Raw genomic sequence first — 45,604 nt, forward strand, 5'->3', positions numbered from 1 at the left:
GCGGCCGCCGAGCGCACCGGCGACCCGGAGCAGGCGGCCATCGCCCATCGCGACCTGCTGCAGGCCCTTATTCGCGACCGATCGGCGGACGAGCTGCCAAAGAGCGTCGCCGAAGTCGAGGCCTACCTCGCCTCCCTCGACCTCGACCAACCCAGCCTGCAATTCGGTCAGTGGTCCGAATCGGGCCGGCTGATGGCCCTGCTGGGGGCTCGCGACGAGCTGCGTCAGCATCCTCGGCGGCGCCCTCGGCCCGCGGGCCTCGAATTGGTCGAGCGGCCAGTCGCGGAGATCGACCGCCTTTCGGCCGGGCCTCTCGACGAAGCCGCCCTCGGCGAGTTGGCAGCGAACTACGGCGAGATCAACGATCTGTTCAGCAAGTGACCTTTCTTGAGTCTCGCAGGGCCCCCTGCTAAGCTTTCATCGAGACTCTTCGACGAGTGTGGCTGCGAGTTCAGCACGGTCGAGGGTCGGAGCTCGTTTCCGAACGGCGACGCTCCATGGATCGTCTGCAACTAAGGAGAAAGACCATTTCCGCCAAAGTCTTCGTCGGCAACCTGAACTTCCAAACCACTAAAGACGAGCTCAGGGCCTACCTGTCGGAAGCCGGCGAGGTCGTCGATGTCTACCTCCCGACGGACCGAGCCACCGGGCGCCCGCGAGGCTTTGCCTTCGTCGAGTTCGCCAGCCCGGATCTCGCGGCGGCAGCGATCGAAAAGTTCAACGGCACCGAGCTCGCCGGGCGGCGGCTCAACATCAACGAAGCGCAGGACAAGCCGCGCCGTTCGCCGGGCGGTGGCGGCCCACCGCGGCCGCCGCGCACCGAGTACCGGCCGCAGCCGGGAGATTTCGCCGACTTCCAGGGCTTCGGCCAGCCCGACAGCGGTGGCGGCGGTGGTGGCGGCGGCGGTGGCGGTGGCGGAGCGCCGGGACGCCGCGGCGGCATGGGTGGCAAGCCCAAGGGCAGCCGCCGAGGTCTGCGCGGCCGAAAGCGCAGCTTGTAGACACCGCGCTCCTACTTTTCTGCCCCCAATAGCAAAACGGGCGACGCGCCGAGTGGCTGCGTCGCCCGTTTTCTTTGCCCCGAAGAATCTCGAGGTTGCGCGGTCGTCCTAGCGAGCGGCGACGGTGACGTAGGAATGCTGGTCGACCATGTGTTCACCGATCCACTGCGCCAACACCGTGTCGGGCACCTCGGCGAGCCAGGCCGTCAGGTTCTTCTTGCCGCCGGAGCGCTTGACCGTGTACTCGGCCTTGACGTTGGGACCGAGGCTCTTCTTGACCTTGGCAAGCTTCTTCTTGTTTTCCTTCGACAGCTCGACACCGTTGAGGGCGACCAGCACGTCCCCGGCCTGGAATCCGGCCTTTTCTGCCGGGCTACCCGCCGTCACCGCCTTCACCGCATAGCGGCCCTCGGCCGTCTTCTCGGTTTCGATTCCAAGCCAGCCCTTGGCCTTGATCTTCGTGACCATGGCGTTCAGACACTCCTCGGCTCCCTTGTCACACTTGTAGTGCTCTCCGGCGAAGGCCGTACCTGCCAGGGCAACGAGAACCGTCAACGCGACCAACCAAGTGGAAATCTTCATTCTCGGATCCTCCGAAACTCTTCGGACATCCCGGAGAGGGCGTCCGATGGGATTGATGGCGACGGATGCCTTTTCCGTCTTCAGCAGTCTAGGAAGGGCGAATGTGAATGTCCTGGACGAAGCGTCAAAACTTGTAACGGTTGTAAACAAGTCGTCAACGCAGCGGCCCAAGGCCCGACCTGTGGGCTATATTGCCGCCCTATGAACCGGGCCTCTTCTCGTCGCGATGGTCTGCCGCTGCGCCGCGCCCGCGCCCAGCGCCGCGGCCTGCTTCTCGCCTTCGCCGGCGCCCTGGTTCCCCTGCTGATCCTGCTCGGCCTGCAGTACCGCTGGCTCTCGGAGCTCGAGAAGAGCTCCCGGGTAGCTCGCGAGTCCTCCCTCGGCGCCTACTTGAGCTCCATTTCGAAGGACATCTCCTACTTCTACTGGAAGGAAGGGCAAAGCGCCCTCGCCCTGCCGTCCCAGGCCTTCGCCGCCGAGGATCCGGCGGCCAAGTTCTGCCGCTTCTTCTCCAGGGCCGAAAGGCGCTTCAGCGGCGCCCGGCCCTTTTTCGTCGCCAGCTTCGGTGACGACCCCAAAGTCTCGGTCCACGACTCCGTCGCCGGAAAGATGGTGCCCGCGGAGGAGGGGCCGGAAACGGATGCCATCCTGGCGGCGGTGATTCCCTGGCATCTGCGCAGCCAGTCGGGCCGCACCTTCGAGGAAGTCGACGTCGAGCTCAACGACTCCGATCCTCGCTTCCGCACGATGGTCAAGCCGGTGATCGACGAGGAATCCCACCTGGTCGGCTTGGTGGGCTTCGTCCTCGACCAGGACTATCTGAAGAACAAGGTCCTGCCCAAAGCAGTCGATGAGATCGTCGGCGAGTTGCCGGATCTGGTGGTGACGGTCTGGGATCGCAATGGCGAGCTCATCCTCGGCGAGGAACAGACCTCGAAGCCGGCCCGCTCCCTGTACGACTCGGTGAGTGGTTGGAAGCTCACCATCCACAGTCGATCAGCGACGCCGGAGCAGTGGGCGCGAGCCAACTTCCTGTTCAACCTGACGCTGTCGGCGGTCCTCGCCCTCGTCCTGCTGGCGGCGATCGCCTTTGCCCTGCGCACCGCCTCGCGAGAGCTCCACCTGTCGGAGATGAAGAACGACTTCGTCTCCAATGTCTCGCACGAGCTGCGCACTCCGCTGTCGTCGATTCGAGTCTTCGGTGAGTTCATGCGCCTCGACCGGGTGAGCGACCCGGCCAAGGTGCGCGAGTATGGCGAGTACATCGAGACCGAGAGCCGGCGCCTGACCCAGCTGATCGACAACATTCTCGACTTCTCGCGTATCGAATCCGGTGGCAAGGTCTACCACTTCGAGGAGTGCGATCTCGTCGAAGTGGTGACCGAGGCCCTCAAGACCTTCGAGATCAGGCTCCGGCAGAAGGGCTTCCGGCTCTACTTCGACGGCCCCGAGGAGGAGCTCCCGCCGGTCGCCGTCGATCCCGGAGCCCTCGCCCAGGCGATCTGCAATCTGATCGACAACGCGGTCAAGTACTCGAACGGCGCCCGCGAGATCCAGGTAGCCGTCGGGCGCACCGACGGCCATGCAGAGATCGCCGTCACGGACCACGGCATCGGCATCTCGCGCGATCAGCAGAAGCGCATCTTCGATCGCTTCCATCGCGTCAGCACGGGCCTGGTTCACGACGTCAAGGGAGCCGGTCTCGGCCTGTCGATCGTGCAGCACATCGTCCAGGCCCATGGCGGCAAGATCAGCGTGCGCAGCGAGCTCGGCCGCGGCAGCACCTTCACCGTCCACCTGCCGTTCACGCCGTCCGCCCCGGTGGAGCCGTCGGCCCCGGAGGAGAAGTCATGAGCCCGCGAGTCCTGATCGTCGAGGACGACGAAGCCATGGCCGTCGCGCTGCGCGATGGCTTCGAGTACGAAGGCTATGAAGTGATCGCCGCCACCGACGGCGAGGCCGGCCTCACCGCCGCTCGGGAGCGTGCTCCGGCACTGATCGTCCTCGACGTCATGCTGCCGCGCATGACCGGCCTCGATGTCTGCAAGGAGCTGCGCCGCGGCGGCGACTCGGTGCCGATCATCATGCTGACGGCGCGCGGCCAGGAGATCGACAAGATCCTCGGCCTCAAGCTCGGGGCCGACGACTACATCACCAAGCCCTTCAGTTTTCTCGAGCTGTTCGCCCGCGCCGAGGCGGTGCTGCGACGCACCTCCGGCCACTCCCCCGGCGCCGCCATCGCGCGCTTCGGCGACGTCACCATCGACTTCCGGCGCCACGAGGCGACCAAAGGCGACCAGTCCCTCGAGCTCTCACCGCGCGAATTCCATCTCCTCGAGTACTTCGTCGCCCACCGCGGCGAAGTCATCTCCCGCGATCGCCTGCTCGACGCCGTCTGGGGCTACGACTCCATCCCTTACACCCGCACCGTCGACACCCACATCGCCAAACTGCGCAAGAAGATCGAAGACACGCCATCGGACCCGAAGTGGCTGGTGACCATCCACCGCCTGGGCTACAAATTCACCGGCTAAGGGCCCGGCGACGCACCTGTCGCGCCCGAGCCGCGTAGGCGGGGGGGCGCCTTTAGCCCCGAAGTCCCTGTCGGCAGAATGAAGCCGTCGGCTACAAAGCAGCGGGCCCCCGAGCGCGCAAGCGCGAGGCGGCGGCAAAGCCGCCGAGGACGAGGCCGCCCTGGATTGGGGTGAGGCCGCACGACACGTGCGTGCGGCCCGGGCCGCGTAGATTACGTGAGCGCCTTTAGCCCCGAAGCACCTATCTTTCGGCAGAAAGAAGCCGTCTGCTAACCAGCAGACGGCCCCCGAGCCCGATCAGGGCGAGGGCAGCGGCCTCTGGCCGCTGAGGACGGGGGTGCCTGGCCGGCCGCGAGCCGCACGACATGTGCGTGCGGCTCGGGCCGCGTAGGCGAGGGGGGCGCCTTTAGCCCCGAAGTTCCTGTCGGCAGAAAGCAGGCGTCTGCTAACCAGCAGACGGCCCCCGAGCGCGGAAGCGCGAGGGCAGCGGCGAAAGCCGCTGAGGACGGGGCCGCCCTGGATTGGGGTGAAGCCGCACGACATGTGCGTGCGGCTGAGGGGGGCGCCTTTAGCCCCCCTGAATCAGAGATACCCGAGGGACTTCAGGAGGTCGCGGGTCTCGCCCTGCATCGAGCGCTCGTCGCCGCAGGCGCCGCCAATCTCGTCGATCTCGGCGTTGTAGCGGTCGGCTCCGTTCCAGGCCGACAGCAGGCGCTGCAGGCGCTCGAGGGCTTGCGGGTTCTCCTCCGCGACATTGCGCGTTTCCTCGGGATCGGCCTGCAGGTCGAAGAGGGTGAAGCGCACCCCTTCTCCACCGATCCAGCGCTGCTCCGGCCGGGTCTGGGCGAAGATCAGCTTGTGGCGCTCGTCGCGCACGATCTTCTGCCACTTGTTCTTGGTCTCCCAGCCGGCCTCCGAGTAGGCCACCGTATCCGCCGGCGCGGCTTCGCCGAGGAGCCGCGGGGTCAGACTCGCCCCCTGGTTCCAGCGCCCCTCGTCGAGGCCGATGCCGGCGGCTTCGAGAAGGGTCGGCGAGAGATGGATCAGCTCGACCGGTGCCTCGTCGACGCGCGGCTCGAGGACTCCCGGATAGTGCACGATGAAGGGCACCCGCACACAGGTCTGAAAGCCGAAGCGGCCGTGGTCGAAGTAGTAGCGATGCTCGCCCAGGGATTCGCCGTGATCCGAGGTGAAGACGGTCAGCGTGCGCTCGCGCAGGCGACGCTCGTCGAGAGCCTCCAGGAGGTGGCCGATCTGGGCGTCGTTATAGGCGATCTCAGCGTCGTAGCGGGCGACATAGAAGGCCAGATCGTCGCGACCATCGATCACCTGATCGCGACCGATACCGGTCATCTGTTGACGCGGCTTGTCGGCGATGTTGATCTTGACCGTGTCGTCGAAGAACTCGTCGTTCTGGAAGCGATCCCGCCATTCGCCGGGAGCGCCATAGGGGGCGTGAGGATCGAGATAGTGGACCCAGAGGAAGTAGGGCTCGTCGCTGTCGGCGATCTGATCGAGCAGGCCGATGGCGAGGTTGGTGACCGCCTCGGCGGTATTGGGATCGTGGTCGGGGTCGTTGGACTCGAGCTTCCAGGTCTCGATGTAGGTATCGAAGCCCTGGTCGAAGTAGAAATCGCTCGCCAGAGCGGCATTCGCCACCACCGCATGGGTCTGGTAGCCGGCGCGCTGCAGGCGCTCCGCCAGCATTTCGAAGCGGCACGGCAGCGGCTGACCGATGCGGCGCACGATGCCGTTGTCCTTGGGATAGATGGCGGTGAACATCGAGGCCATCGAGGGCCCCGTTTTCGGCCACTGCACGGCGGGCTGGTCGAAACGCACCCCTTCCGCCGCCAGCTGGTCGATCACCGGCGAGGTCTGCCGTTCATAGCCGTAGGCCGAGAGATGGTCGGCGCGCAGCGTATCGACGGTGATCAGCAGGATGTTGCTGCGCGGCGGCAGCGGCGGCTCACCACAGCCGGCCAGGAAGACGAGGAGCGGGAGCAGGGCGGACAGACGGCCGAGAGTCGACTTGATCAATTGCAGCGTGCCGTGGTTCGGAATCTTCGTGATGCGCGCCCGCCGGGCCGATCCGGCTCGCCGAGCGCACGATGGCTGGCAACCGATTCTAGCAGCCGAATGCGTCATCTCAGCCTTCCACCAGACGACTCAGCAGCAGCCCGACATTGCGCTCCAGGCTGCGCTCGGCGCAGTAGCCTTCGATCAGCGGCAGGAAGGTCGGTCCCAAGCGCTCGGCCTTGCGATCGCCGATGCCGTGCACCTGCAGCAGAGCTTGCGGGGTGGTCGGCCGGACCTTCGCCAGCTGGCGCAGAACGCTGTCGTGAAACACCACGTAGGGCGGCACGCCGCGCTCCCGGGCGATGCTCAAGCGAGCCTCCCGCAGACGCTCGAACAGACCGCGATCGACGCCCTCCCAATCTTCCCCACGGCCACCACCCCGACGGCGCCGCCGGGCGGTGGGCGCCGGCTGCCGAAAGAGCGCGAAGTCATCGCCCGGAAGCTGCCCCTTGAGGAGATCGACGCCCGCCGCAGTGAGCTGCAACACCGGATAGCGATCCCCGACCGCCTGCAGGGTCCCCTGGTCGCGCAACTGATCGACGAAGCCCTTGAGCTCGGCGACGGAGAGGCTGGCCAACAGGCCGAAGGTCGACACCTGGTCATGGCCTTGAGTGACCACCTTTTCGGTCGCCCGCCCTCGCAGGACATCGATCACCTGGCCGGCTCCCCAACGCTGACCGAGGCGGGCGACGCAGGAGAGAATCTTCTGCGCCAAGGTGAGGGAATCTTCCACCCGCTCGAGCTCGTCGAGACACCAGTCGCAGGCGGCGCAGTTGTCGTCCTCGTAGGTCTGACCGAAGTACTCGCACAGGGCCCGATGGCGGCAGGTGGTGGCACCGGCATAGGCCTGCATGGCGCGCAGCAGCTGGCGCGCCCCGGCGCTGAGCTCGCCATCGGCTTCCAAGAGGCGGCGCCAGGTGGCGAAGTCACCCGGTGAATAGAGCAGCAGGCATTCGGCCTCGAGACCGTCGCGGCCGGCGCGGCCGGCTTCCTGCTGATAGTGCTCCGGCGACCGCGGGGCGCCGATGTGGATGACATAGCGGACATTCGAGCGATCGATGCCCATCCCGAAGGCCACCGTCGCCACCACCACGTCAACGCGCTCTTCGAGAAAAGCCTCCTGGCAGCGATGGCGCTCCTCGGCATCGAGGCCGGCGTGGTAGGCGAGCGCTCGGTGGCCCCAGTCGCGCAGCTTCTGGGCCACCGACTCGACTTCCTTGCGGGAAATGCAATAGATGATGCCGGCCTCGTCGCGATGGCGCGCCAGGGCCTCCTGGAGTTGCTGATCGACCCGACGTTTGCGCCGCGAGCGGTAGATCAGGTTCGGCCGGTCGAAGGAGCCGATCAGGATCTCGGCGTCACGCAGGGCGAGCTGCTCGACGATGTCACGCTGCACCTGCTCCGTCGCCGTCGCCGTGTAGGCGTGGATGGCGATCTCCGGAAAGCGCTCCTTGAGCCGGCCGAGCTCGCGGTAAGGGGGGCGGAAGTCGTGTCCCCACTGGCTGATGCAGTGCGCCTCGTCGACCGCCATATAGGCCGGCGAGCAGTCCTCGAGGAAGCTCTGGAAGCCCTGCCCGACGAGGCGCTCCGGGGAGACATAGAGCAGGCGGTAGTCGCCCCGCCGCAGGCCTTCGCGAATCGCGCGGCGCTCCTCCGGATCCTGGCTCGAGTTGAGACAAGCGGCCGACACGCCGTGGGCTCGCAGGGCGTCCACCTGGTCCTTCATCAGCGAGATCAATGGCGAGACCACGACCGCCAACCGGCCTTCCCCAAGCAGCGCCGGGGCCTGGAAACAGAGCGATTTCCCGCCCCCGGTGGGCAGCACGACGAGGGAGTCTCGGCCGGCCACCACGGCTTCCATCGCCTCCCGCTGGAGGGGTCGAAACTCGTCGTAACCCCAGGTGTGGCGGAGGACTTCGCGGAGAGAATCGGCAGCGGCTGGCATGGTCGGCGACGGACTGGCCTATTCTAGTCTCTCGGCAGCCCCGCCGGCGGATCACCTTCGCCGCTCCGCCGACTGCCGTCACCACGATGAGAATCCACCTCGCCTTCGATGCCTTCAAGGGCACCCTCAGCGCCGCCGAAGCTTGCCGAGCCGTCGCCCTCGGCCTCGCCGAGGCGCAGCCCGCGGGCGTCCTTCTCTCCTGGCCCTTGGCGGACGGCGGCGAAGGAACGGCGCGGCGCCTGGCAGCCCTCGCCGCGGCTCCCTGGCGCAGCCGCACGGTGACCGGTCCACTGCCCAACCGCCCGGCGCGAGCCGGCTTCGCCCTCGATCAGCGCCGCAGTCTCGCCTGGCTCGACGCCGCCTCCGCCTGTGGCCTGCCCCTCCTCGCGCCGGCGGAGCGCGATCCCCGTCTGACCACCAGCCGCGGCGTTGGCGAGCTGCTGGAGGCGGCCCGCTTGGCCGGGGCCACCGCGCTGCGAGTGGGTATCGGTGGCACGGCGACGGTGGACGGCGGCTGCGGCGCCGCCACCGCCCTCGGCTGGCGCTTCCTCGACGCTTTCGGCTCTCCCCTGCCCCCGGGAGGCGCGGCCCTGCGACGGTTGGCCCGCATCGTTCCGCCGAGGCCGCGGCCGACGATGGCGATCGAAGCCCTCTGCGATGTCGAAAATCCCCTCGACGGCGCCAACGGCGCGGCCGCCGTCTTCGCGCCCCAGAAAGGCGCTGACCCGGCGACCGTCGAGGTCCTCCGGGAAGCTCTCGAAAATCTCGCCACGCGAGCGCGAGAAGATCTCGGCCTCGACCTGCGCGGCAAGGCCCGGGACGGCGCCGGCGGCGGTCTCGGGGCCGGCCTGCGGGCCTTCTTCGGCGCCCGCCTGGTCGCCGGTGCCGAGGCGGTGCTCAACGCCTCCGGATTGCCGGCGGCGATGGCGCCGGGAGACTGGGTGATCACCGGCGAAGGCCGCCTCGACGAGACCTCCTTCGCCGGCAAGGTGGTGGGCACGGTGAGCGAGCTCGCCCGCCGGCGGGGCGCTCGCCTGGCCTACCTCGTCGGCACGGTCGAGGGCGATTGGGTGCCGCCCGACGACCGCCTTTGGGAGGCCGCCGGTGCGGTCCGCAACCAGCCCTTCGACGACCTCCGGGAGGCGGCTCGGAGGCTCGGTCATCGCCTGTCTTCGCAGGCCAGCTGATCGTTCGACGACGCTACTCCGGCAGTGCCGGAAAGAGCGCAGTCTCGGGCACGTCGAGGAGACGCAGGGCGTTGCCGTAGTAGAGCTTGCGCAGCACCTCGTCGGGCAGATCGAGACCGTAGAGCTTCCAGTGGGCGTGGCGCTTGCGGTAGTAGTCGAAGTACTCGTCGGCGGTCTCGAGGGTGCGAAAGTAGACCGGATACTCCTCCGGCCGCCAGGAGTCCTTGCCGAACAGGATGCGGTCCTGGTAGCGCACCAGGAACTGCCGCGCCATGCGCGGCTGGCGGCCGAGCTCGGCGAGCACCGCGCCAATCTCGCTGTAGACGTTGGGCAGGTCGTCGAGGAGATCCCCGAGGCGCGCCAGATCGCCCCCCAGCCAGCCGAGATGGGCGGCGATGAAGGCCGTCTCCGGGTGACGGCGGAAGAGGCTCCACTGCTCCTCCATCACCTGCTCCCAGGGCGGGAACCGATCCGGCGGCCGAGCCCGGTTCGGGCGCTGCTTGAGCTCCAGCCAACGCTCGTTGAAGCGGTCATGGGGCGCGAAGAAAGAGGCCGGCTCGCCGGTGTGGATGAGCACCGGGATGCCGAGCTCTGCGCACTTGCGCCAGATCGGGTCGAGGCGCGGGTCGTCCGTCGGTACCCGTTGGCCGGCGCTGTCCGTCAAGGTCAGGCCGAGATTCTTGAAGATCTTCAGGCCGCGGGCACCGGCGCGGTAGTCGGCCTCGAGGCGCTGCGCGGCGCGGGCCCCGAAGCCCGGCTCGCCGATGCCGTCGAAGTCGACCGTCGCGAAGGTCAGAAAGCGCCCCGGGAAACGACCTTCGAAGGCCGCGACGCTGGCCTCGAGGCGCTCTCCCGTGCCGCCACTGAGGTTGACCAACAGCGCGATGTTGAGGGCGTCCATGTCGGCGACCACGGCGGCCACCTCGGCCGCCGACATGTCCGCCGCCCGATGATGGGAGTGGACATCGACCAGCGGGTAGCGGGCGCGCTCGACGGGGTTCTCGGGAACCACCAGGGTCGATCGCGGCTCATACTCCTCGAAGGACATCTCCTGGGCCGCCAACATCGGCACCAGCAGGAACAGACTCAAGCTCCCGATCATCGACCGCACCGCCACCTCCTTCTCTCACCCAAACCCTCGGAACTAGATTCCGCAAGCTCTATTCACCGCGGATCCCTACGACCTCCGTAGTAGGATGGCACACGTCGACCAACCCGCGGAAGGAGATTCCATGAGAAAGCTCATCTTGCTCGTCGCCCTGGCTTCGGCTCTGTTCGCCGTCGCCGCCGCCACCGCCGCCGATTGGCCTTCGTTCCGCGGCCCCAATGGATCCGGAGTCGCCGACGGCGCCGCCCTCGCCACCTCCTGGGATGCCGACGGCGGTCGCAACGTGTTGTGGCGCACCGAGCTCGCCGGCGGCGGTTTCGCCAGCCCGGTGCTGTGGCAGAACCGGCTCTACGTGACCACCTTCGAAGAAGTCGCCGGGAAAGACGACACCCTGCGCTGGAATCTGCTCGCCATCGATCGCGCCAGCGGCAAGGTGCAGTGGTCGAAGACCGTCGTCGAAGAGCCGCGGCGCCTCGATCAGCACCGCGCCTCGAGCCAGGCCAACGCCTCGCCGGCGGTCGACGGCAAGCGCATCGTCACCATCGTCGGCGCCTCGACCCTGGCCGCCTACGATCTCTCCGGCAAGGAGCTGTGGCGCAAGGACCTCGGGCTCCTCGACCAGGGCATGGCCTCGGACCGCAACTCGCAATGGGGCCACGCCAGCTCGCCCTTGCTGTGGCAGGACAAGGTCTACGTCCAGGTCGACCGACACCGCGACTCCTACCTCGCCGCCTACGACGCCGCCAGCGGCAAGGAGCTATGGCGCGACGCTCGCCAGGAGAAGCCTTCCTGGAGCACCCCGGCGATCTATCGCAGCGACGCCGCTCCCGGCGGCGTCGGTCTGGTCACCGCCTCACCGGGCTATACCCGCGGCTACGATCCCAACACCGGTGCCGAGCTCTGGCGCTTCAACATCGGCCTGCAGGTGATGGTGCCCGTGCCGGTGGTCTCCGACGACCTGATCTACATCGCCGGGGGCTATCCCCGCGGCCAACCGATTCGCGCCATCCGCACCAGCGCCAAGGGTGACGTTTCCGTTCCCGAGAACGCCCGCCAGGGCGAGCACGTCGCCTTCATCAGCGATCGCGGTGGGCCCTATGTGCCGTCACTCCTGCTCTATCGCGGAACGCTCTACGGCTGCACCGACGAAGGCATCCTGTCGGCCTACGACGCCGCCAGTGGCAAACGTCTCTGGCGCGAACGGGTCGGCGGCACCTACAGCGCCTCGCCGGTGGCCGGCGACGGCAAGATCTATCTCGCCAGCGAAGAAGGCGACGTCCGGGTGGTGCGGGCCGGCGAGCGCTACGAGCTGTTGGCCACCATCCCCCACGGCGAGCGCCTGATGGCGACGCCGGCGATCGGCGACGGCACCCTCTACGTGCGCGGCGGCAGCTTCCTGCTGGCGGTCCAAGAGGGCGCCGGCAGCAAGGCCGCCAGCGATCAGAAGAAGGCCCGAAAGCGGTAGGTCCGGGCGCCGCAGGCTGCCGAGTCAGACTCTCGACTGGCTCAGCAGCCTGCGTCCCCTGCCGGCGAGGCGATGACGCTGCACTGCGGCCGGCCATCGATCCACAAGCAGTACCCGCCCTTGGCGCAGCCCTCTTCATCGCCGTCACAGGGCGTGCCGTGCCGGACGCCTTGATGCGTACAGCGACCCGCTTGGCAGATGTCGCGCGTACAGCAATCGCCATCGGAAGGACAGATGGCGCCATCGAGGGCCACCGAACGCACACAGCGAGCCCGCTCGTTGCAGGTGTGCGAGGTGCACGGCTCGCCGTCTTCGGCACAGACCGTCCCCTGGGGAAGAATCAGGTGCTCGCACTGACCGCGCAGGCACTGATCCGCCGTACAGGGATTGTCATCGCTCGTGCAAGGAGTCTCGTTGTCGAGCATCGGATGGGTACAGGCACCCGCGGCACAGATGTCGTCGGTGCACTCGTTGCCGTCGTCTTCGCAACCATGGCCGTCGCGGGCTGGCTCATGGCGGCACTGCTCGGCGCGACAGATATCGCGCGTGCAGACCGTGCCGTCGTCCGGACAGCGGACGCCATCGGCCTTGCCGGCGCAGGGATTGACCGGTGATTCTCCTGGCGGACCGTCATCGGTTGGGGTCCCCTGCTCGGTGCCCGGTCCGATCTCGGGGCGCTCCTGAGATGCCAGTGGAATCGCCACCAGAAGCGAGAGAAGCAGGACCCAGTGCCAAGCCCGGTGTCGCACGGCCACCATCGGCTCAGTCGTTGGGACCGGGCAGATGCTCCCGGCTCAGGTCATGAGCACCGTCCTCGGTACACAGGACATCGTCTTCGATGCGGATCCCGCCGCAAGGCCGCAGGCGATCGACCAGGGCCCAGTCGACGGCTTCCCGGTTCGGCCCCTCGGCGAGCTCGTCGAGGAGCACCGGAGCAAAGTAGATCCCCGGCTCGATGGTCACCAGGTGACCGACCTCGAGGGGGCGCGTGGTGCGCAGATGAGGCGCCCCGTCCGGCGCCGCCACCTCGGAGCCGGCGAGATCCCCCTGGCGTCCCCCGACATCGTGCACCTGGATGCCGAGGTGGTGACCGACCCCATGGGGGAAGAACGGACGCACCAGATCCCGGGCCAGAGCCTCGTCGGAGCCGACGTGCAGAACCCCCGCCGCCACCAGAAGATCGGCGACGCCGCGCTGAGCAGCGCCGTGGATCTCGGGATAGGAGCGCCCCGGGGTGACCATCGCCACCAGGTCGCGCTCCAGGCGATCGACCCCTTCGACCAGCGCTGCGAAGACCGGCTCGACCCCCTCCCCGACCCATGTCCGGGTGAGATCGGAAGCGTAGCCCTGGTAGCCGGCTCCGGCGTCGAGCAGCAGCACCTTGCCCGGCGCCGCCTCGAGGCCGCGACGGTTCTCGTAGTGCAGCACCGACGCCTTGTCGTCGAAGGCGCAGATCGGATCGAAGGGCAGATCCTTGTCGGTCTGATCAGAGCCCTCGAGGAAGGCCCAGTAGATCTCCCGCTCGCTGGCGCCGGCATCGAACAGCTCGCGACCGGCGAGGTGACCGCTGGCGGCCTTCTCCACCGCCACCTGCACCAGGGCGACCTCCCAGGGCGTCTTGTAGGCGCGAAACCAGTCGAGGGCGGCCATCAGCTCCGGCGGTTCATTGCGCTCGGCCGCGATCCCGGCCTGCTCGGCAGCCTCCGGCGAGTTGCCGACGTAGGCGACTCGCGATGGCAGAGCGAGGGCCTCCACCGCGGCCTCGTAGGACTCGCGCTCGTCGAAGTCGACCGCCTCCTGCCAGTAGGCCGGCGGTGGCGGCGAGCAGTCGTACCAGTAGTCCCGAGGGCGAACCCGGATCACCCGCGGCGGCCTGCCGGGCCGAGCGAGAACGACGTGCTCCTTGCCGGGCAGCGGGCACCAGCGACGGAAATGGGGCGTCGACCAGAAGGTGATCTCGCGATCGTCGGCATGGTAGTGATCGACCCGGCCAGCATGAAAGAGAACCGCCTCGTAGCGACTGCCGGCAGCCTCCAAGGCTTCCGCCAACATGCGGTCGAGGGTCGTCAGGTGATCGCGGTAGAGATCAAGGGTGGTCATTGCGGGAGCTCCTGTCTGGGCTTGAATTCGGCGGCAGCATAGCAAGGCGTCGGCGCCGACGGACCCACCAGCGGCCGGGAATCCAAACGGCGATCAGAACCAGCAGCAGGATCGCAGGCAGAGGCCACCGCGGGCGGTGCCGAAAGCTCATCACGGTGCCGTCCTGACGCAGCCCGGACCATGCGAAAGCACCCAGCAGAAAGTCCCGAAGACCGCGATCGGTGGCCTCGGCGAGACGACTGAAGCCGACCTCCAAGGTCACCAGCCAGCCGCTCCGGAGATCCTCGAGGATGACCTCCGGATCCCCCACCTGGTTCAACCGCCGCACCTGGAAACGGTCGTTTCGCGCTGGTGGACAGCGAACGGCGGCGGACGGCGGCAGCGCCCGAGGCGCCACCATCGAAGGCTGCCAGCGCAGGCGCTCGCCGGAGCGCAGCCAGATCCCGAGGTCGCCGGCCTCCAGAAACCGCAGGCAGGTGGCGGCTCCCGAGGACAAAAAGAGACCACCCCGGCGCTCGCCCTGCTGCCGGTCGAACCAGGTCACCTGGCCGACTCCGGCCAGGCCCGGGCCCTGGGAGAGCACCAGCCAGCGACCGTCGGGGCTCGTCGCCAGGCCGACGACGGGAGCACCGAGGAGCGACCGCCGACCGCGATCGAGGTCCCGCAGCAGCAGCGAGCCGTCGTCCCCACCGAGGGCCAGGATCGCTCCTTGGCCGGCGAAGGCGGCGCGACGCGGCGGTCTGCCGAGGGCCGCCGCCACCTCGGTGACCACCGTGCCCGGAGATTCCTCGTGCACCGCTCCGCCGGCATCGACCCAGCGCCAGCCGCCAGCCCGATTGCCGGTGACCGCCAGCGGCGCCTCGGCCCGCGTGATCTCGCCGACCGGTTGCAGACCCGGATAGGCCCAGCGGCGCAGTACCCCACCAGCGGAGACCGAGAGCAGCTCGCCGCCGGCCAGCCACGCAAGCTGTCGAATCGCTCCGGCAGGCTCTCCGGGCAGGTGGCCGGCAGCCTCGGCGAGCGCTTCACCACCGTCGTCGAGCACCGCAATCGCACCCTTGGCCGTGCCGTAGGCGACGAGGTTCCCGGGGCCCGAGCCGAGGGCGGTCGCCGGAGACGCCACCGGCACGCGCAACGGGACCGCGGCGAGATCGCCCGCCGGCCAGCGCAGCAGCTCGCCGGCCTCGCTGCCGGCGAGCAGGTCGCCCGCTGCCGTCCACGCGAGGGACAGCAAGCCCTCGGCCGGGCTTTCACCGAGCAGCGCGCCATCCACCTGCCAGACCTTCAAAGTACCGCCGGCATCGAGCGCCGCCAGCCGTCCGCCGTCGTCGGAAGGTGCCAGCAAGACGATTGCCCGCTGATGGCCCGGATCCGGCAGCTCGAGGAGGACCCTGCCCTGCCAGCCACCGAATCCCGGCGGGAAAAAGGCCAGCAGGCCGGCCACCAGAGCCAGCGCGACAAAGGTCGTCAGTACCTTCCCCATAGTCCCGAGTCTATGGTGCCGGCCGTGCAGGTGGCGGCGCCGCGCAGCGAGGGTGATGAATCGGAGCGGGAGTGAGCGCGCAGGAAGAACCGGCCACGATCGCGGCAGAGGTCGCCTCCCGACGGCTCCGGCGGCTGATAGGGTGCCGCCAATGGCCGCCTCCGATCTCCGACGGTCCGTTTCACGCTGGCAGGTCGTCGGCTTGTCGATCAACGATGTCGTCGGCAGCGGCATCTACCTGCTGCCCGCCGCCGCCGCGGCCTATCTCGGCAGCGCCAGCCTGTGGGCGGTCGCCCTCGCCGGCCTCACGGTTCTGCTGATGGTGCTCTGCTTCAGCGAGGCGGCAACCTACTTCGAGGGCACCGGCGGAGCCTACCTCTACACCCGGGCCGCCTTTGGCGATTTCGTCGGCTTCGAGGTCGGCTGGATGACCTGGCTGGCGCGGGTCGCCTCGATCGCTTCCCTTTCGGTGGGCTTCGCCCAGGCGGTCTGCTACCTCTGGCCGGCGGCAGCGGCCGGCACCAGCCTCCGTCCCCTGGTGATCGTGGTGCCACTGCTGGTCCTCACCTATCTCAACTGGATCGGCGTCGGCTCCGGCGCCCGCACCGCCGTCGTTCTGGTGATCGCCAAGCTGGTTCCGCTGGCGGTCTTCGTGGCCGCGGGCATCTTCGCCTTCTCGCGCCAGACCTTCAGCGCGCAGGCGTCGACCGGGCCAACGGAGCTCGGCAACGCGGCCTTGCTGCTGCTGTTCGCCTATGCCGGCTTCGAGAACACCACCGCCCCGGCCGGCGAGTACCGCCAGCCGCGCCGCGACATTCCTTTTGCCCTGATCACCCAGATCACCTTCGTCACCCTGCTCTACTGCGCCGTTCAGGCGGTCGCCCTCGGCACCCTGCCGGAAGTGGCCCGCTCGGAAACCCCGTTGGCCGATGCGGCCGGCCTCTTCCTCGGCTCCTGGGGAGGCATCTTGCTGACCTTCGGGGCCGCCGTCTCCATACTCGGCACCAACGGCAACTCGGTGCTCGCCGGGCCGCGCTACCTCTTCGCCCTGTCGCGCCACGGCTACGGCCCGCGGGCCCTCGCCTCGGTGCACCCGCGCTATCGCACCCCGGGAAAGGCCCTCTGGCTGCAGACCGCCATCGCCCTACCGCTGGCCCTGAGCGGCTCCTTCACCGGCCTGGCGGCGCTGTCCATCATCGCGCGCCTGACAGGCTACTTCGGCACTGCCGTGGCGATTCCGGTGCTGCGTCGGAGGCAGGCCTCGCCGGACGGATCCTTCCGCATCCCCGGGGGTCTCATCGTGCCGGTGCTCGCCGCTCTGCTGGCCCTCGGACTCGCGGCCAGCGCCGGCCGCAAGAACCTCCTTGCCGGCGCCATCGCCCTCGCCGTGGGGGCAGCCATCTACGCCCTCCGGCGGCCGGTCGAAGAACGCCTCGAAGACTGAGCCGGCAGCCGCCCCGGATCAAGCTCACCGCGCCTCGGGCGGTCCCTCACCGGTAGCGTTGGGATCGAGGCCTCGCGGCAGCAGCAGCCACAGGAGCGCCGGGCTCTTCATGCGCCCCGCCACCTCGGCGGCGGCGGCGCCGGGCCCCCAAAAAACGTCGCCCCGCACCGGACCGCGGATCGCGCCGCCAGTGTCCTGGGCGATCAGCAGCCGCCGCAGGGGCAGGTCCGCTTCGCCAATGCGCGGTGAGGGAGCCGTGCTGTCGATCCAGATCGGCGCCCCGAGGGGCAAGAACTGGCGATCCACGGCCAGCGAGCGCTCGGGGGTCAACACCACCCCTTGACTCCCGATCGGCCCCGCCTGGTCGAGCTCGCGAAAGAAGATGTAGGAACGGTTTTCGGCCATCAGCGCGGCCGCCGCCGCGCCGTTCTGCTCCAGCCAGCGCCGAATCGACTGCATCGAAACCTCTTCCCGCAGGAGCTCGCCCCGGTCCACGAGAGAGCGTCCGATGGCGTGGTAGGGATGGCCGTTCTGCGCCGCATAGCCCACCCGCATCGCCGTCCCGTCATCGAGCTCGAGCCGCCCCGAGCCCTGGATGTGGAGGAAGAAGGCGTCGATCGGATCGTCGACCCAGGCCAGCTCGAGACCACGGCCGGCGAGGGAACCGGTGTCGAGGGCGGCGCGATCGTCGAAGGGTCGCAGCTTGCCAGCCTGAATTCGCCCCGCCAGCCGCCGCCCCTCGAGGTCGTCACGGAACTGGCCGAGATCGACCGAGACCAGCTCCGGTGGTCGCCGATAAAGGGGGTGGGCGAAGCGCTCCGAGGGGCGCCGGCTGCCGTTCAAGGTGGGCTCGTAGTAGCCCGTCAACAGGCCTTCCTCGGTCTCGCCATCGAGCACCTGCCAGGGCCGGAAGTGGCGCTCGAAGAATTCCCGCGGCGCGTTCTCGGCGCCGGCCACGGAGTCGCAGGCCGGACGCCAGTCGGCGAGCGTCCCGGCCAAACCGTCGGAGCTCACCGAGTTGCCGTCGTCGCGCCGGCTCCAGCGCCGGCAGGTGCGCTCGAAGGCGACCAGGGCCGCCCCATGATCGTCCTCGGCCCAGCCGGCGAGGGCCGAGAGCTCGGCCGCCACCAGCACCCGCTGCGGCGGCGCGGGCAGCTCGGTTTCGGTGCTGGCCGGTGGCTCGACCTCTGCCGGCGGGGGCCAGAAGGTCGCCGCCAGCGCCCACAGCAGGAGCACGGCACACAGGCCTTGCCAGATCCGGAGAGTCATGGTGCGGGATCGAGCAGTGCCGTCACCACCCGTCCTTCGGCCTGCGCCGGGGCCGGAATGCCGAGCACCGCGGCGAGGGTCGGGGCGAAGTCGATGTGGCGCATGGCGGGAGCGACGACACCGCGAGCGAAGCCCGGGCCCTGGGCATAGAAGATGGCGTGCATCGAGCGCCGACGGGGCGGAAAGCCGTGCTGTCCGGCTCCCCAGGGCAGGCGAGTCGGCGCCACCACCGCCTCACCGCGCCACGCGCGCGGATAGTAGCCGGGAGCGGGGTCGAAGTAGAGATCACCGCCGGCGACACCTCCGCCGCCGAGCTCCGGCTCCTCCTCCGGACGGAAGACCCGTCGCACCAGCGCCTCGCCGGTCAATGGATCGCGCGCCGCGAGCAATGCCGCCGCCGCTTGGTCGAGGACCCGCGAGCGCTGGTCGAGGGGAACGATGCCCTGCTTCCAAGAAACGTCGTTGACCTTGATCGAGAAGGCATCGCCGAAGGCCGGTGCCAGAGCCCGGGTGCGGCCGAGGTCGATGCCCCCGTCGGCGCGCCACACCAGCAGTCCGGCCGCTGCGAGCACCTCGTTGACCAGCAGGTTCTGGCCGACGCCGGCCATGCCGTGATCGCTGGTCAAAGCCACCGAGGATCCGGCCGGCAACGCCGCGGTGATCGCTCCCAACCAGTCGTCCAGCAGGACGAAGACACGGTGATAGTAGGGCTCGATGCGGGCCGCCATCGCGGCATCGTGGCGCGGCGAGGCCGGATCGAGGAGCCCCATCCAGGTATGCCCGGCGGGATCCGCCATCGGAAGGTAGTGAAAAACCACCTCCGGGCGCCAGCGCTGCAGGGCCCACAGGGTGGCGCGCCGGCTGAGCTCGACATCGAGAGCGGTGAGCTCGAGCACCCGGTCCTCGGCTTCGCCGCTTCCCCCCATCATCATCGGGGGCCCGAGGGCGCCATCCTCGTAGAGCCGGAACTGGGTATCGTGGAATCCCGGGTAGGCGCGGCGGTAGGCCTCGAGCTCGGCCTCCGGGGCCAGTCCGTCGAGGTGGTGGACGGCGCGGCGGTAGAGCATCACGTCGCGGCCGTCCGGCGACAGCGCGAAGAGACGGAAGAGGGTATGACCGCGCTGCTCGCCATCGCTGACCGCCACGGCCTTGCTCCAGCTTCCGAGATCGCTCGCGGTGGCGCTCGCGGGCCGCAACCGGAAGCCACACTCGGGAGATGCCTCGCCCTGACAGACGCGCGCCGTGTCGAGACCTTGGGTGGCGACCTCGGGATCGTCGAAGAGCAGAGTCAGAAATCTGCTGTCCCCCACCTCCTCGACGATTTCGAGGCTGCCCGGCGGCGCCCGCCAGGCCTCGCGGGCCGGTTGCGCCGCGGCGGCGGTCAAGACCCGGCTCCTGGCGATCACGTTCTCGAAGCCACTCACCGAGAGATAGCGTTCGGCGGGCACCCCGGCGGCGACCAGCTCGCGGCGATGGGGTTGCGGTGGGTAGGACTGGGTGGCCGAGAGCACCACCACCCGCTTGCCGGCTTTCGCCGCCGTGACGTACAGCGGCTCGGCGAGCAGCGCTTCCGAGCTGAAGCCACGACGCCGCTCGAGCAAGGTGTGCTCAGCGGCGGGCAGCAGGGGTGTCGAGTTGCCGCTGATGCCGTTGCAGCTCGCGCCGCAGCCAGTCCACAAGACGGCATGGCCAACGGCGGTCTTCGAAGGTAGGCCGACAATGCTGTGCTCGGCACCGGCTCCCGCCTCCGCCAGGCGAGCCAGATGGGGCAGCCGGCCGTCTGCCAGCAGCTCGTCGACGACCAGATCGCCGGCGCCATCCCACGAGACGATCAGCATCAAGGGTGGTGCGGGGAGCGCTCGCCCCTCGTCAAGGGCCCGAAGCTCGCCCGGAGACGTCGCCCGCGGGGCCTGGCTGCAAGCGAGAGCCAGAGCGGCGACGCCCAGCATCGTCGCCCACGCTCTCATCGGACCTCAGCCTCCGCTCGGCAGCGAGCCGGCCTGGACCTGCCGTCGAACGCGGCTCCAGCGGGTGCTGCGACCGAGCAACGAGATGCCCACGAAGCCGCGCAGACCGAGGACATCATCGGACTCCAACCAGGCCTTGGAGCGATAGGTCTTGCCGTTGTCCGGATCGTAGATGGTGGCGCCATTCCAGCCACCGTCGCCGTCGTAGCGGAAGCCTTCGAGGATCTCGAGGCCGACGAGCGGTCGACCGCGCCGGTCGGGATCGGGGTTCTCGCGATCGACCTTCTGCATTCCAGCCATGCCGTGACGATCTTCGGGGCCGTAGTTGGGCTTTTCGAGCCAGACGATGCGCCCGCCGTAGGTGTCCCCGCGGCGAAAGATTTCGACATGGGCGATGCCGTCGTCGCTCGGGGCGGAGGCCCAAATACCCAGGATTCGATCACCATCGCTAGCGAGAAGGGGAGCTCCTGACAAACAGAAAAACAGACAACAAAACAACATCCACCGTACCTTCATCTCTTGGTCTCCGTCCTGGATCCAGGGTAGAGGTCAAAGGGCAATATGCGGGCATCGAGGGGCCCATTGCGGACCGCGACTCGCCGTCGCGGCTTCAGCCCGATGTGCTTGCCTCGGCTGTCGCCACCGGCCAGCACGACGGCCTGCCAGCCAGAATACCGCCCTTTCAACAAATCCCCCAAGCGCCGCCACTGCTCCGGTCCGGCGTCGAGGCGCTCACCGTAGGGCGGGTTGATCAGCACCAAACCCGGTCGCGCCGGAGGATCGAGGGCAAAGCCGTCACCCACCTGCAATCGACTCACCGCGTCCAGGCCCGCCCGGGTGAGGTTCTCCCGCGCCGCCGACACCGCTTCCGGATCGTGATCGACCCCGACGATTTCGAGCTCCGAGCAGGCGCCCTGCGAGCGCTCCCCCTTGATCGCCGTCAAGGCCCGGCGATCGAGGTTCGGCAGGCGTTCGAAGGCGAAGCCCCGGCGAGTCTCCCCCGGTGCCCGTCCCGAGGCCCAAAGGGCCGCTTCGACGAGCAGGGTGCCGGTGCCACACATCGGATCGACCACCGGACCTCGGCCATCCCAGGCGGAGGCCAGCACACAGGCCGCCGCCAAGGTCTCGCGCAGCGGCGCCGTGCCGCTGGATTGGCGATAGCCGCGCCGGTCGAGGGGCTCGCCGGAAGTATCGAGCAGCAGCGTCGCGCGGTCGCGGTGGAGCCAAACTCGCAGGGGAACGTCGGGCCGCCGGCGATCGATCGACGAGCGCCGCCGAAAGCGGCCCCGCTGGCCATCCACCAGACCATCCTTGACCCGCAAGCCGACCCAGCGCGTGTCGCGCACCGCCGAAGCTGTCGAGGTGGCGTGCAGGGCCAGGGTGCGGCCGGGATCGAACAGCTCTTCGACCTTCAGGCCATCCCAATGGCCGCCGCGATGCCCAATCAACCGCCGCGCTCCGGTGGCGAGGGCATCACCGTCATGGCCCTGCCAACGGCCGAGCTCCACCAGCACGCGATTGGCCGTTCGCAACCACCAGTTGGCCCGCCAGATATCGCGCCATCGGCCCTCGAAGCGCACCGCCCCGCGCCCCACCGCCACCCCCTTCATGGCGAGATCGCGCAGCTCCTGCTCGAGGAACTCCTCGAGACCGAGAGCGCAAGTGGCGACGATTCGCAAGGCCATCCGAGTCAGGGCTCCTGGCGGGCAGCGAGCTCGGCCAGCCAGCGCCGGGCCTGGCGCCCTTCCGGCGCCTCAGGAGCCAGCTCGACGGTGCGCTCGAGGACCCGCTTGGCGGCGGGCCAGTCGCCGCGGGCCAGGTGCACCTGGCCGAGGACCAGCCAGACCGTCGGCCAGCTCGGCAGCAGCTCCGTGGCACGGCGCAATCGTTGCGCGGCGGCGGTCGTGTCCCCAGCCGCCAGCTCGACCTGCGCCAGCCGCGTCAGGAGCGCCGCGCTGTCGGCTCCGGCCTGGGCGGCGGCGGTCAACAGGCGGCGTTCTTCCACCGCCCGCCCGGCACGGGCCGCCAGCTCGGCCCGGCGCAGCCAGGCCGAAGCCGAACGCGGATCGAGCTCGATGGCACGCCGGTACTCGGCTTCGGCCGCCGGCAGATCGCCGACCTCGGCGAGGGCGTCGCCGAGGCTGATCCGCAGCAGGTCGAGACCCGGGTTGAGGCGCACCGCCTGGCGGTAGGAAGCCACCGCCCCGGCAAGATCACCGCCGGCCCCTTGGGCGCGCGCCAGATTGGTCCAGAAGGGCAGGTTCTTGGGGTCGACCTTCACCAACTCCCGCAGGGTCGCCAGGGCGACCGGAACGTCGCCTCGCTGGAGCTGCTCCTTGGCCTCGGCGAGGCGGTTCAAGAGCACCATGCCGTCCTTGGGGTCACGCCGCCGGTCGCCGACACCGCCGGCGGTGTAGCCCAGGCTGCGCACCGCGGCGGCGAGCTCGGCGTCGACCCCGGCGGGCTCGGCCTGGCGGTCGCCCATCTCCGCCTCGAGGCGGCGTAGCTGGCGCTTGAGGCGGCGCGCGACGCGACTTTCCTCGGCCAGCCGATTGTGATCTTCGGCGGGGTCCCGAGCGACGTCGAAGAGCTCCGGCTTCGGCGCCACCACCAACCTCCAAGCACCGTCCGTCAGGGCCGTCAGGGGCGACCAGCCGTAGGCCCGCGCCGGCAGGGTCGACTCGCTGAACACCGCCTCCGGCGGAGGCTTCGGTCGCTGCGGAAAAACCCCCGGTAGAACCGTACCGGGCAGCTCTCCGACCCGCGCCAGCGCCGTCAGGGTGGGCGCCAGGCGCCGAGCCGCCACCGTCTCCGTCACCACCTTGCCGGTCGGGACCCCGGGACCGGCGAGCATCAGCGGCACCTCGACCACGGCGCGGTAGAGGAAGATGCCATGGCCTTTTTCTCCGTGCTCACCAAGGGACTCGCCGTGATCCGCCACCACCGCCACCAGGGCACCATCGGGGATGGCCGCGAGCAAGCGACCGAGCTCGGTGTCGACCTTCTCGATTTCCCCTCGGTAACCGTCGCGGGCCTCGGCCGCCGGCTGGTAAGGAGCATGGGGGTCGTAGTAGTGCACCCAGAGAAAGAATGGCTTGCCGCCGGCACGGCCGGCCAGCCAGCGACGCGCTGCTGCCGTGACCGCGGTCGCATCGCGCTCCGCATAGCCGTACTCGCCGGTGACCTCGGCAGCCATCGAGTCGTCGTAGTGGTCGAAACCACGAGCCAAGCCGAAGCGCCGGTCGAGCACCCGCGAGGCCACCACCGCCGCGGTGGCATAGCCGGCGGCGGCGAACCGCGTCGCCAGCGTCGGAAGATCGCCGGGCAGGGCGCTCAGGCCGTTGTCGCGCACGCCGTGTTCCGGAGGATCGAGGCCGGTGAGCAGCGAGGCATGGGCCGGCAACGTGATGGGAGCGGCGGTGATGGCGCGATCGAAGCGCACGCCGCGTTCGGCGATGCCGTCGAGATTCGGCGTCCGCGCGGCGCCGCCGTAGGCACCGAGGGCATCGCTGCGGGTCGTGTCGAGGGTCACCAAGAGGACATTCGGCGGGCCTTCGGCAGCGACCGATCCGCTGCTCCCGAGAAGGGCTAGGACCAGTGCAACGGCCGGCGAAATGGGCTTGTTCATCATGGAAGTGCCTCGGGGAGGCCGATACCTCGGCCCAGGGATCCCTATGCTATCGTCGAAAGTCAGTCGATCGACCGAAGGAATGTCCTTCTCCGCCCACACGCGATGGGTTGTCTGCTGGAATCGAGGGATTGGGGCCAATCCTTGATGACGGTGGTGAGCTTCGAAGCGCGCCTGGCGGGACCGGTCGACAGGTTTTGATTTATTTGTCAAGGAGACCGCTACGATGGTTCGCAACCGCTGGTTTGCCGTGGGGACGGTTGTCCTCGCGGTGCTCGTCACTGCCCCACTCTTCGCCTTTCGCCAGCCGGACGAGTCGCCGGCTCGCCAGAAGTCCTACCGCCACGCCGACCTCTACATCGGCAACCTTCTGTTTCCGGCGGAGAGCCTTCCGGTTGGAGCCGTGGCGACGGCCCAGCAAAGCCTCGCGAGCCTCGGCCTGCCCGCCAGCAAGGCCCGCATGGACATCCGCAGCGGCCGCTGGGGCACTCTCCTGCCCTCCGACCCGATCCTTCCCGGCCGCGGCAACAGCCTGACCTGGCAGAGCCTGCGAACCGCCGCCCCGGCATCTCAGGAAGACTATGAATCGGTCGCCTGGGACGCCTTCTATGGTTACCTGTCGGCGCGCCAGAACGCTCTCGGCCTCGACCTCGACGAACTGCAGAATCCCGGCCGCGTGGCGGTTCACGGGGACGGAAAGATCGTCCAGATCAACGTGCCACGCGAGTACCACGGCATTCGGGTCCGCGACAGCTTCCTGACCGCCGTCATCAACAACGGCAATCTGGTGCTGTTCGGCGCCCAGAAGTGGGGCGACCTCGGCATTTCGACGATTCCGGCTCTCACCGCCGAGGAGGCCAGGGACAAGGTCGGCCGCTACCTCTCGCCGCTGATCGCCGACGCGACCTGGCGCAAGCCCCACCTCGAGATCATTCCGATGGCCGTCGGCACCGAGATGTCGCGCATCGCCGTCGGCCAGGGCTACACCTATCGTTTGGTCTGGGTGATCAGCCCGAAATTCTCGACCGACCTCGCCAACTGGGAGAGCCTGGTCGACGCCCAGACCGGTGAGCTCCTGTCCTTCGAGGACATGACCGCCTACGCCAGCACCCGCGCGGTCGAAGGCGGCGTCTTCCCGATCTCCAACGACGGCCTGGCGCCGGACGGTGTCGAGGTGACCTACTCGCTGCCGTTCGTCGATGTGACCAACAACGGCGTCACCCGCTTCACCGACACCGGCGGCAACATCCAGTCCTGCATCGATGGCACCATCTCGTCGAGACTCCAGGGTCGCTACATCCAGATGAACGACAACTGCGGCGCGATCAGCGAGAGCACCACCGGTGACGTCCTCGACTTCGGCGGCAATCCGCCGCCGAGCATCGACTGTCAGGTCGCCGCCGGCCGCTCGCCGGGTAACACCCACTCGAGCCGCTCCGGCTACTACGAGCTGACTCGCCTCAACGAGATGGCCCGCAGCCACACGCCGGGCGACAGCTGGCTCAACACGCCGCTGACCGCCACCATGAACATCAACTCCAACTGCAACGCCTCCGGCGGCGCCGGCGGGGTCAACTTCTTCACCTCCGGCGGCGGCTGCAGCAACACCGGCGAGCTCGCCGGTGTGTTCGACCACGAGTGGGGTCACGGTCGCGACGCCACCGACCTCGCCCCCGGCTTCTCGTCACCGAGCGAGGGTATTGCCGACATCTATGCCTCGCTGCGCCTCAACACCTCGTGCATCGGTCGCAACTTCCGCCTCGGCAACCCCTGCAATGGCTACGGTGACCCCTGCAACACCTGCGACGGCGTGCGCGACATCGACTGGGCGAATCGCAACTCCGGCGTGCCCCACGGCATCGCCTTCATCGACGCCGCCTGCGGTAGCGGTGGCGGCACCCCCTGCGGCGGCTCGACCCACTGCGAGGGCGCCGTCTACGCCGAGGCCGTGTGGGACCTGTGGAATCGTGACCTGCAGTCGAACTACGGCATGAGCCTCGACACGGCTCGCGAGATCGCCTCGCGACTGACCTTCCTGGGCGCCAGCCCGGTGGGGAACTGGTACAACTGCGTCGATGGCGCCGGTACCGGCGATGGCTGCAACGCCGATGGCGGCTACCTCAACTACCTGGCGATCGATGACGACAACGGCGACCTCACCGACGGTACGCCGCACATGCAGGCGATCTTCGACGCCTACGACCGTCATGACATCGCTTGCCCGACGCCGGCCGTGCAAGACGCCGGCTGCTCCGGTGCGCCGACAGTGGCGCCGGTGGTCAGCAGCAGCACCTCGGATCGCGCCGCGACCCTCACCTGGGGCGCCGTGGCCGGCGCGTCGAGCTACCGCATTTTCCGCACCGAGGGCGTCCACGGCTGCGACTTCGGCAAGACCATCGTCGGCGACACGACCGATCTCAGCTTCACGGACACCGGCCTGCGCAACGGCGAAGAGTACTTCTACGTCGTCGCAGCGATGGGTGCCACGGGCGAGACCTGCATGAGCCCGGTGAGCGCCTGCACCAACGTGACGCCGACCGGCTCCGCCAATCTGGTGGTCGACGAGTCGACCGCCGGGGTTCAGATCTTCACCGGTGACGGCGATATCTTCCTCGACAACTGCGAGGACGCCCGCATCGCCTTCGAGCTGCAGAACATCGGTACCGGCAGCTTGACCAACGTGCGCATCGATTCGGTGACCTCGCCGAGCCACCCGGCGATCGACGCTTCGATCACCTTCCCGGCGGTCTCGGCGGCGACGCTGGCGGACGGTTGCGGCATCGCCATCGGCCAGTTCGATTTCCGACCGACGGGCTTGGCCCACAACGACACCGTCGAGTTCACCATCGAGGTGACCAGCGACGAGCTGTCGCCGGCAACCAAGACCCACACGGTTCTGGTGCCCTTCACGGAGTCGGATTTCTCGGCGCCGAGCAACAACCTCTTCGACTTCGAGACCGACTTCGAGAACTGGTCAGTCTTCGAGGGCACCTTCAACCGCACTTCCGCCAACGGTGGCGGCAACGGCACCGCCTTCGGCGTCGCGTCGTCCGGTGGCATCGACAATGCCTGCGATCGTGCGCGCTCGCCCCTGGTGTCGCTGAACAACGGGTCGACCCTGTCGCTGTGGAACAACTTCACCATCGAGAACGTCTCCGGCGGCACCTGGTACGACCGCGCCAACGTCGCGATCGTCGAGACGAACGGCGACCGTACAGCGGTCGAGCCCGACGGGGGACGCGCCTACAACACCACCAACCAGGCCAACTACAACGGCTGTAACCCGTCCAACGGTTGGGCCGGCACGGCCAACACCTGGGCCGCCAGCACCTGGACCGCCGCAGCTCTGCAGTCGTCCACTTTCGCTGGTGATGCGGTGCAGATCGAGGTGACCTACGGCACGGACGGTGGTCTGGCCCTCGCCGGCTTCAACTTCGACCAGGTCTTGGTGACCAACTCGTCGCTCCAGATTCCGGACGCGCAGTCCGATGTCTGCGGAGTCAGCGGGCTGATCTTCGTCGACGGCTTCGAGAGTGGGAACACGTCGGCCTGGACGGCGACCGTGCAGTAACGCCATGGAGCTCGGCGATCCTCGTCTCCGATGGGGGTCGCCGCTCTCGCCTGCTTTGTTTCGCTGGATCTCGACGGCCTGCGTCTTCTTGGCGCAGGCCGTTTTCGTTCTCGCCGAAGCGCCGCCAGCGCCGCCGCGACCGAACGTCCTCCTGATCACCGTCGACACCCTACGGCCGGATGCCCTCGGCTGGATCGGCGGCGGTGACCACACTCCGGCCCTCGATCGCCTGGCAGCCTCCGGAGTGCGCTTTCCGCGCGCCCTCTCCCCCGCTCCGCTGACCCTGCCGAGCCATACCTCGATACTCACCGGCCTGCTGCCGCGACGCCACGGCGTACGCGACAACGGTCAGACCGTCGCCCCCGATCTCGTCACCCTCGGCCAAAGCCTCAAGGCCGTCGGCTATCGCAGCGCCGCCTTCGTCAGCGGCTTTCCCCTGGTTGCCGACTTCGGCCTCGACGGCGGCTTCGATCACTACGACGACGATCTCGGTGAGAGCGGGCTCGAGCGTCCGGCCGCAGCCACCGTCGACGCCGCCCTCGAGTGGTTGCGCTCGGAAGACACCGGTCCCTGGTTTCTGTGGCTACACCTCTATGATCCGCACGATCCCTACGAGCCGCCCGCGGAGCTCCGGCGCCCCGGACCGCGGGGTGCCTACCTCGGCGAAGTGGCGGCCGTCGACCGTGCCCTCGGCCGGCTGCTCGCCGCCACCGCGGGCAAATCGACGCTGACCGTCTTCACCTCCGATCACGGCGAGAGTCTCGGGGAGCACGGCGAGCAGACCCACGGCTTCTTCGCCTACCAGGCGACCCTCGAGGTTCCGCTGGTGATCTCCTGGCCGGGGCGACTGGCGCCGGCCGAAAGAAGCCACCGGATCCAGCTCGTCGACCTCTTCCCCACCCTCGCCGGCCTGCTCTCCCTGGAGACACCGCAAGACCTCGATGGCGTCGACCTCACGCCGACCCTCGAAGGTCGCGAGCAGCCCGTCGCCGCCGCCTACCTCGAGTCGTTGCGGCCCTGGATCTCCTACGGTTGGGCACCGCTGCGGGCGGTGATCGCGGAGGGCTGGAAGCTGATCGCCGCGCCGCGGGCGGAGCTCTACGACCTCGACGCCGATCCCCAGGAAAAGAACAACCTGGTCGACCAGGAGCGGCGCCGTGCCCGTGCCCTGCAGCAGCGCCTGCGCGAGATCGAGGCGTTACCGGCCCGCCAGAGCGATCAACGGCTCGACCGCGAGACGCGCGGCAAGCTGCGTGCTCTGGGCTACCTCGGTGGCAGCTCGCGGCGGGGTGAGGCACCGGCCGACGCCCCTGATCCCAAGGACCGCCTCGACGTCTGGAACCTCCTCGGTTCGGCCGAGGCGGAGATCGACGCCGGCCGGCCGCGAGAAGCGCTGGCGCTGTTCGACCGCGCCCTCGGGCGTGATCCCGACAATCGCTTCGCCCTGGCGCGGTCGGCGGACACCCTTCTGGGCCTCGGTCGGCCGCGCGAAGCCGCGCAGCGGGCCCGGCGCGCCACCGACCTCGACCCCGATCAACCGGAGGCTCACCGCACCCTGGCCCTCGCCCTCGGCCGACTCGGCGATGGCAAGGCGGCCGCCAAGGCCTGGATGGAGGTGGTGCGCTTGCAGCCCCGTCGCGCCGATGGCTGGATGGCCCTGGGCTCGAGCCTCGGCCTCGCCGGAGAAGGGGCGCGGGCGACGGCCGCCTTCGAGCGCGCCGTCGAGCTGGCTCCCGACGATCCTCAAACCCATCTCCGGCTGGGCTTTGCCCGCCATGGTCAGGGCGATCGCAGCGGCGCCATTCGGGCCCTCGAGGAGGCCGCTCGGCGAAGCGGCGCGAGCTTCGCCCACAACAGCTCGCTGGGCCTGCTGCTGGTCGCCGCCGGCTCTCCCGACGAGGCCCGTCCGTGGCTCACCCGGGCGACTCCGAGGGAGCCCGACTTCGTCCCCGCCAGGCTGGCCCTCGCCCGCCTCGAGCTCGCCGCCGAGCGACGGCCGCAGGCTCGCCGAGCCTTGAGCGATGCCCTCGCCCAGGCTCCGGCCCTGCGTGACCAGCTCGCCGACGACCCCGCCCTCGGTCCCCTGCTCGCCGAAGCCGACCCCTGAGCGAATACGGCGACCCAGTGGGCATCAGTAGTACAAATACTGATCACAGAATGTGCAGTCGTGATTCGCCGTCGCGGCACGGCATCCTCTAGAAGTGACCTGAAAAGGCCTGGAAATCATAGGTTTTGGCGCCTTGCCGCGGCGTGGCATCGATCTTGACCTAGTGGAGGCCCGAACTCAATGGCCCAGGAAGGGCCCGAGGAGGGTACGACCATGAAGCAAGCTGCGATGTCTGCAAAACTTCGATCCGCCGACCTCACCGAGAGCCAGCATCGGGTCACGCTGCGCGACGGCCTCGACCTTTTCTACCGTGTTTGGCGGCCAGCGGGAGCGGTCCGCCGGCACCTCATCGTGCTGCATCGCGGCCACGAGCATTCCGGGCGCCTCGAGGACGTCGTCCAGGGCCTCGCCCTCGAAGACACCGCCGTCTACGCCTGGGACGCCCGCGGCCACGGCCGTTCCGGCGGCGACCGCGGCTGGGCCGAGAGCTTCATGGAGCTGGTCCGGGACCTCGAGGAGTGGGTCGGGCACCTGCAGGCCGAGCACGACCTCGAGCTCGAGCGGACGGTGCTCTGCGGCCACAGCGTCGGCGCCATCGTGGCGGCGACCTGGGCGCAGGCCTTCGCTCCCCCCCTCGCCGGCCAGATTCTGGTCACGCCGGCCTTCAGGATTCGCCTCTACGTGCCCTTCGCCCGGGCCGGCCTCAAACTCCTGCGGCGGCTGCGCGGCGACCGGCGAACCTACGTCAAGAGCTATGTCAAGGCTGGCCTGCTGACTCACGACAAGGCGCAGGCGCGTCAGTACGAGAGCGACCCGCTGATCACCCGCGACATCGCCGTCAACGTCCTCCTCGATCTGCGCCACGCCGCCGGTCGTCTGATCGCCGACGCACCGGCGATGCGTACTCCAACCCTGGTGCTCGCCGGCGGCTCCGACTGGGTGGTCGACCTGGCCACCGAGAAGCGCTTCTTCGAGCGCCTCGGCGCAAGCCACAAGAGCCTGCGGGTGTTTCCCGGCATGTACCACGACATCCTCCATGAAGTGGATCGCGACCTGGTGCTCGATGAGATGCGTCGCTTTTTGACCGGCCTCGACCACCAGTCGACGAGCCCGACTCCCCTCGACGCCGACCAGAGTGGCCCGAGCCGCGACGAGCAGCTCGAGCTCGAGCGACCGCTCCCCTGGTACTCGCCGCGCCGCTGGTTCTTCGCCGGCCAGCGCTTGGCCCTCGCCACCTTCGGCCGAGCCAGCGCCGGCATTCGCCTCGGCTGGGAGACCGGTTTCGACTCCGGACGCAGCCTCGACTATGTCTATGAGAACCAACCCCGCGGGCTCGGCCTCTTCGGCCGCTGGGCCGATCGCATCTACCTCGACAGTCCGGGATGGCGCGGCATTCGCCAGCGCCGCCAGCATCTCGAGGGCCTCCTCGAGCGCGCCCTCGACGAGCGCCACTGCGCGAGCCGACCGGTCCACCTGGTGGACATCGCCACCGGCGCCGGACGCTACGTCCTCTCGACCCTGGCGCGGCGGCGGTCCGGCACGGTGACCGCCTGCCTGCGCGACAACACCGAGGGCAACCTGCGACAGGGCCGGGCGACGGCCCTCCGCCTCGGCCTCGAAGGGATTTCCTTCGAGCTCGGCGACGCTTTCGACGAAGAAGCCCTCGCTCGCCTGCAGCCGGCGCCGGACGTCGCCATTGTCTCCGGCCTCTACGAGCTGTTTCCGGACAACCTGCCGGTGCTGACCTCGCTCCAGGGGCTGGCGCGGGCGATGCCCGCCGGAGCGCTGCTGATCTACACCGGTCAGCCGTGGCACCCTCAGCTCGAGACCATCGCCCGCGTCCTGCGCAACCGCGATGGCGCCCGCTGGGTGATGCGCCGGCGCAGCCAGGAAGAGCTCGACGCCCTGGTGCGGGCGGCGGGCTTCGACAAGGTCGCCATGGAGATCGGCGACGACGGCATCTTCACCGTCTCCCTCGCCCGTCGCCGGGCGGACCGCGCCGGAGGTGCGCAATGAGCCGTCGACAGCACGGCCTCGACCACTACTTTCGCCTGATGGATGCCTACGGCGCCGCTCGGGTCTACGACACGGCGCTCCAGATCGGCCTGCTCGACGCCCTCGGCAGGGAGCCGCGCACGCCGGCGGACCTGGCCGGCGAGCTCGGTTTGCAGGCCGCACCGCTGGCCGGCGTTCTCGAGGTCCTCCAGGTGCTCGGCCTGGTCGAGCCCGAGGGCGATGGATTCGTTCTCGGCGACCTCGGGGAGCGCTTGGCCGCCGGCCCCTACCGCCGCCTCGGCGGCGAGTTCTGGGACCACCTGCCGGTCCTGCTGCGCACCGGCGAGCCGCTGGTACAGGCCGACGCGGCCGCCGCCGGCGAAGCCTTCTACGCCACCCAAGCGGCCTCCCTGGGCTGGATGCTGGCACCGGCCGCCGACCTCGCCGCTCGCCGTTTGCGGGTCGGGGACGAGCTGCGCGCGCCGGCGATTCTCGATCTCGGCGCCGGTTCGGCGGTTTGGAGCTTGGCGATGGCGAGCCACGATCCGGCGGCGCGGGTGGTCGCCGTCGATCGGCCGGCGGTGCTCAGCGTCGCCACCCGGCGCGCCGCCAGCCTCGGTCTCGAGGGGCAGCTCGCGGTCCGCCCCGGGGATTACCACCAGGTTTCCCTGGAGCCCCAAGGCTACGACCTGGCGGTGCTCGGCAACGTCACCCACCTCGAGGACTACGAGGGGCTCAGGAGCCTTCTCCGGCGCGTCCGAGAGGCGCTCCGCAGCGGCGGTCGGGCAGTGATCTTCGATATCTTTCCGCGCTCGCCGGAGGGCGCCCTCAGCGGCGCTCTCTACGGCCTCGGCCTAGCCTTGCGCACCCAGCAGGGTCGAGTCCACTCGGAGACCGAGCTGGCCGCCCTCCTCGCCGAGTGCGGCTTCGGCCCGGCTCGTCTCACGGACCTGCCGGTGCCACCCCAAGCGGTGGGCATGTTGGTGGCCGAGAAGAGCTGACGCCGGTACTTCCCGCAGCCCCCGACCATCGCGATAGGATGTCGTCTCGCCGGCCTCCCGGACGAACCGGGAAGGCCGGCGCGGCATTTTCGAGGACCTGCGGTGGAAAACGTACGCAACTTCTGCATCATTGCCCATATCGACCACGGCAAGTCGACCCTCGCGGATCGCCTGATCCAGCGCTGCGGCGGCGTCGCCGAGCGCGAGTTCCGGGACCAGATCCTCGACTCGATGGATCTCGAGCGCGAGCGGGGCATCACCATCAAGAGCAACACGGTCACCCTCAGCTACCGCGCCCAGGACGGCGAGGAGTACATCCTCAACCTGATCGACACGCCGGGCCACGTCGACTTCTCGCACGAGGTGCGCCGCTCGTTGATGTCCTGCGAGGGCGCGCTGCTGCTGGTGGACGCCTCTCAAGGGGTCGAGGCCCAGACCGTCGCCAACCTCTATCTCGCCCTCGAGTACGACCTCGAGCTGGCGCCGGTGATCAACAAGATCGATCTGCCGTCGGCGGACATCGACCGGGTCAACGAAGAGATCGCCGAAGACCTCGGTCTCGATCCCTTCGAGGCCGCCCACGCTTCGGCCAAGACCGGCCAGGGCATCGACGATGTGCTGGAGACCATCGTCCGTCAGCTACCGGCTCCCAAGGGGCAGGTCGACTCCCCCCTCCAGGCCCTGATCTTCGACGCCCAGTACGACGCCTATCGCGGCGTGGTGATGCTGGTGCGGGTCAAGGAAGGCACGCTGCGCCCAGGGGCCACCATCCGACTGATGCACACCGAGAAGAGCTACGAGGTCGAGGAGGTCGGCCTGCTCAAGCTCAAGCGGGTCAAGACCAAGGAGCTGACGGCGGGCTCCGTCGGCTACGTCATCGCCGGCATCAAGACCGTCCGGGACATCGCCATCGGCGACACCATCACGGACGAGCAGAACCCCGCCGCGGAGCCGCTGCCGGGCTACAAGGAGGCCAAGCCGGTGGTCTTCTCGTCGATCTACCCGATGTCGACGGACGATTACGAGGACCTCGGTCGGGCCCTCGACAAGCTGGCCCTCAACGATGCCGCCCTGACCTACGAGAAGGATTCCTCGAGCGCCCTCGGCTTCGGCTATCGCTGTGGCTTCCTCGGCCTGCTCCATCTCGACGTCGTCCAGGAACGGCTGCATCGCGAGTACGACCTCGCCCTGCTGCTCTCGGCACCCTCCGTGGAGTACCACCTGACCCTCGAGAACGGCGAGTTTCACCGCATCGACAACCCGGCCCTCTATCCCGACCCGACCAGCATTCAGCGCGCCGAGGAACCTTTCATCAAGGCTTCGATCATGATGCCCGAGCGCTACGTCGGCGCGGTCATGGAGCTCTGCCGCGAGCGTCGGGGCGAGAACACCACCTTCTCCTATCTCTCGGTGGGTCGCGTCGAGCTGACCTCGGAGCTGCCCCTCGGCGAAGTGATGTTCGACTTCTACGACCGCCTGAAGACGGTCACCCAGGGTTACGGCTCCTTCGACTACGAGATCATCGGCTACCGCGAAGCGCGGCTGGTCAAGGTCGACATCCTGGTCAATGGCGAGCCGGTCGATGCCCTCTCCCAGCTGGTCCACGAGGAGAAGGCCCGAGGCCGGGCCCTGCGCTACTGCGAAAAGCTCGCCGAGACCATCCCGCGACAACAGTTCAAGATCGCCATCCAGGGCGCCATCGGTGGCAAGGTGATCGCCCGTACCACCATCAATGCCTACCGCAAGGACGTCACCGCCAAGTGCTACGGCGGCGACATCAGCCGTAAGCGCAAGCTGCTCGAGAAGCAGAAGGAAGGCAAGAAGCGGATGAAGATGGTGGGCGCCGTCGAAATCCCCCAGTCGGCCTTCGTGGCAGTGCTCAAGAGCGACGACAACTAGCCGGCTGCTGAAGAAGTCCGCTTTGCGATTTTTCCCGCTGCCAGCTGGTTCTTCCGAGAGGGGCTACGCGCCCCTCTCCGGTCCACGAAACGGGGTTCTGGGACCTCCTCTCCCATCGCGGCGGCGAGGCCGCCGCCGGGCCCTTCCGGGCCCGGAAGCAGGTTGCCGATGAGTTTTTCAGCAACCTGCTAGCTCGAGCGAGCCCCTTTGGTTTCTCCTGCTCTTGCCGGCACTGCCGCCTGCCTGCTGGCCGCCGGCGCTTGGGCAGTGGCGGTGCTCTGGTTCCGCGGCGCCATCGCCGATTACGGCCCTTGGACCGTCAACCTGGCGAAGTGCGGCCTCGCCACTGTCCTGCTGGCGATCACCGTTCTGGTCGTCGGCCAGGGCAGCGTGCTGCTGCAGGCACCGCTGGTAGCCCTCGGCTGGATCGCCGTTTCCGGGCTGGTCGGCATGACCCTCGGCGACACGGCCCTGTTCGCCGCCGTGCCCCATCTCGGCGTTCATCGCACCCTGCTACTGCAAACCCTCAATCCCCTCTTCACCGCCCTCGGCGCCCTGCTGCTCCTCGGCGAAGACCTCGCCGGAACCACCCTCGCCGGCGGCGCCACGGTGCTCGCCGGCGTCGCCCTGGTGATCGCCAGGGACTCCGCGACACAGGTTCCCGGGAGCCTGTTGCGCGGCGGCCTGTTGGCCCTGCTGGCGGCCTTCGGTCAGGGCCTCGGAGTGGTGCTCGCCAAGCTCGGTATGGTCTCGCTGCCCTTCCTCTCGGCGGCCCTGGTGCGTCTCGCCACCGCCACCGCCGGGCTGGTGATCGTGCTCGCCTGCGCCGGCGCTGTGGCGCGCCACCTTCGGCCCCTCGGCAAGGGCGCCACCTGGCGGCGGGTCGCCGCCCCCTCGGTGCTCGGCACCTACCTGGCGATTTTGCTGATGATGGCCGGCATCGCCTGGTCACCGGCGGCGGTGGCGGCCGTTCTGCTCTCCACCAGCCCGATCTTCAGCCTCTTTCTCGAGGCCAGGATCGACCGCACCGCGCTGACCCCGCGAGCCCTCGCCGGCACCCTCCTCGCAGTCGCCGGCGTGGCGATCATCTCCTGGCCGGCGACGTGATCGACCAAGCGTCAACGGAGGCGGAGCGAGAGCTCACCGTCCTGCACCAGGACGCCGACCTGCTGGTCGTCGACAAGCCTTCCGGGATGGTGGTGCACCGCGGCTGGGCCCGCGACCGGCGCACCGCCCTCGACGTCGCCCGCGACCTCTCCGGGGGCCCGGTCTTCCCGCTGCACCGCCTCGATCGCGGCACCAGCGGCGTGCTGCTCTTCGCCCGCCACCCACAGGCCGCCCGAGACGGACAGCAGGCGCTGGCCGACGAACGGACAGTCAAGGTCTACTGGGCACTGGTGCGCGGCATCGCTCCCGAGGAAGGTGTCATCGACCACCCGGTTCCGCGCTCTCCGAAAGGCCCCCGGATCGACGCCGTCACGGCCTTCCGCCGGTTGGCCACCTTCGAGCGCTACTCGCTGGTCGAAGCCCGCCCACGGACCGGTCGCCTGCACCAGGTGCGTCGGCACCTCAAGCACTTGAGCCTGCCCTTGATCGGCGACGTGCGCTACGGCAAAGGCGAGCACAACCGCCTCTTTCGGAAGCGCTTCGGGCTCCATCGGCTGGCCCTCCACGCCTTCCGACTCGAGCTCCCCGGCGGGCAGCCGTCAAGCTGGACGGCGCCCCTGCCGGCCAGCCTCGCCGGGCCCTTTCATGCAATGGGATTGCCCACCGACCTGGCTCAGCCGGCCCCGGCCTCGCCCTGAGGCGCTACTCGACGCTGGTGGTCCAGGCCGTCGTATTGCCGCGTTCGAAGCCGTCGGCGAAGATGGTTTCGGCGCCGTAGTCGGGGGTCAGATCCGGTCCGCTGACCAATCCCAAGGGGGAGTACCCGCTGTATCCCGGGAAGACCTCGCCGAGCTTGTTGTTGCCCATGCGGCGGATCAGGATCTCGCTCAGCACGCGCCGGTAGTCGGTGGTGATGGCGAGGTCGGCGTTGTCGAAGAGCTGGTCCGTCGCCAGCCCCGGCCAGGCGCCGTAGAGACCACCGTTGGCGTTGCCCGACATCACCATCATGACGTTGCCGTGGCCGTGGTCGCTGCCGCGGTCAGCATTCTCCCGCAGCCGGCGCCCGAACTCGCTCTGCACGCAGACGGTGAGCCGAGAGGTGTAGTTCGAGCCCCCGGGGCCGTCGAGATCGAGGTACAAGGCCGCCAGCCCGCGAGCGAGCTGATCGACCAGGCCGGCGAAATAGCCGCCGCTGCCGTCGCCCTGACCATCGTGCGTATCCCAGCCGCCGAGATCGACTGTCGCCACCCGCACGCCGAGGTCCTTCTTGATCATCTGGGCCACCGTCTGGAGGTGGTTGCCGAAGGAGGTGTTGGGATATTCCGCTCCATTCGCCGGCGTGTAGTCGCCGGCATCGGACAGCTCGACGATATCCATCGCATCGAGCGCCTGGCGGCCGGTGGCGTGGAGCTCGGTGTCGTCGAGGTTGTAGAGCCGACGCAGGGCGATGCGCTGGGTCTCGCGCCAGGCGGACGGCCCGCGATCGATGCGGAAGTCGTCCGGGTCGTTCATGTTGAGGGTCTCGCGATTGCCCAACAGCGAGAGGTGCTGATTGCTGCCGATCGCCAGGGAGGGCACGATGATCTCCGCCGGCAGGTTGGTCGCCGAGGCGAAGTGCCGGGTCAGCCAACCATCGTTGGTCGAACGGCTGCCGGGCGTGCCGAGCTCCATGAAATCCATGGCGTCGAAATGGCTGCGGGTGTCGTAGTCGAGACCGGCGGCGTGGACGATGGCGAGGTTGCCGTTCTGGAAGAGATCGTGGAGGGGCGCCGCCGAAGGGTGCAGGCCGAAGGGCTCGGTGCCCAGGGGCAGCGCCGCGTCGGGCCCCGTCGCCGGCACCTGCAGGCGCGGCCGCGCGGTCTCGTAGAGCCCGCGGTCGACGCCACCGATGGGTGGCACGAAGTTGAGTCCGTCCATACCGCCGCGCAGGAACACCGAGACGAAGATCTCGTCGTTCGGGCCGCCGCCGAGGGCCAGACTGTTGAAGCGTGCTCCCGCCATCCCAGCGATGGCGGCCGAGCAACCCACCAGAAATCCGCGTCGCGTCGTTTTCATCTCACCAATCCTCCAAAAGAAATCAAGCGGGCTCGCGGACGAGCCCAGGGCCTGCCGGGAGCTCCCGGCCGCTCAGCTCCAGAGGAAGTCCGGCGCCAGCACGATCAGGCCGATCATGCTGCGCAGACGGTCTTCCGTCGTTTCGCTGGTGTCGAGGGGCAGATCGAGATCGGGATTGCGTCCGGCGGCCATGAACTCGACCACCTCCTGGCGACTCGCGGCGGTCATCGGCCGCCCCAGGATGCGGTTGATCCAATAGTCCGCCAGGGCGTTGGCGGAACGCACCCCGGCAGGGGTCTCACCGACCACGTTCATGCGATGCACGCCGCCGTCGTCGGTGACGTCCGTGAGCCAGTTGCAGACCCGCCAGGCCCCCACCCGCGGCGTCGCGCTCATCCAGTCGTCCTTGTCGTCCGAGTAACCGTCCGGCGCCGGCCAGTAGAACAGCCGATGGCCGGCGTCGCGCAGGTAGCCGAGCAGCGTCGAGGTGTCACTCTCACCCATCCGGAAGGGCAGGTTGGCGCGCGTCGTCCGCATCGTTCCGGCGGCGATCTCCGTCGGGCGCTTGACCCGGCCGCCCCAGGTGTTCTTGAAGGCGTCCGACAGGATGATGGTGCGCACCACCTGCTTGAGCTGGTCCGGCGCCGCCGCCTGGGCCGTGAACAGCGCCGCCGCCTGGTCGATGATCGACTGCGGCGCGTTCTCGCCGATCAGGCGCCGGCAGAGCTTGCCGGCGATGTAGCGCCCGGTGCCGGGATGGGCGGCGAGGGCATCGTAGACGTCCTCGCCGTCCTTCAGAGCCGGCTGATCGGCCGGAATGAACTCCCCCAGGACGGTCTTCTGGAAGCGATCGTGCCAGTCGGCGCGGTAGTAGAAGGCACCGGTGTTGCCGACCGTCGTATCGCTGCTGCTGTTGCTCACCGTCCAGCCGGTGAAACAGCGCGTCGCTTCGTAAACGTCGGCGTCGACATAGCCGATCGGCCGGCCCATGCCGTCCGTCGGCACCTCGTTCTGTTGCCGTACTCCGAGGTAGTTCTCTCGCCCCATCGCGTGGATCTCGAACAGCTCGCGCGAGTAGTTCTCGTTGGGACCGGCGTTCGACGAGGTGTAGTTGTCGAGGTAATAAAGCATCGCCGTGCTGCGCCCGACGTCCTCGAGCATCTGGCGGAAGTTGCCGAAGACGTTGCCGCGAATGACGTCGCGGTCGTAGTGCACCATCATTGGCAGCACGATGCCGTGGCGCCCGTAGACGTTGAAGTGGTTGTGCCAGAAGTCGGTCATCACCTCGAGGAGCTGGCGGCGGCTGTAGACCATCCGCAACATGGTGACGCGCTCGGTCTCTTCGAAGGGCAGCGCGCGGAAGCTGAAGTCCGGCGCGTTGACAAAGTGCTCGTCCCACAGCTCGGTGCGGCTCTTGTCGAGGGTGACATAGCCGGCGGCGGCGATCCTGGCGTCGGCGTTGGGATCGGTGATGGCGCCCGGGTTGAGCTGTTGGTCGACCCAGGCGGTCAAGCGCGCATCGTCGTTGGGGCCGAGGTTGTTGAAGGCCGCGATGTCGGCCGGCCGGGGCCCGAAGGCCAGCCGGTTCAATACGATCACCGCCAGCGGTGGCAGGGGCGGTGCAGTTCCCGCAGCGGGAACCGATTGGGCGCGGCGTAGGGCCGGAGCCGGGGATCCGAGATCGGCAACCAAGCGGCGGCGGGATCGCAAGGAATGGCGGGACTGCTCTCGCTCCATCTCGCTCCTCCTGACAAAAAATTCAAAATCCGACAACGGTCATTCTAAAATTCCAATAAGCGAAGGCGCAAGCCGTCTCTGTGGTCACCAGTGTACAGGACGCGCCAGAGGCCCCGGCCGAGGAGCTCGCCCTCGCCGCGAGCGCAGCAGTACTTGCGGGCGTGACGATTTCCGCATACTCACAAGAGCTCAGCTCACAATGCTTCGGGATACACTTCCGTCGGGGCCGAGTAGGACTCCCTTGGGCCGGACTCCATTCTTTCCGGTCGAGACTTGTGATGGAGGCATTCATGACACGGCAACACCGATCGATTCCCCTGCTTCTCGCTTTTCTCCTCACCGCCACCGCGGCCTGGGCCGCGATCCCGTTGAAGACGGTCACCGGGACCCTCGATACGATCTGGGGCGACAGCCCCGACGGCGACACCTATCAGCGCTGGTTCCTCACCGACGATCAGGGCGCTTCCATCGAGCTGATGGTCGAGCAGCTACCGCCGCGCGGCTTCGCCGAGTGGAACCGCCAGCGAGCCGAAGTCACCTTCGAAGACGATCCCCTGCTCTCCGGCCCGAAGCGGGTGCGGGCGGTGCGGCTCGTCGACGTCGGTGAAAACAACCTGCGGGCCGACGGCAGCGCGCCGATCAGCGGCTCGAAGCCCTGGGTGTCGATTCTCTGCAAGTTCAGCGACATCGCCGCCGAGCCCGAGAATCTGAGCTTCTTCCAGAACATGTACGGCAACAACCCAGGACAGCTCGACCACTACTGGCGTGAGGTCTCCTACGGCGCCATCGACGTGGTCGGCAGCACCGCCATCGCCTGGGTCGACCTGCCGCGTCCCCAGACCGGCTACATCCCGACCCCGGGGAGCGGCTCCAACGCCAATCTCAGCCTGCTGTTCAATGAGTGCACTGCCGCCGCCGATCCCTTCGTCGACTTCTCCAATGGCGGCTCGCCCTTCGAAGGCATCAACATGATGTTCAACGGCGTCCTCGACTGCTGTGCTTGGGGCGGTAGCCGCTTCGCCACCCTCGACGGCACATCGCGCTCCTGGCGCACCACCTGGGAGCCGCCCTGGGGCTATCGCGACGCCGGCGTCATCGCCCACGAGATGGGTCACGGCTTCGGCCTGCCCCATTCCAACAACTCCGACGGCGATTCGAATCCCTACGACAGTCCGTGGGACGTGATGTCGGCGGCGGTCGCCTACTCGATTTCGGACGCCACCTACGGCCGCCTCGGCAAGCACACCGTCTCGTACCACAAGGATCGCCTCGACTGGATTCCAGCGAACAAGATCTACACCGCCGATTCGGACGGCCAGCATGTGGTGACGGTCGACGACCTGGCCCAGGCCACCGTCTCGAACTACCGCATGATCAAGATTCCGCTGGGCGGCAATGTGCTCTACACCGTCGAGGTGCGCGACCGTACCGGTGGCTATGACGGCAACGTGCCCGGCCGGGCGGTGATCATCCACCACGTCGACCCCGCCCGCGCCGCCGACGCCGAGGTGATCGATGGCGACTCACCGGCCGCCAACTTCGCCGACACCGAGGGGGTCATGTGGAAGGTCGGAGAGACCTTCGAGGACTCCGGCAATGAGATCACCGTACGGGTCGACAGCTCGACCGCCGACGGCTTCCGGGTGACCGTGACCCGCGGCAGCGCCACCGACATCTTCGCCGACGGCTTCGAGTCCGGGAACACCTCCGCCTGGAGCGACAGTCAGTCGTGAGGTGAAGTCGCGCCGGCGGAGCCCGTCGGCGCGATCAGAAACTCCAGCAGGCGGCGTTTGGTGCCGGCTTCGAGAATCAGCTCGAAATGTCCGCCTCGGATATAGAACGGTTCCGCCGCCAGCGCCGCCAGCTCTGATCGCGACAGCCAGAGCTGGCTGTCGCGGGTGGCGTGCTCATCCCCCGGAGCGGTCGCGCGATAGCGCAGGTAGGAGCGCGACTTCAGCCAGCGATCGCCGGTGAACTGCAACCGCCAGCCCTCCCGGTGGCGCCGCAGCACGGCGCGATCCGGGGTTTCGCGATAGGCGTTCTGGAGCAAGAAGATCGGGGGCATCGGACCTCCGACGGTCCCCTCCGGATCCTGCTTCAAAACCGCTTGGAAACGCTTCGCCCGATCGAGCTGCTGCTGCAAGAAGCGCCGCCGGGCGCCGGCGTCGCCGAACAGCTCCGGCCGCGGGTCGCGCTGCAGGCGAGCGGCCGCCCGGCGACCGAAGACGGACCAGCCATAGCGCTCCCACTCGGCGGCGTCCCAGAGGTCGATGGCGAGCGGGTTGCCATCTGCGTCGAGGAAGAAGTCCCGTTCGCGATAGGCCGGCAGCTCCTGGTAGAGAGAAGGAAAGGTGAACAGAACCTCGGGATGGAGGCTCCGGCCCACCAGCGGCAGGTAGACCCGGCCGCGATCGAGCTCGCGCAGGATGCGCAGGCTGCCACCGTTGGCGCTCCCCACCAGCACCAGCCGAGTGATGTCGAGACCGCTCGGAGGCCTGCCCCGGCCGGCCTCGACATCCTCCAGTGAAGCCTCTCCGAAGCGGCTCAAGTAGCGGCAGATGTGGGCCCCGTTGCTCTGGCAGACGAGAGCCACCCTGAGAGTCTCTAGGCCGCGGGCTCGGCGCAGCCGATCGAGCTGATCGAAGAGCTGGCGGGCCGAAACCACGTTGTCCTGTCGCCAGTCATAGGGAAACGGGAAGAGGGTCGCCTGTGGATCCGGTCGGGCCAGCTCGCCGGTGCGGTAGCCGGCGGTCTCGAGGAGCTCGACGATCGGGCCATAGATCGGCTTGGTGACGCCGGCGAGACGAACTTGGGACAGGATGCGCGGTGCCACCACCCGCGGATCGCTCGGTGGACTGGCGATCGAGCGGGCCAGCGCGTAGCCGCCATCGCGCGGCAACAGCAGCCGGCTGCCGGTTCCCCACAGCACCTCGCCACTTTCGGCGTCGGTCAGCAGCGAGCCGGTGACACCCGGCACGAAGACCACCAGGGTGCGCTCGTCGGAGGTCTCGAATGGGCCCGGAATGGCGACCGGCTCGGGGCCACGACAAGCGCCCAGAAGAAAGCCGATGGCAAGGCTGGAAACGAAGCGAAGGGAGCGCCGCGACACGGCGCGCAGGCTATCATCGCCCTGGTCGGCACCAGCCCTCGGATGCCGGTCGAAATCGAAACCTCAGGAGAGCTCGCGATGAGCACGAAAATCTGGCAGGTCTACCTTTCGGGTGAGATTCACAGTGACTGGCGGGAGCGCATTCGCAGCGGCATCGAGGCCGCCGACCTGCCGGTCGAGCTCACCGCCCCGGTCACCGACCACGGGGCCAGCGACGACTGTGGAACCACCCTTCTCGGCGATGAAGCGAAGCCCTTCTGGCGCGATCACAAGGGCGCCAAGGTCAACGCCATCCGCACCCGCACCCTGCTCGCCGAGGCGGACATCGTGGTGGTGCGCTTCGGCGACCAGTACCGGCAGTGGAACGCCGCTTTCGATGCCGGCTTCACCGCCGCCCTGGGGACACCGCTGATCGTGCTGCACGACCCGCAGCACACCCATGCCCTCAAAGAGGTCGATGCCGCCGCCCTCGCCGTGGCGGAGACCCCCGAGCAGGTGGTCGGGATTCTGCGCTACGTGATCACCGGACGGCTCGCGACCCCGTGACCGCAGCCTCCCGACTCAAGGCGCCGCGCCGCGCGGCCGCCAGGCGGCCATGCCATCGAGTCCCGGACGCCGGGTCAGGCGGCGGATGTCGCGGCCGGCGCGATCGCACACGAACAGCTCGCGATCGTCGTCGATCTCACGGCTGAAAACGATCCAACGGCCGTCCGGAGAGTAGCTGGCGCGGTACTGCTCGACGGCACCGTTGTCGTTGTCCCAGGGATCGATCAAGGCGGTCTTGGTGAAGCCCGCCTCCTCCGCTGCCGACGACTGCAGGACTCGTCGCGGGCTATCTCCTCCGGCGGCTGCCAGCTCGTAGAGCTCGAAGCTGCCGTCGCGGTTCGAGTAAAACAACAGGTGCCGGCCATCCGGCGACCAGGCGGGAGCCAGATTCCAGCCCTTGCCAGAGGTCAACTGGCGGCGGTCTTTGCCGGCCCGGTCCACCGTGTAGAGGTGGACACTGTCATCGCTCTCGCGAAAGCCGGCGAAGGCGATGCGTTCGCCGTCGGGAGAGGCCACCGGCGCAATCTCGTAGAGGTCCGGCGTGGCGGCTCCGATGCGACCGGACTTCTGCGAACGCAGCGGCACCCGGTAGAGATCGAAGTCGCGAATCATCACCACCGTTTCACCGTCCGGCGCGAAGCTGGGATCGAACTCGTAGTTTCGCGGGCTGCCTCCCGGCAAGTTGCTGACTCGCCGCGCGTTGCCGCCGTCGGCATCCATCACCCAGGGATGCCAGCCGCCCTTGCGATAGGACTCGAAGACGATGCGCTCACCGTCCGGGGACCATTGCGGATAGTGGTCGGGGCGGCTGCCGGAGCGGCCGACGGGTCGAATCTCACCGCCACCCAGCTCGAGCAGGTAGAGCTGGCCCTTGCCGCCGTGCTCACTGTAGAAGAGGATCTCGCCCTGCGGTTCCGCCGCCTGCGCCGGCGCCGGACCGAAGTAGAGCATGAGGATCAGCAGGGCCAACCCGAGCGGGATCGAGCCTCGCCCAGGGCGTCGCCACGTGCCAACGGAAGCTCGGAGTGCGCGCACGGTATCCATGCCCCAGAGCTACGCCCTGCCGGCCGGGAAGTTCCGCCGCGATCAGTTCTGGGTCTCGGAGCGGCGTGCCTTGGGCTTGAGGCTCGAGTACTTGCGGTCGAGCAGCTCGTAGACGTCGGCAATCTTTTCGAGACGCTCGTCGAGGAGGTCGGTCCAGTGGTCGTGGCGACCGGTTTCGATCCGCAAGCTGCCGATGCGCCAGGAGAGGGCGTCGAAGCGAAAGCCGCTCTCCCCCGCCACCAGCTTGGCGGCCAGCACTTCGGCATCGCGCTCGACATAGCGGCGCAGATCGTTGAGCACCGCCCCGGTGAGAGTGATGCGGGCATCGCGGGTCTGCAGCCGAACGTAGCCGCTCTCGGGCTCCACCATGATGTCCCGGTCACCCAGCAGGTTGCGCAGAAAGCGGCAGCCGAGGATCGACTGGCCGGGCTCGGTGGTCTCGACGATCTCGCCATCGACCTCGGGCTCGTCGAGGTCGATCCAGGGGGTCTTGTAGTCGGCGACGACGTCGATCTGCCGCATCAGCTGGAGCACCGTTCCGAGGTAGGCCTTGGCGGTGCTGCCGACGTAGACCAGGTCGCCGTCGATGCAGCCTTCGATGATGTGGCTGCGCGGCGAAGACTGAACGATCAGCTCTTCCTCCGCCAGCTCGCGCAGCCGCTTGCGCTTCTTGGGACCGACGAAGGGCGCCCCGGTCTCCTCCATCTCGGTCTGCACCAGCAGCTTGAGCCGCTCCTTGACGGCGATCGGGTCCGGGCGCAGCTTGTCGATGCGCACCCGGAAGGCGTAACGCCGCGTTCCCACTTCCCAGGGCGCCCCCGGCTCGAAGGGAATGAAGCCGACCGCCTCGCGCACCTCCGAGCCGGCCATGATGCCGTGGAAGGCGGCGCGCTCGAAGTCGGGCGGTTCCGGGGCATGGACGAGGTTGAAGCGGGTCACGCTGGCGGAGCCGCTGATCAAGGCCATCTCGAGTCCTTCTCGGGTGGTGGAGGGTCGATCGGAAGCATCGGCGAAAGCGGGAGAGTACCACCATCTCACGGTGGCGATCGGCCACCCGCTAGCAGGCTGCTGAAAAGTCCGCTTTGCGGCTTTTCCAGCGCTGCTAGCTGTTTATTTCAGGGGGCTAAGCGCCCCCCCTCGCCCGAAAAAGTGCGATTTTCGGCGGCCCGCGTAGGGGCTCACCCCGTCCAGGGCTCACCCCGTCTCACGGCTTCGCCGCCGGGCCCTCTCGGGCCCGGACGCAGGTTGCCGATGAGTTTTTCAGCAACCTGCTAGCCGACGACCGCGGGATGCCGACCGCGGGATAGAGTCCCGCCATGACCAGCGACACCCGATCCCTGCGCTTCGCGATCCCCGAGATCGACCAGGAGGTCTCGGCCCTCCTCGACCTGCCGGAGAATCCCCGAGCCCTGCTACTCCTCGCCCACGGCGCCGGCGCCGGCATGCAGCACCGCTTCTTCGAAGCCCTGGTGCCGCGTCTGACGGCGGCGGATCTGGGCGTCTTTCGCTATCAGTTTCCCTACATGGAGAAGGGCCGTCGGGCGCCCGATCGTGCCCCCAAGCTGGAGGCGACGGTGCGCGCCCCCCGCCCCCCCGCGGGGCCGGCCAGCCCCCACCAGCCCCGACAACCCCGCGGCAAAAACA

Annotated in this window: 34 protein-coding genes; 17 read left to right on the forward strand and 17 right to left on the reverse strand. The window is 68.6% G+C overall.

Annotated features, from left to right (window positions below):
* Both AAF604_19605 and AAF604_19610 read left to right on the forward strand, forming a co-directional pair.
* Positions 1–381, forward strand: a 381-nt coding sequence (locus AAF604_19605; protein MEM7051882.1) for a hypothetical protein, incomplete at its 5' end; no start/stop codon positions are given.
* A gap of 116 nt (positions 382–497) precedes the next feature.
* Positions 498–1,001 carry an RNA-binding protein gene (locus tag AAF604_19610; protein MEM7051883.1) on the forward strand — a complete coding sequence of 168 codons (504 nt, stop codon included), beginning with the start codon at positions 498–500 and terminating at the stop codon, positions 999–1,001.
* A 108-nt stretch (positions 1,002–1,109) separates the two neighbouring features.
* Here the strand turns inward: AAF604_19610 and AAF604_19615 are convergent, their stop codons facing one another.
* Complete coding sequence (locus tag AAF604_19615) at positions 1,110–1,583, reverse strand: PDZ domain-containing protein (GenBank protein MEM7051884.1); 474 nt, start codon at positions 1,581–1,583, stop codon at positions 1,110–1,112.
* A 201-nt stretch (positions 1,584–1,784) separates the two neighbouring features.
* Between AAF604_19615 and AAF604_19620 the strand changes: the two genes are divergently transcribed.
* Entirely contained in the window at positions 1,785–3,437 is a 1,653-nt protein-coding gene (locus AAF604_19620) for a HAMP domain-containing sensor histidine kinase (GenBank protein ID MEM7051885.1), read from the forward strand.
* Positions 3,434–4,117, forward strand: coding sequence for a response regulator transcription factor (locus tag AAF604_19625; GenBank protein ID MEM7051886.1), 684 nt, complete (start codon positions 3,434–3,436; stop codon positions 4,115–4,117). Before AAF604_19620 ends, AAF604_19625 begins: the two co-directional genes overlap by 4 nt.
* Before the next feature lie 582 nt (positions 4,118–4,699).
* On the opposite strand, the gene AAF604_19630 is transcribed toward AAF604_19625, so the two are convergent.
* The gene (locus tag AAF604_19630) at positions 4,700–6,154 is read right to left on the reverse strand and encodes a sulfatase (GenBank protein ID MEM7051887.1); all 1,455 of its coding nucleotides are present in this window, start codon (positions 6,152–6,154) and stop codon (positions 4,700–4,702) included.
* Between the two features lie 109 nt (positions 6,155–6,263).
* Positions 6,264–8,138, reverse strand: a complete 1,875-nt coding sequence (gene recQ, locus AAF604_19635) for a DNA helicase RecQ (protein ID MEM7051888.1) — start codon at positions 8,136–8,138, stop codon at positions 6,264–6,266.
* 86 nt (positions 8,139–8,224) lie between these two features.
* Here recQ and AAF604_19640 point away from each other — a divergent pair, with 86 nt between their 5' ends.
* A complete protein-coding gene (locus AAF604_19640) occupies positions 8,225–9,325 on the forward strand; it encodes a glycerate kinase (protein MEM7051889.1) in 1,101 nt (366 codons plus the stop codon).
* A 13-nt stretch (positions 9,326–9,338) separates the two neighbouring features.
* Here AAF604_19640 and AAF604_19645 read toward each other — a convergent pair whose 3' ends face one another.
* Entirely contained in the window at positions 9,339–10,427 is a 1,089-nt protein-coding gene (locus tag AAF604_19645) for an amidohydrolase family protein (GenBank protein MEM7051890.1), read from the reverse strand.
* 130 nt (positions 10,428–10,557) lie between these two features.
* Here AAF604_19645 and AAF604_19650 point away from each other — a divergent pair, with 130 nt between their 5' ends.
* Positions 10,558–11,898 carry a PQQ-binding-like beta-propeller repeat protein gene (locus tag AAF604_19650; GenBank protein MEM7051891.1) on the forward strand — a complete coding sequence of 447 codons (1,341 nt, stop codon included), beginning with the start codon at positions 10,558–10,560 and terminating at the stop codon, positions 11,896–11,898.
* Positions 11,899–11,939: 41 nt separating this feature from the next.
* Here the strand turns inward: AAF604_19650 and AAF604_19655 are convergent, their stop codons facing one another.
* The 3 genes from AAF604_19655 to AAF604_19665 are packed head-to-tail and all read right to left on the reverse strand — an operon-like array spanning position 11,940 to position 15,481.
* Positions 11,940–12,647, reverse strand: a complete 708-nt coding sequence (locus AAF604_19655) for a hypothetical protein (GenBank protein ID MEM7051892.1) — start codon at positions 12,645–12,647, stop codon at positions 11,940–11,942.
* A gap of 13 nt (positions 12,648–12,660) precedes the next feature.
* Positions 12,661–13,998 carry a Xaa-Pro dipeptidase gene (gene pepQ / locus AAF604_19660; protein ID MEM7051893.1) on the reverse strand — a complete coding sequence of 446 codons (1,338 nt, stop codon included), beginning with the start codon at positions 13,996–13,998 and terminating at the stop codon, positions 12,661–12,663.
* On the reverse strand, positions 13,985–15,481 hold the full coding sequence (locus tag AAF604_19665) for a hypothetical protein (protein ID MEM7051894.1): 1,497 nt from the start codon (positions 15,479–15,481) through the stop codon (positions 13,985–13,987). Before AAF604_19665 ends, pepQ begins: the two co-directional genes overlap by 14 nt.
* Before the next feature lie 151 nt (positions 15,482–15,632).
* Here AAF604_19665 and AAF604_19670 point away from each other — a divergent pair, with 151 nt between their 5' ends.
* Complete coding sequence (locus tag AAF604_19670; GenBank protein ID MEM7051895.1) at positions 15,633–16,925, forward strand: APC family permease; 1,293 nt, start codon at positions 15,633–15,635, stop codon at positions 16,923–16,925.
* Positions 16,926–16,949: 24 nt separating this feature from the next.
* Here AAF604_19670 and AAF604_19675 read toward each other — a convergent pair whose 3' ends face one another.
* The 5 genes from AAF604_19675 to AAF604_19695 are packed head-to-tail and all read right to left on the reverse strand — an operon-like array spanning position 16,950 to position 23,792.
* Complete coding sequence (locus AAF604_19675; protein MEM7051896.1) at positions 16,950–18,194, reverse strand: murein transglycosylase A; 1,245 nt, start codon at positions 18,192–18,194, stop codon at positions 16,950–16,952.
* Positions 18,191–20,161, reverse strand: a complete 1,971-nt coding sequence (locus tag AAF604_19680; GenBank protein MEM7051897.1) for an alkaline phosphatase family protein — start codon at positions 20,159–20,161, stop codon at positions 18,191–18,193. The genes AAF604_19675 and AAF604_19680 overlap by 4 nt, the downstream gene beginning before the upstream one ends.
* A 6-nt stretch (positions 20,162–20,167) precedes the next feature.
* Positions 20,168–20,677, reverse strand: a complete 510-nt coding sequence (locus AAF604_19685) for a DUF2147 domain-containing protein (GenBank protein ID MEM7051898.1) — start codon at positions 20,675–20,677, stop codon at positions 20,168–20,170.
* Positions 20,674–21,846 carry an RNA methyltransferase gene (locus AAF604_19690; protein MEM7051899.1) on the reverse strand — a complete coding sequence of 391 codons (1,173 nt, stop codon included), beginning with the start codon at positions 21,844–21,846 and terminating at the stop codon, positions 20,674–20,676. Before AAF604_19690 ends, AAF604_19685 begins: the two co-directional genes overlap by 4 nt.
* A 5-nt stretch (positions 21,847–21,851) precedes the next feature.
* Positions 21,852–23,792: a sulfatase-like hydrolase/transferase gene (locus AAF604_19695; protein MEM7051900.1), complete on the reverse strand. Its 1,941-nt coding sequence runs from the start codon at positions 23,790–23,792 to the stop codon at positions 21,852–21,854.
* Positions 23,793–24,015: 223 nt separating this feature from the next.
* On the opposite strand from AAF604_19695, the gene AAF604_19700 reads away from it, so the two are divergent.
* The 7 genes from AAF604_19700 (at position 24,016) to AAF604_19730 (ending at position 36,167) form a co-directional block, all read left to right on the forward strand.
* Positions 24,016–27,360 (forward strand): hypothetical protein, encoded by a 3,345-nt coding sequence (locus tag AAF604_19700; protein MEM7051901.1) that lies wholly within the window; start codon positions 24,016–24,018, stop codon positions 27,358–27,360.
* A gap of 55 nt (positions 27,361–27,415) precedes the next feature.
* On the forward strand, positions 27,416–29,467 hold the full coding sequence (locus tag AAF604_19705) for a sulfatase-like hydrolase/transferase (GenBank protein MEM7051902.1): 2,052 nt from the start codon (positions 27,416–27,418) through the stop codon (positions 29,465–29,467).
* A 213-nt stretch (positions 29,468–29,680) separates the two neighbouring features.
* Positions 29,681–31,483, forward strand: a complete 1,803-nt coding sequence (locus AAF604_19710; GenBank protein MEM7051903.1) for a bifunctional alpha/beta hydrolase/class I SAM-dependent methyltransferase — start codon at positions 29,681–29,683, stop codon at positions 31,481–31,483.
* Positions 31,480–32,463: a class I SAM-dependent methyltransferase gene (locus AAF604_19715; GenBank protein ID MEM7051904.1), complete on the forward strand. Its 984-nt coding sequence runs from the start codon at positions 31,480–31,482 to the stop codon at positions 32,461–32,463. The genes AAF604_19710 and AAF604_19715 overlap by 4 nt, the downstream gene beginning before the upstream one ends.
* A 102-nt stretch (positions 32,464–32,565) precedes the next feature.
* Entirely contained in the window at positions 32,566–34,362 is a 1,797-nt protein-coding gene (lepA, locus tag AAF604_19720) for a translation elongation factor 4 (protein MEM7051905.1), read from the forward strand.
* A 207-nt stretch (positions 34,363–34,569) separates the two neighbouring features.
* The gene (locus tag AAF604_19725; GenBank protein ID MEM7051906.1) at positions 34,570–35,469 is read left to right on the forward strand and encodes a DMT family transporter; all 900 of its coding nucleotides are present in this window, start codon (positions 34,570–34,572) and stop codon (positions 35,467–35,469) included.
* Entirely contained in the window at positions 35,466–36,167 is a 702-nt protein-coding gene (locus AAF604_19730) for a pseudouridine synthase (GenBank protein MEM7051907.1), read from the forward strand. Before AAF604_19725 ends, AAF604_19730 begins: the two co-directional genes overlap by 4 nt.
* A gap of 4 nt (positions 36,168–36,171) precedes the next feature.
* Here the strand turns inward: AAF604_19730 and AAF604_19735 are convergent, their stop codons facing one another.
* Positions 36,172–37,524 carry a DUF1501 domain-containing protein gene (locus AAF604_19735; protein ID MEM7051908.1) on the reverse strand — a complete coding sequence of 451 codons (1,353 nt, stop codon included), beginning with the start codon at positions 37,522–37,524 and terminating at the stop codon, positions 36,172–36,174.
* Positions 37,525–37,596: 72 nt separating this feature from the next.
* Entirely contained in the window at positions 37,597–39,261 is a 1,665-nt protein-coding gene (locus tag AAF604_19740) for a DUF1800 domain-containing protein (protein MEM7051909.1), read from the reverse strand.
* A gap of 290 nt (positions 39,262–39,551) precedes the next feature.
* On the opposite strand from AAF604_19740, the gene AAF604_19745 reads away from it, so the two are divergent.
* Positions 39,552–40,994: a hypothetical protein gene (locus tag AAF604_19745; GenBank protein ID MEM7051910.1), complete on the forward strand. Its 1,443-nt coding sequence runs from the start codon at positions 39,552–39,554 to the stop codon at positions 40,992–40,994.
* Here the strand turns inward: AAF604_19745 and AAF604_19750 are convergent.
* A complete protein-coding gene (locus AAF604_19750) occupies positions 40,985–42,370 on the reverse strand; it encodes a hypothetical protein (protein ID MEM7051911.1) in 1,386 nt (461 codons plus the stop codon). The genes AAF604_19745 and AAF604_19750 overlap by 10 nt on opposite strands.
* 78 nt (positions 42,371–42,448) lie before the next feature.
* On the opposite strand from AAF604_19750, the gene AAF604_19755 reads away from it, so the two are divergent.
* Positions 42,449–42,916: a YtoQ family protein gene (locus AAF604_19755; protein MEM7051912.1), complete on the forward strand. Its 468-nt coding sequence runs from the start codon at positions 42,449–42,451 to the stop codon at positions 42,914–42,916.
* Positions 42,917–42,931: 15 nt separating this feature from the next.
* On the opposite strand, the gene AAF604_19760 is transcribed toward AAF604_19755, so the two are convergent.
* Positions 42,932–43,885 carry a hypothetical protein gene (locus tag AAF604_19760; GenBank protein MEM7051913.1) on the reverse strand — a complete coding sequence of 318 codons (954 nt, stop codon included), beginning with the start codon at positions 43,883–43,885 and terminating at the stop codon, positions 42,932–42,934.
* A gap of 117 nt (positions 43,886–44,002) precedes the next feature.
* Entirely contained in the window at positions 44,003–44,926 is a 924-nt protein-coding gene (locus tag AAF604_19765; GenBank protein ID MEM7051914.1) for a hypothetical protein, read from the reverse strand.
* Between the two features lie 350 nt (positions 44,927–45,276).
* Here AAF604_19765 and AAF604_19770 point away from each other — a divergent pair.
* Positions 45,277–45,604, forward strand: a 328-nt coding sequence (locus AAF604_19770; protein MEM7051915.1) for an alpha/beta family hydrolase, incomplete at its 3' end; no start/stop codon positions are given.

Source organism: Acidobacteriota bacterium, assembly GCA_039028635.1.
GTDB lineage: Bacteria > Acidobacteriota > Thermoanaerobaculia > Multivoradales > JBCCEF01 > JBCCEF01.

Bases quoted from the DNA above. Each gene is read 5' to 3' on its own strand.
- AAF604_19650 (MEM7051891.1), top strand. From the start codon at position 10,558: ATGAGAAAGCTCATCTTGCTCGTCGCCCTGGCTTCGGCTCTGTTCGCC.
- AAF604_19755 (MEM7051912.1), top strand. From the start codon at position 42,449: ATGAGCACGAAAATCTGGCAGGTCTACCTTTCGGGTGAGATTCACAGT.
- recQ (MEM7051888.1), bottom strand. From the start codon at position 8,138: ATGCCAGCCGCTGCCGATTCTCTCCGCGAAGTCCTCCGCCACACCTGG.
- AAF604_19625 (MEM7051886.1), top strand. From the start codon at position 3,434: ATGAGCCCGCGAGTCCTGATCGTCGAGGACGACGAAGCCATGGCCGTC.
- AAF604_19670 (MEM7051895.1), top strand. From the start codon at position 15,633: ATGGCCGCCTCCGATCTCCGACGGTCCGTTTCACGCTGGCAGGTCGTC.
- AAF604_19640 (MEM7051889.1), top strand. From the start codon at position 8,225: ATGAGAATCCACCTCGCCTTCGATGCCTTCAAGGGCACCCTCAGCGCC.
- AAF604_19740 (MEM7051909.1), bottom strand. From the start codon at position 39,261: ATGGAGCGAGAGCAGTCCCGCCATTCCTTGCGATCCCGCCGCCGCTTG.
- AAF604_19685 (MEM7051898.1), bottom strand. From the start codon at position 20,677: ATGAAGGTACGGTGGATGTTGTTTTGTTGTCTGTTTTTCTGTTTGTCA.
- AAF604_19665 (MEM7051894.1), bottom strand. From the start codon at position 15,481: ATGGGGAAGGTACTGACGACCTTTGTCGCGCTGGCTCTGGTGGCCGGC.
- AAF604_19765 (MEM7051914.1), bottom strand. From the start codon at position 44,926: ATGGCCTTGATCAGCGGCTCCGCCAGCGTGACCCGCTTCAACCTCGTC.
- AAF604_19715 (MEM7051904.1), top strand. From the start codon at position 31,480: ATGAGCCGTCGACAGCACGGCCTCGACCACTACTTTCGCCTGATGGAT.
- pepQ (MEM7051893.1), bottom strand. From the start codon at position 13,998: ATGACCACCCTTGATCTCTACCGCGATCACCTGACGACCCTCGACCGC.
- AAF604_19745 (MEM7051910.1), top strand. From the start codon at position 39,552: ATGACACGGCAACACCGATCGATTCCCCTGCTTCTCGCTTTTCTCCTC.
- AAF604_19675 (MEM7051896.1), bottom strand. From the start codon at position 18,194: ATGACTCTCCGGATCTGGCAAGGCCTGTGTGCCGTGCTCCTGCTGTGG.
- AAF604_19710 (MEM7051903.1), top strand. From the start codon at position 29,681: ATGAAGCAAGCTGCGATGTCTGCAAAACTTCGATCCGCCGACCTCACC.
- AAF604_19700 (MEM7051901.1), top strand. From the start codon at position 24,016: ATGGTTCGCAACCGCTGGTTTGCCGTGGGGACGGTTGTCCTCGCGGTG.
- AAF604_19615 (MEM7051884.1), bottom strand. From the start codon at position 1,583: ATGAAGATTTCCACTTGGTTGGTCGCGTTGACGGTTCTCGTTGCCCTG.
- AAF604_19645 (MEM7051890.1), bottom strand. From the start codon at position 10,427: ATGATCGGGAGCTTGAGTCTGTTCCTGCTGGTGCCGATGTTGGCGGCC.
- AAF604_19695 (MEM7051900.1), bottom strand. From the start codon at position 23,792: ATGATGAACAAGCCCATTTCGCCGGCCGTTGCACTGGTCCTAGCCCTT.
- AAF604_19610 (MEM7051883.1), top strand. From the start codon at position 498: ATGGATCGTCTGCAACTAAGGAGAAAGACCATTTCCGCCAAAGTCTTC.
- AAF604_19680 (MEM7051897.1), bottom strand. From the start codon at position 20,161: ATGAGAGCGTGGGCGACGATGCTGGGCGTCGCCGCTCTGGCTCTCGCT.
- AAF604_19690 (MEM7051899.1), bottom strand. From the start codon at position 21,846: ATGGCCTTGCGAATCGTCGCCACTTGCGCTCTCGGTCTCGAGGAGTTC.
- AAF604_19620 (MEM7051885.1), top strand. From the start codon at position 1,785: ATGAACCGGGCCTCTTCTCGTCGCGATGGTCTGCCGCTGCGCCGCGCC.
- AAF604_19735 (MEM7051908.1), bottom strand. From the start codon at position 37,524: ATGAAAACGACGCGACGCGGATTTCTGGTGGGTTGCTCGGCCGCCATC.